Here is a 54755-nt window from a genome sequence, read left to right on the forward strand (position 1 = left end):
ACCTCATCGTTGGTGAAAGCCATGTGGTCTTCCTCTTTCTTACGGGTTGTATTCGGAACCGTGGAACAGTCTAGGGAAAGTCGGCGCGTTCTCAGGGAAGGACGACGACCTGAGCGGCGAACACGAGGCCGGCTCCGAAGCCGATCTGCAGTGCCAGGCCGCCGGACAGCTCGGGGTGCTCGGCCATCAGGCGGTGGCTGGCGAGCGGGATCGAGGCGGCCGACGTGTTGCCGGTGGTCTCGATGTCGCGGGCGATCACCGTCGTCTCGGGCAGCTTGAGCTGCTTGGCGAACTCGTCGATGATGCGCATGTTGGCCTGGTGCGGGATGAACGCGGCGATATCGGTGGGCTCGACGCCCGCCCGATCGAGCGCCTCGCGGGCGACCTTCGCCATCTCCCACACCGCCCAGCGGAAGACCGTCTGGCCCTCCTGGCGGAGCGTCGGCCAGGGCACCTCGCCGTCGCGGAACTCGGTCAGCGTGCCGTTCATGCCGACCGCGTCGGCCTTGGAGCCGTCCGAGCCCCACACCGCGGGCGCGATGCCCGGCGTGTCGCTCGGGCCGATCAGCGCGGCACCGGCCCCGTCGCCGAGCAGGAACGAGATGCTGCGGTCGGCGGGGTCGACGATGTCGGAGAGCTTCTCGGTGCCGATCACGAGGGCGTACCGGGCGGCACCGGACTTGATCAGGGCATCCGCCTGCGTGACGGCGTAGGCGTAGCCGGCGCAGGCCGCGTTGATGTCGTACGCAGCGGCCGGGTTCGCGCCCACGCGGTCGGCGACGATCGCGGACACCGACGGCGACTGCTTGGGGTTGCTGATCGTGGCGACGATGACGAGGTCGACCTGGTCGGAGGGGACGCCGGACTTCTCGATCGCCTCGGCCGCAGCGGTGGCGGCGAGGTCGATCGCATCCGTTCCCTTGTCGGCGCGGACCCTGGTCACGATGCCGGTGCGCTGGCGGATCCACTCGTCACTCGAGTCGATCGGGCCGACCAGGTCGTCGTTGGGGACGGCGTTCTCGCCCCGGGCGGCGCCGTACGAGTAGATGCGCGTGTAGGCGGGACCGGTGATCTGGTTCAGCGTGGCGCTCATGCGGCGTCTCCGTTCAGCAGCGCGACGGCCGCATCGAGGTCTTCGGGGGTCTTCACGGCGACGGAGGGGACTCCGCGCAGCCCGCGCTTGGCGAGACCGGTCAGCGCGCCGGCAGGGGCGAGCTCGATCAGCCCGGTGATGCCCCGGTCGGCGAACGACGCCATGCAGAGGTCCCACCGCACCGGCGACGACACCTGGTCGACGAGGTAGCCGAGCGCCTGCGAGCCGTCGGTCACGACCGAGCCGTCGCGGTTCGTCCAGAGCGTGATCTCCGGGTCCGAGGGCGTGACGGTCGCGACGGCGTCGCGGAGTGCTGCCACGGCGGACTCCATGAACGAGGTGTGGAAGGCGCCGGCGACCTGCAGCGGGATGACCCTGGTGCCCTTCAGGGGCTCGGAGGCGAGGGCGTCGAGCCCCGCGAGCTCTCCGGCGACGACGAGCTGGCCGCCGCCGTTGTAGTTGGCGGGGGACAGGCCGAGCTCGGAGAGACGGGTGAGGACCGCGTCCTCGTCACCGCCGAGCACCGCGCTCATGCCGGTCGGAGTCTGTGCGGCGGCGTCGGCCATCGCACGCCCGCGGATGCCGACGAGGCGCATGCCCGTCTCCGCGTCGATGACACCGCTCTCGACGAGCGCGGCGATCTCGCCCACGGAGTGTCCGGCGACGCCATCGGGGCGACGGCTCGCGCGGGCGGAGAGAGCACCCGCCGCGATCAGCGACGCGGCCACGATCAGAGGCTGCGCGATGCGCGTGTCTCGGATCGTGTCGGCATCCGACACCGTGCCGTGCTGCTGGAGGTCGACCTCAGCGGCGTCGGAGTACGCGGCGAGGCTTTCCGTCACGCCGTCCAGCTCGAGCCAGGGGGAGAGGAAACCGGGGGTCTGCGAGCCCTGTCCTGGGCATACGACGACAATCACATCCCCCAGTCTGCCAACGATCGGCCCGAAGCGGTGGATGATCCATCACAAGATTCTGAAGAACCCTTGTGTGTGGCGTACAGCTGGGCGGTGTTTCGCCGCCGATCAGCGGCCGGGGCGTCGCAGCGGAGGACGTCGGCGCACCTGCTCGGCTGCACCGATCGACCCGAGGATGAGGGCGGTCTGCAGGATGAGCGCTTCGCGGGGACCCGTGGCATCCCATCCGATCACCTCGCTGACGCGCTTCAGGCGATAGCGGACGGTGTTCGGATGCACGAACAGCTCGCGGGCGGTCGCCTCGAGCGAGCGTCCGTTGTCGAGGTAGCTCCACAGCGTCGTGACGAGGTCCGTCGAGTGTGCCTGCAGTGGGCGGTAGATGCGCTCGATCAGCGTCTGCTTGGCGAGCGGGTCGCCGGCGAGCGCGCGTTCGGGGAGGAGGTCGTCTGCCTCGACCGGCCGAGGAGCGCTGCGCCAGGCACGGGCGACGGCGAAGCCTGCCAGGGCCGCGCGTGCGCTCTGGCTCGCATCGACCAGGGCGGCGACCGCCGGGCCGAGCACGACGTAGCCGGGGCCGAAGGAGGGCTCCAGGCGAGAGGCGATCTCCTCGAAGCCGAGCTCTTCCTCCTCACCCTCCGGCACCTCCTGACCCGCGATGCGGGCGCGGCCGATCACGAGCACCAGGCGAGAGCCCTGCACGCCGATCAGGACGTCGACGGCGAGCTTGCGTGCCGTACGACGGACGAGGTCGACGTCGAATTGCGGAGGGGTCGTGCCGACCAGGACCGCGACCTCGCCATGACCGTGCCATCCGAGGGCGGCGATGCGGCTGGGCAGCTCTTCGTCTGCCTCTCCGGTGAGGATCGAGTCGACGACCAGCGCCTCGAGCCGGGCGTCCCAGAGGCCTCGGGCCTCGGCGGCCCGCGCGTACACGTCGGCCGCGGCGAAGGCCACGTCGCGGGAGTACAGCAGGATCGCCTCACGCAGGTCGTCACCGCGGCCGGCGACGCGCTCCTCCGTGACCTCGACCGTCACGCGGATCAACTGCAGCGTCTGCTGCAGGCTCACACTGCGCAGCAGCTCACGGGGAGCGGCGGCAAAGATGTCGGCCGCGATCCACGGCGTAGACGTGGGGTCCTCGTACCACTGGATGAACGAGGTGATGCCGGCCTGAGCCACCAGCCCGACCGCAGAGCGGCGGGCTGGTGGCATGTCGGCGTACCAGGGGAGGGTGTCCTCGAGGCGCTTGATCGTCACCGAGGCGATGTCGCCGGAGATCCGGCGCAGCCAGGTGAGCGTCGCGGTCTTGTCCATACCGCGCGAAGAGGAACCCGTCACCGATGGCTCAGCTTTCGCCGCCCGCGTTGCCGCTGGTGCCGGCGTTCACGTCGTGCAGGCTGTACTTCTGGATGGCCTGCACGGCGAGCGAGCGGTCGACGACCCCGTCCTCGGCGAGCGACTGCAGCGTGCGGACGACGATCGAGGGACCGTCGATCTTGAAGAAGCGACGAGCCGCGGCGCGCGTGTCCGAGAAGCCGAAGCCGTCGGCGCCGAGCGTCGCGAAACGCTGCGGGACCCACGGGCGGATCTGGTCCTGCACGGCGTGCATGAAGTCGCTCACTGCGACGACCGGACCCTCGACACCCTGCAGCTTCTGGGTGAGGTAGGCCGTGCGGGGCTCCTCTTCAGGGTGCAGGAAGTTGTGCTCGTCGGCGGCGAGGCCGTCGCGGCGCAGCTCGGTCCAGGAGGTCACCGACCACACGTCGGCGATCACACCCCAGTCGTTCTTCAGCAGCTCCTGCGCCTCGAGGGCCCAGGGGAGTCCGACGCCCGAGGCGAAGAGCTGGGCGCGGGGGCCTTCGCCCTCGCCGACGGACACGCGGTGGATGCCGCGCACGATGCCCTCGACGTCGACATCGGCCGGTTCGGCGGGCTGCACGAGCGGCTCGTTGTAGACCGTGAGGTAGTACATCACGTTGGGGTCGTCGTGGGAACCGCCGTACATGCGCTCCAGACCCGAGCGCATGATGTGCGCGATCTCGTAGCCGTAGGCCGGGTCGTACGACACCGTCGCCGGGTTCGTCGCCGCCAGCAGGTGCGAGTGGCCGTCGGCGTGCTGCAGACCTTCACCGGTGAGGGTGGTGCGGCCGGCGGTGGCGCCGATGATGAAGCCTCGTGCCATCTGGTCTCCGGCGGCCCACTGGGCGTCGCCCGTGCGCTGGAAGCCGAACATCGAGTAGAAGAGGTAGATCGGGATCAGCGGCTCGCCGTGGGTGGCGTACGACGTGCCCGCAGCGGTGAACGCCGCGAGAGCGCCGGCCTCGTTGATGCCGACGTGCACGATCTGGCCCTGCGGGCTCTCCTTGTAGGCGAGGAGCAGCTCGCGGTCGACCGAGGTGTAGTGCTGGCCGTTCGGGTTGTAGATCTTCGCCGTCGGGAAGTAGGCGTCCATGCCGAACGTGCGCGCCTCGTCCGGGATGATCGGGACGATGCGGTGCCCGAAGTCCTTCGAGCGCAGCAGGTCCTTCAGCAGACGCACGAACGCCATGGTCGTGGCGATCTCCTGCGTGCCGGAGCCCTTCTTGGGCAGCTGGTACGCCGAGTCGTCCGGCAGCGAGAGTCCGACGTGCGTGGAGCGACGCTCGGGCAGGAAGCCGCCGAGAGCCTTGCGGCGCTCGAGCATGTACTGGATCGTCTCGTCCTGGGGGCCGGGGTTGTAGTACGGCGGCAGGTACGGGTTCTCCTCGAGCTGCGCGTCCGTGACCGGGATGTGCATCGCGTCGCGGAACGTCTTGAGGTTGTCCAGCGTCATCTTCTTCATCTGGTGGGTCGCGTTGCGACCCTCGAACTGCGGACCCAGGCCGTAGCCCTTGACGGTCTTGGCGAGGATGACGGTGGGCTTGCCCTTGTGCTCGGTCGCGGCCTTGAACGCGGCGTAGACCTTGCGGTAGTCGTGGCCACCGCGCTTGAGGTTCCAGATGTCGTCGTCGGAGTAGTCCTTGACGAGTTCGAGCGTGCGCTCGTCGCGACCGAAGAAGTGCTCGCGGACGTACGCGCCGGACTCGGCCTTGTACGTCTGGTAGTCGCCGTCGGGGGTGACGTTCATCAGGTTGAGCAGCGCGCCCTCGGTGTCGCGGGCGAGCAGGTCGTCCCATTCGCGACCCCACACGACCTTGATGACGTTCCAGCCGGCACCGCGGAAGAACGACTCCAGCTCCTGGACGATCTTGCCGTTGCCTCGCACCGGGCCGTCGAGTCGCTGCAGGTTGCAGTTGACGATGAAGGTGAGGTTGTCGAGGCCCTCGTTGGCAGCGACCTGCAGCTGGCCGCGGCTCTCGACCTCGTCCATCTCGCCGTCGCCCAGGAAGGCCCAGACGTGCGAGGCGGAGGTGTCCTTGATGCCGCGGTTCTCGAGGTACTTGTTCGACATCGCCTGGTAGATGGCGTTGATCGGACCGAGGCCCATCGACACGGTCGGGAACTGCCAGTACTCCGGCATCAGACGCGGGTGCGGGTACGACGGGATGCCGTGCGGGGCGTGCGACTTCTCCTGACGGAAGCCGTCGAGCTGGTCTTCGCTCAGACGACCCTCGAGGTAGGAGCGCGCGTAGGTGCCGGGGGAGGCGTGGCCCTGGATGAAGATCTGGTCGCCGCCACCCGGGTGGTCGGCGCCCTTGAAGAAGTGGTTGAAGCCGACCTCGTAGAGCGCGGCGGAGGACGCGTAGGTCGAGATGTGACCGCCGACGCCGATGCCGGGGCGCTGTGCGCGGTGCACCGTGATGGCGGCGTTCCAGCGGATCCACGCCCGGTAGCGGCGCTCGATCTCTTCGTCACCCGGGAACTCGGGCTCGTTCTCGGGAGCGATCGTGTTGATGTAGTCGGTGGTGGGGACCATCGGCACGCCCAGGTGCAGCTCCTTGGAGCGCTTGAGCAGGCTGAGCATGATCTCGCGACCACGACCGTGGCCCTTGGCGTCGACGAGCTCGTCGAGCGACTGCTGCCACTCGCCCGTCTCTTCCGGATCGCTGTCGAGGGGGCCCTGGGAGTACGGATCCTGGTCGTGCACAGTCACGGGGGAGCCTTTCGTCAAGCTGGCAGGTCATGCCATTGAAACGGGAAGCGACGCGGGCAGCCTTGTCGGCTGTGCACAACGCGTGCCGCCATCAGCCTATCCCCCTTCCACGACATCAGCGCGCATCCGCTCGTCTGTAGAATGAGGGCACCAGGGCCTTTAGCTCAGCTGGTAGAGCGCCACGTTTACACCGTGGATGTCGTCGGTTCGATCCCGGCAGGGCCCACCGTGTTAGCAGTGGGATCGCGAGTCGGGTGATCGGGGTATTCGGCCAGCAGTCCGCCGCCCGCGGCGCGATGATCTCGTCTATTGAGTTCCACGAAGCGCTCGACCGGCGCAACCTCAGCTTCATTTCGCTGACGGGGAGCTCGACGGTGCAGGCCGGACGACCAGGAGTCGGCAGGACGTCAACGAGGATCTGATCGGCCTGGCCTGACGTGGCGTTGATGCGCTGGCACCGACACGGTGATCTAAGGGCTGGACCTCAGGGAAGGCACGCTAACCAACGTCGCGGCGGTCGCGGAGCCGGACGCAGATGCTCAGCCGCTGACGATGAGGACTGGCACAAGATCGCCCGTCCGCCCGTCGGTTACGCCTTGAACTGCCAGCCGAGAGCGCGGGCAAGCTGTTCCATGTTGAATACGGCATGACCTTTGTCGTTGCACACATTCGGAATGTGCGGCTTCGCGACGCTGTTCGACGCTCGCTCGTAGGTGACTACGGGGAAGCCTCGCGCGATGCCCAGACCGATGACGAAGGGGTCCACCGTCGAGCGCTTTCCGCCCGCTGTGATGAGACCGGGGTGAGTCCTCAGCACATCAGCGGTCGCAGCCTGGATGTCGGGGTCCAACGGAACGAAGAAGTGAGGGCGGGCCTTGGCCCACTTCGCCACGTCATCATCGCGCTTCGTCAGCTCGCCCTTCACGGGATCGATGGCTTGCAGGACGCCCTCATCCACTGCGTCGTTGAACTTGTCCCAGAACCCCGGGAATACGTCCGGCCAGTAATGATCCCGCCAGGCGGTGATGAGGACGCTCGTATCGACGGAGTACATCACTCAACCTCCGGCACGCGTGCGCGCTCGAATAGCTTGGGTATCTGATCCACCTTCGCGTTGAGCATGTTGGACGTTTCGTACGTGCTCAACAGACCCTCTGACATTGCACCCACGACATTTCGCACGTACCCCTTGCCGAGGTTGCGCACCTTCGTCCGCAGTCCGTCGCCGCCACTCGCCTTCCGGGGTTCCGGGCCGTTCGACCACCGGTCGGTGTCGTTGTATTCGTCGCGCCAGTTGTCGTAGAACTCTTGGCTGGCCTTGCCGTGAGTAAAGAGCTTCCTCAAGATGACCTCCGGGCTGACACCCCATGCGCGCGCCTCGTCGCGCAACTGCCAAAGCTGCCAATCCGAAGCCTCGTCGCGGGCGTTTAGCACGATGGGTCGCTGAGCGAACACGTGCGCCGGAACCAAGATCTCCGCGGCGAGACGATTGCACTCGACTTCAATCTGATCGACGTCTTCGGAGCCGGTGGATTCCTCATGCATGTCGCACAGCGCCGACGTGTTGTGGAGCAGATGGGCGTATTCGTGCAGCAGTGTGAAGATCCGCCTGTTGAAGTGGCTCGACCCGTTGACCCCAACAACCGGCACGGGGTCTAGTGCCACCGAGAATCCATCCGCCTCTTCCTTCGGAACAGCGTTCGCCGTCACCACCAGCACGCCCATCTCTTCAAGGGCGCTACTCCAGTAGAAGAACCAGTCGGTCGGTTTGCCGGACTGCCCCGGACGTTTGATGAGCGAGTAGACGTCAAGCATCGCCCGAGCCCGCGCCGCAACGTCTGGGAATCCGGCAGGCTCCTTCCACTCGTCATCGGGCTCCTCATCTCGGAGGTCCATGATTTCGAGGATGTTGTCTCGCTGAGCCTCAGCGCGGCGGATCTCAGCAGCGAGGATCGGGCTCTCGCGCCGTCGCGCGGTGAGCCAGGGCCGCCGGTAGTCACGGACGCGCTCCTCCACAGGGGGGCGCTCGCTGAGGTAGAAGGCCGCGAGGGGACGCCGGTACAGATCTGCGACCGCCTGGAGCTTGGCCACGGTCAGACCGGGGTCTCCGCTCTCCCAGGCGAGTAGCTGAGCCTCGTCGACCGCGAGCTTCGCCGCAGCGACGCCGGGCTCTAGGCGCGATGTTTCACGAGCCCAGACCAGCATGTCTGGATTTGGGAAGGCGGGGATGGAGCGGGACACGGGTCCTCCGGGCGACGGTTCACGTGAGACTATCGCGAACTTCTATTGCAGCGCACACCACCGACATTCTCCCGAGTCAGCGTGTCGGGACATCGACCAAGTCGGCCTCCTTGTCGGTCCAAGGACGACCAAGATCGCTCATTCGCCCGGGGGGATTCGTTCCCAGTTACACCGTGGATGTCGTCGGTTCGATCCCGGCAGGGCCCACCGTCACCCGCCCCTCGCCCAGAGCGCAGCTCGCCTACTGCGGCACCGCCGGCCACTGCAGCCGGGCGAGGCCGCCGATCGTGAGGGTCCACCGCCCGTCGTCGCGCAGACAGGTGAGCAGCGTGTGGCCGCACCCGCGGCAGAGCAGGATGAGGCAGGCGTCGTCGAGCTCCGCGACGGCATCCGCCAGCTCCGCATCGCGCTCGCAGTGAGCGCACGAGGCGCGGGCCGTGGTCATGTCGGTGCCGAAGAGCTCGAGCAGGAGTCCTCCGGCGGCGTTGCCGTCGACCCTGTCGCGATGGCCGGTGTGATGCGTCGTGCGAGGAGTGTCCATCAGGCGCCTCCGAAGCGCTCGGTGCGGATGCGGTCGGGCGAGTGCCCCGCCGCGACGAGCAGGTCTGCGACGGCCTCCACGAACCCGGTCGGACCGCACACGTAGACCGCGGGGTTCTCGGACGGCGGGATCGTGGAGGCGAGGATCGTCGCCGCATCCACCCTTCCCGCAGGACGCGCGGAGCCCGGGGGAGCCGTACGGGTGTAGGCCCAGTCGAGCGCGAAGGAACCGCCCACGAGACCGTCGAGCTCATCGGCGTAGAAGGCGTCGTCGGGCGAGCGGACCGAGTACAGCATCCTCATCGGTGCTGTGCTCGCGGAGCCGGCGTGCACGCGGGCCATCGACAGCAGCGGCACGATGCCGGATCCACCGGCGATCAGCTGCACCGGCTCCGGGCGGTCGGGGGTCCAGACGAAGTAGGCGCCGATGGGGCCGCGCACCTCGAGCTCATCGCCCGCGCGGACGTCCTCGACGAGATAGGGGGACACCTCGCCGTCGGGGACCTCGTCGACAGCGAGCTCGAGGATGTCGGCGTCGCCGGACGACGCGAGCGAGTACGAGCGCACCGCCTGGTAGCCGTCCTCCGCGGTCAGGCGCACGTCGACGTGCTGGCCGGCGAGGTTGCCCGGCCATCCGTCCACCCGCAGTTCGAGGATGCGGCCGTGCGGGGTGGCTTCGTGGACGCCGACCACGCGCGCGACGAGCCAGGTCGACGCCGTCGTCACCAGTACCGCTCCTCTTTCCACGGATCGCCGTACATGTTGTAGCCGTTCTGCTCCCAGAAGCCCGGCTCGTCCTTCTCCAGCAGATCGAGGCCGTGCACCCACTTCGCCGACTTCCAGAAGTAGAGGTGGGGCACCAGCAGCCGCGCAGGTCCGCCGTGTTCGGGGGCGAGAGGCTGACCGTCGAACTCGACGGCGATCCACGCCTTGCCGCCGGTCAGATCGGCCCGCGGCACATTGGTCGTGTACCCGCCGTAGGAGAACACCCGGGTGAAGTCGCCGGCACCGGCATCCTGCAGCAGATGATCGAGGGACACACCCCGCCAGTGGGTGCCGAGCTTCGACCACCGCGTCACGCAGTGGATGTCGGTCGTGATCGTGTCGACGGGCAGCGCGAGCAGCTCGTCCCACGACCAGGTGCGGCGGACGCCGTCGAGTCCGACGACCACGAACTCCCAGGTGTCGGTGTCGATCCTCGGGGTGGGACCTGCTGAGAGGACCGGGAAGTCCTCGGTCAGGTACTGCCCGGGAGGCAGGCGGTCGTCGGACTCGCGTCTGCGGGCTCCGAAGCCGCGGGAGATCACTGCCATGATCGCCTTCTTTCCTTGGGGGAGAGCACCGATTCTAGGGGGAGGGGAGCGGGTCGCGCAGGTGTCTCGGATGCGATCCGGGGACTGTCGTGTCGGCGTCGGAGACGCGAAGATGGTCGCATGACAGCGAACGGGGACATGATCCAGGTCGACAGCACACCCAGCGGCACCGGATGCGTCGAATGCGAGGCGACGGGATCGTGGTGGGTGCATCTTCGCCGCTGTGCCGCGTGCGGGCATATCGGGTGCTGCGACGACTCGCTCGGCACCCACGCCACGCACCACTGGCAGCAGAGCGGCCATGCCGTGATCCAGAGCTTCGAACCCGGCGAGGACTGGTTCTGGGACTACCGCGACGAGACGACGTTCGAGGGACCGGCGCTCGCCGAGCCGACGAGCCATCCGCTCTCCCAGACGGTCCCTGGTCCTGCGGACCGCCTCCCCGCCGACTGGCTCCAGATCCTGGAGAGCCGCGCTCCGTGACAGGCTTGCGTTCGCTCCCGTCCCGCGCACGCAGAGAGGAGGGTGCGGTGCGACACCGTGCTCGACTCGGCACTGTGCGGCGGCTCATCGTGGAGGGCCTGCACTTCCGGGTGATCGAGAGTCGACCGGACGACGGCGGCGAGACGATCGTGCTGATCCACGGGATCGGCATGTCGCATCGCTATCTCGCCCGCCTGCACGAGGCGCTCGCCCGATCCACCAGGGTCGTCTCTCTCGACCTCCCCGGCTTCGGGGGCCTCCCCAAGCCGTCCGACGACGTCGACATCGTGCGGATGGCGAGAGCCGTGGTGCGGGTGCTGGCAGGGGTGTGCACGGGACCCGTGGTGATCGTCGGGCACTCGATGGGAGCGCAGTGGGCGATCGAGACGGTGCTGCAGGGTGCGGCACCGGTGACCGGGGTGGTGGTGATCGGTCCGGTCGTCGACGACGCGCACCGCTCACTCGGTGCCCAGGCCGTCGGGCTCGCCCGCGACACCCTCGGGGAGTCGCTGCCGACGAACTGGATCGTGTTCAGCGACTACGTGCGGAGCGGACCTCGGTGGTACCTGCGGCAGGTGCGGCATATGCTGCGCTACCCGACGGAGGACAGGGTCCGCCACCTCGACGTGCCCGTCCTCGTGCTCCGCGGGGCGAAGGACCCCGTCGCGGGTCCGTCGTGGAGTCGGCGACTCGCGGCGAGCGCCCGCAGCGCACAGCTGGTGGAGATCCCCGGACGCCATCACGTCGTGCAGCGCTCCGCGCCGGCTGACGTGGCCGCGGTGATCCTCGAGCAGGCCGCGAGGTGGCGGACGCACCCGCACGGATAGCGCCGCACTCGCGACCGCGTCAAGACCCTGCGGCTCGGGCGGTCCCTCGACGCATCCTCGGTGCATGACCAGCGCACACCAGGAGCACCGCGACAGGGACCCCGTCGCGGAGTACATCGACGAGCGGATGGCGGACCTGATCGACGGACTCGCCTCGTGGGTCTCGGTGCCCTCGGTGGCGGGGGATCCGGAGCACCGCCTCGACCTCATCCGCTCGGCCCACTGGATCGCCGGGGAGATGCGGGACGCGGGCTTCGACGTCTCGATCCTGCCGACGGAGGAGTCCTGCACCGTCGTCGGCCGCTGGATCGTCGACGACGAGGCCCCGACCGTCCTGGTCTACAGCCATCACGACGTGCGCCCGGTGAAACCGGAGCTCTGGACCCAGACCGCCCCCTTCGTGCCGGTCCAGCGGGACGGGCGGCTGTACGGACGCGGCGCCTCCGATGCGAAGGGGCAGGTCCTCGCCCACGTCTGGGCCGCGCGGGCGCACCGCGCAGCATCCGAGGCATCCGGGCGGCCGGTCAACCTCATCCTGCTGATAGACGGCGAGGAGGAGATCGGGTCGCCAGGGCTCGCCGACCTGCTCGACGCGCACCGCGATGCGCTCGCCTGCGACGTGATCGTCTTCTCCGACACGCTGCAGTGGGACGCGGACATCCCCGCCGCCGTCACCTCGATGCGCGGCGTGGTGACAGCGACCCTGACAGTGAGGGGGCCGGACGTCGACCTGCACAGTGGAGCCGCTTCGGGGATCACGGTGAACCCCGCGCTCGCACTCTCGACAGTGCTCGGCCGGCTGCAGGACGAGACCGGACGCATCGCGATCCCCGGCTTCTACGACGACGTGCAGCCGCTCGACCCCGATCGTCGGCGAGAACTCGCGGCCGTGCCCTTCGATGAGGACGAGTGGGTCGCTCGCATGGGAGCCAGGGCCGTGGTCGGCGAAGCGGGTTACACGCCGCTCGAACGGCTCTGGGCCCGGCCGGCCGTCGAGATCATCGCGCTCGCCGCAGGGGACCAGGGGCTGAGCCGCTCGGTGATCCCGTCCGAGGCCACGGCGACCCTGAGCATCCGCACGGTGCCCGGCCAGCGCATCCCCGCGGTCGCCGACCGGCTGCGGGAATTCGTCGCACGCGAGATGCCCGAGGGCGCCGCATACTCCCTGACCGTCGAGGAGAGTCTGGGCCAGGAGCCGTACATGTCTCCGGACGGGCCGGTGCTGGAGGCACTGGAGCGCGCGCTCGAGAAGGGTTTCGGGGCGCCTGTGCAAGGGCGGCTCGGCAACGCGGGCGGCGGGCCAGCAGACCTGCTGAGTCGCCGCTTCGGGGCGCCGGTGTACTTCGTCGGCACGGGACTGCCGGAGGACTCGTGGCACTCCGGCGACGAGAGCATCGACCTCGGGATGCTGCGCCGCGGTACGGCATCCCTCGCGTATCTGTGGGCAGAGCTCGGGCAATGGAACCCGCGCGAGTCGGAGCCCTCGGACTCGTCTGTCAAGACCCTCTCGACAGACGAGTCCGCTTCCTAGCCTCGCCGCATGAACGACACTCGCTCCGTCTCCGAGGTCGCACCGGACATCTTCCGCCTGTGCGTCGCCGATGTGAACTGCTACCTGATCAGATCGAGCGACGGGCTCACGCTGATCGACGCCGGTCTCCCCGGCACGCGCCGACCGCTGCGGAGGCTCCTCGACAGTCTCGGAGCTCAGGAGAGCGACATCGATGCGGTCGTGCTCACGCACGGGCACTTCGACCACGTAGGTGTCGCCTCGCACGTCCGCGGACAGGGCGCTCGGGTGCTCGTGCACTCGCGGGATGCGCGGCTGGCGCGGCACCCGTACAGCTACCGTCCGGCGAGCCCGCGCATCCCGTACGTCCTGACCCACCCCGGCGGCATCCCCGTGATCGGGCGCATGGCCGTGCACGGCGCCCTCACCGTCCGCGGAGTCGACGCACTCGGGCGCGTGCACGACGGCCAGCGGGTGGATGCCCCGGGTGCCCCGGTGGCGCTGTGGACGCCCGGACACACCGACGGGCACTGCGCGTTCCTGCTCGAGGACCGGGGGATCCTCCTCGCCGGCGATGCGCTCGTCACCCTCGACCCGTACACGGGGCAGCGCGGGCCTCAGATCATCGCCAGGGCGGCCACCGCCGACACGACGACGGCACTGCGATCGCTGCAGGCGCTCGCCGACACCTCGGCACCGCTCGTCCTGCCCGGTCACGGGGAGCCCTGGCGGGAGGGGGCGGCCGCGGCCGTCGACGCGGCCAGACAGCGCGGCGCGCACTGAGACGGCCGACCGGCTCGGCTCAACTCCTCTCAGGTCGGCTCAGCGCAGCACCCGTCGCGCAGCGGCCACGACGAGTGCCCCGGCCAGCACCCACGGGCCGACGACGACGATCGGATCGAGCCACGCGTGTCGCAGGTCGAGGCGACCGCGGCCGAACCGCGAGGCGATCGGGCGATGATCCGCCTCGGCCATCACGCCGGTGAGGGTGATCGGATCATCCGGGCGTCGGGTGAGCAGCGAGCGCGCATGCGCGGTCACCGCATCCACGCGGTCGCCGAGCACGAGGAGCAGCCAGCGCGTGTTCTTCGTCTCGCTGAACCGGTCGTACGCGACGCGGCGGATGGCGCCGGAAACGCCGTGCAGAGGCTGCGCCGTGCCGAACACCGGAGGGAGCATCGAGTGCTCGATCGACTTCTCCCGGCGCGGACCCTCGTCCTGTCTCTCGGGGAACTCCCACCGCGCCCCCGTGTCCGGCAGGTCGTCGCGCTGCTGCCAGGTGCGTCGATGCTCGGGGGCCAGATCCGCGCCCCATCCCGGGATCCGGTCGCGGAGCTCCTCCTCGGACGGAGCGAGCTCGGGTCCTTCGGCCTTGTACGGCATGGTCATTCCTCTCCGACGACGATGAGCGGCTTGATGCAGTCGTCCAGCTTGGACGAGAACACGTGATAGGCCTCGGCGATGTGCTCCAGCGGGAAGCGATGGGTGAGCAGTTCGCCCGGACGCACGTGCCCTGCTCTGATGTGGTCGAGCAGGCGCGGCCACTGTCGCTTGACCGGAGCCTGGTTGGCTCTGACCGTCAGCCCCTTGTTCACGATGTCGCCCAGCCGCACCGCAGAGGGCAGCGGTCCGTAGGCCCCGATGAGGGAGACGGTGCCGCCCTTGCGCACGGAGTCGATGGCCCAGTTGACGGCGACGGGGGATCCGCCCTGCAGCTTGAGCTTGGCGCCCGTGAGGTGCTGCATGACGCTGCCGTCGGCCTCGGCACCCACCGCGTCGATCACGACGTCCGCGCCGAGATGGCCCGTGGTCTTCTTCAGGGCGACGACGATGTCTGGCACCTCGGCGAGGTGGATCGTCTCCGCGAACGCGAAGGCGCGCGCCTTCTCGAGCCGGTAGTCGATGTGGTCGACCACGATCACCCGGCCCGCCCCGAGGAACCAGGCAGACCGCGCGGCCGCGAGGCCGACCGGACCGGCCCCGAACACGACCACCGTGTCACGGGGGGCGATGTCCGCGAGCTGGGCGCCGAAGTATCCGGTGGAGAACGCGTCCGTGAGCGTCAGAGCATCCTCGGAGCTCAACCAGTCCGGGATGACCGACGGACCGACGTCCGCGAACGGCACGCGCACGAACTCGGCCTGGCCGCCGTCGTATCCGCCGGTGCTGTGCGAGTACCCGTAGATGCCGCCCACGGCCGTCGCGTTCGGGTTCACGTTGTGGCAGTTCGAGAACAGGCCGCGGCTGCAGAAGTAGCACGACCCGCAGTAGATGTTGAAGGGCACCATCACGCGGTCGCCGCGCTTCAGGGTCTGCACCGACGAGCCCACCTCCTCGACGACGCCCACGATCTCGTGACCGAAGGTGTGGCCGATGCGGGTGTCGGGCATCATGCCGTGGAACAGGTGCAGGTCTGAGCCGCAGACCGCCGCCCTGGTCACGCGGACGATCGCATCGTTCGGATGCTGGATGCGAGGCTCCGGCTTCTCCTCGACGCGGATCTTGTACGGGCCGCGGTACGCCATCGCCTTCATGCGCGCACCTCCGTCCCTGGGTGCAACGTGGTCATCGTGATGCTCTCCTTCTCGTCGTCGTCGGGCGCTGCCGCGTGACGCCCTGCCGGACGGGGCCGCCCGTAGCGGCGACCCCGACCGGACGTCGCGGTCTCACTCCTTGTGGGTCATGTCCTGCACGGCGCCGGCCACCTTCTCGACGACGTTCGGCAGCTCGGTGGTGCCGTAGAACCGCGCATCCGGATGGGTGGGCGGCGGCATGGTCGCCGTCGTCGTGGGGCCTTCGTGGTAGCTGAACTCGCCGTGGCCGTCCGGCGTCGGGCCGCTCGCCCAGGTCCCTTCGGCGGCGGCAGCACCATCGCTGAAGTTGAGGTACTGGTACGACACCTCGCGGTGCTCCTTGGACAGCGGGAAGTTGCTCGGCACGGGCAGCGTTTCCGCCCCCTCGGCCTTGAGCTCCTCGACGGCCGCCAGCCATTGATTCTGGTGCATCGTGTCGCGGGCGAGCAGGAAGCCCAGCATGTCCCGGACTCCGTGGTCGTCGGTCATGTGATACAGCCGGGCGACCTGCACTCGGCCCTGCATCTCGGCGTTCGCGTTGGCCGTGAAGTCGGCCAGCAGGTTGCCGCTCGACGTGATGTACGACCCCTGCCACGGGTTGCCGTTGCTGTCGACGGGCCGTGCGCCCGCGCCGGCGACGATGCCCTGCTGGACATCGGTGCCGCCGATGATCGCGGCGACCGTCGGGTCGTCCTGGACGGCATCCTCGGTGATCCCCAGCGGGGACTTCTCGAGCAGCTGCGCGATCATGACGGCGAGCATCTCGACGTGACCCATCTCCTCGGCACCGATGCCGAAGACCAGATCCCGGTACTTGCCGGGGATGTGCATGTTCCAGGCCTGGAACTGGTACTGCATGGCGACGGTGATCTCGCCGTACTGACCGCCGAGCACCTCCTGGAGCTTTCGTGCGTAGACGGCATCCGGTGCATCGGGTGTGGCCGAGAACTGGAGTTCCTGACGATGGAAGAACATGTCTGCCTCTCTGATCGGTTCTGGATGGATGCCCAGGCAAACCGTTCGGCGCTCGGTCCGATAAGGGCTTTCCATCTGCGGGATCCGCGAGGATAATCCGCGCGGGTCGCGCGAGACGGGTGCCTGCCTCGCGCTTCCCGGATGTGTCAAGACCCCAGATCGACCGGCGGTGGCGGTCGTAGCGTGCGGGCATGAAACACGTGACGTATGGCGAGAAGTCCCTGTTCATGGGCGACGATGCCGCCGACGTGCTCCTCGAGTACGCCAGGGTCGTCGCCGACACCGGGAAGGCGGACACGGTCACCCTGCGCTCGATCAGTCCGGACGGCAACACAGTGGAGGCGTCGTTCCTGTTGAACGTGAGCACGGTCCTGATGACCGAGTCCACGCACTCCGACGTCGAGCCGCCGGACAACTCGGCGAGTGTGGAGGACATCCGAGAGCGGATCGCGGCGATCGAGCGGCCGGCGGCGATGCCCGCGGAGGAGGCCTGGGATCGACCGGACTACGATGCCACCGCCACGCTCTGAGTCGTACGGGCGTTAGGCCCCGAATTCATATGGCCGTTTTTTACTCATAAACGCGAACTTCGTGCTACCTTCACTCGTAAAACAGTTGATCTAGCTTCGGAGTCGCATTGCTGAGTAATACTGCGGTTTCTGCTGATTCCGGACGGGCTGCCACCCCAGCGCCCACGCCTGATCAGCTGGCTCGCGAGAACATGCCGCTGGCCACGTTCCTCGCCGTCGAGAAGGCCCGTTCGGCCACCCACCTCGACCTCGACGATCTGCTCTCCGCCGCCCGCCTCGGTCTTGCGCGCGCCGCTCTCTCGTACGACGCGTCCCGGGGCATCCCGTTCGGCGCTTTCGCGAGCAGTCAGATCAACTGGGCGATGCTCTCGGAGATGCGCAGGGCGGACCCTGCGGGTGAGCGCGGCCGCGACAAGATCGAGCGCGTGCGTGTGGCCGCCGAGACGCTGCTCGCGAGGACAGGTCGCCCGGCGACCACAGCGGAGCTCGCGCGGGAGTCCGGACTCTCGGTCGACGCGGTCGGCGAGATGCTGCAGCTCGACGAGATGGTGCGCACGGCGATCAGCTTCGAAGAGCACTTCGACGTGGAGACGGGGCGTCAGGCCGCCGATCTCACCGACAGCGTGATCCTCCCGGAGCATGCCGTCGAGCAGTCCGAGACGCGGGCGATGGTGAACCGGATCGTCGACGCCCTGCCGGCCGCGATGCAGCAGGTGGTGCGCGGCATCTACCTCGAAGACCGCACGGTCAAGGACATCGCCGAAGAGCTCGCCGTCAGTCACGCCTATGTCTCGAAGCTGCGCTCGCGAGGACTCGCCCTGATGCGCGAGGCGATGGAGGCCTGGGAGGACGGCACGACCGGTGACCGGTCGACCAAGGCGAAGGCGGAGTTCTTCCAGACGCTGTTCGGTCCGCTGCCCGTCGAACTCGGCACCCGCGTCGGTGACCGCACCCGCGGCCTTCTCGCCGCCGTGTGAGCACAGCGCAGATTCTTCCGGATCGGTGGTTACGCCGCTGACGCTTGTCGCGAATGTCGGTTGTGCAGGCCCACGGATGGGCCCGCATCCAGCCCCATAACCACGGAGGAATTCTCATGGGTCTTCAGATCGCAACCAACGTCGGTGCACTCAACGCGTACCGCAACCTGTCCGTCAACCAGAACGACGTCTCGAAGTCGCTCGAGAAGCTCTCGAGCGGTCTGCGCATCAACCGCGCAGCCGATGACGCCGCCGGTCTGGCCATCTCCGAGGGTCTGCGTTCGCAGGTCAACGGCCTGAACGTCGCAGCCCGCAACGCGCAGGACGGCATCTCGGTCATCCAGACCGCGGAAGGTGCTCTCACCGAGGTGCACTCGATCCTGCAGCGCGTCCGCGACCTCGCCGTGCAGGCGGGTTCCGACTCGAACAACGCCGAGTCGCGTGACGCCATCAAGACCGAGATCAACTCGCTCGGCGAGGAGCTCACCCGCGTCGCCGCCAGCACGAACTTCAACGGGATCAAGCTGCTCGACAGCGCGAACACTCTGACGTTCCAGGTCGGCGCAGGCTCCGAGGCCGCCGAGGACCAGATCGCGGTCACGCTGACCAACTTCTCGGGTCTCGGTGCCACGATCGGTGCGCTCACGGTCGACACCGCCGCGAACGCGCTCACCACGATCGCGGCCGTCGACGCGCAGATCACCAACGTCTCGACGGCTCGCGCCGGCCTCGGTGCCGTGCAGAACCGCTTCGAGTCGACGATCAACTCGCTGCAGGTCTCGGCCGAGAACCTCGCCGCAGCGAAGAGCCGCATCGCGGACACCGACATGGCCGCCGAGATGGTCAAGTACACCGCCTCGAACATCCTGCAGCAGGCCGGCACCGCCATGCTCGCGCAGGCGAACCAGTCGGGCCAGGGCGTCCTGCAGCTGCTCCGTTGAGCCGCTGCGCCTGAGGCGCACAGGGCGCCCGGGCGGACTCACCTCCGCTCGGGCGCCTTCCTGTAGGACCCCTTGACCGCATCGCACGGAAGACGACCGGATGAAACTCGACGGACTCGTATCAGGGCTCAAGACCGAAGAGCTCATCAAGGCGCTGATGGACGTCTCGGCGATCCCCAAGACGCTGATCACGAACAAGATCGCGGACCGCAACTCGGTCATCACCAACCTGCAGTCGCTGAACAAGACCCTGCAGGAGCTCGTCGACAAGGCGAAGACCGCAGCGGCGCCGACGTCCCTGGCATCCTTCACGGCGACCTCGTCGTCCGAGACGGTCACCGTCACGGCCGGGGCGAAGGCGAGCGCGTTCTCGACAGCCATCGTCGTTGACGCCGTCGCGACCTCGCACTCCGTCGTCACCGCCGCTGCGGGAGCGACCGCCTGGGGCGGCACCTTCACCCTTGTCGGCTCGGACGGCGAGTCGGTCGAGGTGACGCCCGTCGGCACCGGCCCGCAGGACCTCGCGAAGGCGATCAACGCGTCGAAGGCCGGCGTGAGCGCCACCGTGGTCCCCGCAGGGACGGATGCCGACGGCAAGCCGCTCTCGCGCCTCCAGCTCACCTCCGCCGCCACCGGAGAGGTCGGCGCCTTCTCCGCGTACCGGGGCACCGCCGCACAGGTCGCCGGTGGCACGGCCCCAGACCTCGTCGCCGAACCGGGAGCCGCCGTGCTCACGCAGGGCGCGGACGCCCGCATCCGCCTCTTCGCCGGCACCGCCGCCGAGCAGACCCTGAACAGTGCGAGCAACACGATCTCCGTCGGCGAGGGCATCGAGGTCACCGTGACCAAGGTCAGCGCCGATCCCGTGACGGTGTCGGTGGCGCGCGATGCGAAGAAGCAGAGCGCGACGGCCGAGGCGTTCGTCAAGGAGATCGCAGCCCTCCTCGCCCGCATCGACAACGGCTCGAAGGCGACGGTCGGCGAGGTCGGGGAGACCACGACGCTCGGCGTCTTCACGGGAGACAGCACGGTGCGCAACCTCCGCGGCGCGCTCGCGAACGCCGTGCAGCATCCGGTCGACGGCGTCTCGCCGTCGAGCATCGGGATCACCGTCAGCGACAAGGGCGTGCTCTCGTTCGACGCCGACAAGTTCGCCGCGGCGCTGGCCGAGGACCCGGAGGGGACCCAGGAGCTGTTCTCCTCGGTCTCCGCCCGCGTGCAGACGGTCACCACGCAGTACTCGGACAAGTACGACGGCCTGCTCACCCAGCGCATCACCGGCCAGGAGGATGAGGTCAAGACCCTCAAGACCCAGGTCGAGCGCTGGGACGTGCGGCTCGAGCAGCGCCGGGCCACCCTCGAGCGCACGTATGCGCAGCTCGAGGTGCAGCTGTCGAAGCTGCAGTCGCAGTCGTCCTGGCTCACCAGCCAGCTCGCGGGTCTGACGCCCTCTGACTCCTGATCACCCTTCCTGACACCGCACCTCATCGGAGCACCCCATGGCACTCACCTCCCTCGATCGGGCCAAGCAGCAGTACCTCGAGCAGCAGGTCGCGTCGGCCACGCCCGAGCGTCTGCTCACCCTGCTGTACGACCGCCTGCTCGTCGACATCGACCGAGCGGCCTCCGCGCAGGATGCCGAGGACTGGCCGGCCGCCGGCACCCACCTCACGCACGCGCAGTGGATCGTCTCGGAGCTGCACGGCTCGCTCACCGATGTGTGGGACGGCGCGGCCGAGCTGCGCGGTGTCTACACCTATCTCACCGGCCGACTCATCACGGCGAACATCTCCCGTGACCGGGCGGCGACCGCCGAGTGCCGCGACCTCGTCGCTCCGCTGCGCGATGCGTGGCACGAGGCCGCTGCGATCACGACTGCCGCGGCGCCGCAGATCTCGGCGCTGGGGTGAGGCGTCCGTGAGTGACAACCTGACCTCCTGGCTCGCCGTCCTCGACCAGTTCGAACGCGCACTGGATGCCGCAGACGACACGCTCGACGCCGAGGGGTTCGAGCCGCCGGCAGGTCCCATCCCGGCCGAGCTGCGCGCCCGCGCCGAAGCCGTGCTCGCCAGGCAGCAGCTCATGATCGGCGGGCTCACCGCCTCTCGGGCGCATGTGGCGCGGGAGATCGCCGCGCTGCGCCGGGTGCCGACGGGTCGCGCCGACGTCCCCGCGTATCTCGACATAGAGGGGTGACGATCGCGGTTACGGCCGCCCCCGAGTGTCGCGATAGTCGGCACAGAGCACGGATCGCTCGACGATTGGCCAAGGATCGGCCTCTCCACCACCATCCGGAGTGCCCCCGTGCTCGAATCCGTCACCTCCTCCGCGCTGATCAGCGCGCTCGACGGGCTGGCTCTGCGCCAGCGCTCGATCGCCGAGAACATCGCCAACGTCAACACCCCCGGCTACCACGCCCAGCGCGTGCAGTTCGAGGATGAGCTGCGCTCCGCCGTCGAGGCGGGCTCCGGCACCGTCACGCCGACCGTCGAGAGGTCGCTGGAGCCGACCCGCCTGAACGGCAACAACGTGAACCTCGACACCGAAACGCTGTCGAACATCGACACCGTGCTGCGGTTCCAGTTCGCCAGCCAGGCCATCGGCGGCCAGGCGGCCTCGATCACCAAGGCGATCGGGCAGGCGTCCGCATGACCTTCGACGCCATCGGCATCGCCGGCACGGGTCTGACCGCCCACCGCAAGTGGCTGGATGCCCTCAGCGACAACATCGCCAACGTCAACACCGCGACCCCCGCCGGACAGGACGCCTTCCGCGAGAAGTTCGTCACCGTGCAGGCCGGCACGGACAGCCCCGGCGTGTACGTCGCCGGCGTCGTCGAATCCGAGGCCGAGGCGAAGCTCGTCTACGACCCGGAGCACCCCTACGCGAACGAGGACGGCTACGTGCAGTACCCGAACGTCGAGCTCGGCGACCAGATGAGCATGCTCATCCTCGCGCAGCGCGGATACGAGGCCAATGCCGCGGTCGTCGACCGCGCGAAGACGACCTATGAGGCCGCCCTGCAGATCGGTCGCGGCTGATGAGCGGCGGGATCGAGGCGGTCTCCGCCGCAGGCGTCACCCCGCTGTCGCCACTCAGCTTCGAGACGGGACCGGATGCGGCGGGCGCGCCCGCCTCGGCCGGCACCTTCGCCACCTCGCTCACCGGCGCGGTCGAGAGCCTGCAGCAGCTGCAGTCGACCTCGAACGAGCTCGCGGTGCAGGCCGTGACGGGAGATCTGCAGGACATCCATCAGGCGATGATCGCCTCCACGCGCGCCTCGGTGACTCTCGACCTGGTGGTCGCCGTCCGTGACCGCAGCGTCTCGGCCTTCAACGAGATCATGAGGATGCAGGCCTGACGATGCCGAAGATGCTGACCACGTACTACGGCCGCGCCAAGCAGGTCGTCTCGGGATTCACGCTCGCCCAGCGCACGATCGCCATCATCGGCGTCGCGCTGCTGGTGATGGGCGCCATCGCGCTGGGCTCCTGGCTGACCAAGCCGCAGATGAGTCCTCTCTTCACCGGGCTGAGCGCGGGCGACGCCTCGGCGGTCGTCGAGCAGCTGAAGTCGGCGGGCGTCTCGTACGAGCTCACCGAGGGTGGCGCGACCATCCTCGTCCCCGACGACCAGGTCTACCCGCAGCGCCTCGCGGCGGCATCCGCCGGTCTGCCCGGCGACACCAGCGAGGGGTACACGCTCCTCGACAAGATGGGGGTGACCGCGAGCGAGTTCCAGCAGTCGGTGACCTACAAGCGTGCGATCGAGGGCGAGCTCGCCGGCACCATCGGCGCGATGGAGGGCATCTCCACGGCATCCGTGCAGCTGGCGATCCCCGAGGAGAGCGTGTTCGTCTCGGAGCAGCAGAGCCCGACGGCATCCGTGTTCGTCAAGACGCGCAACGGCTCCACCCTGAGCGACGAGAAGATCGAGGCCATCGTGCATCTCACGAGCGCCTCGGTGCCGGGGATGACCCCGGAAGACGTCGCCGTCACCGATCAGGACGGCCGGGTGCTCTCCGCCGTCGGGACGGGCCTCACCGGGAACTCCTCGAAGCAGGCGACCGAGCACGAGGCCAAGGTGGCCGCATCCGTGAGCGCCATGCTCGACACGATCGTCGGGCCCGGCAACGCCACCGTCACCGTGTCGGCCGACGTCGCCAACTCGACCTCGGAGCGGATGGAGGAGACGTACTCGGCGCCGGAGGGTGAGCTGAGCGCGTCGGAGCAGACCAAGACCGAGACCTACACCGGCGGTGAGGGCGGGGGGACCGGCGTGCTGGGCCCGGACAACATCGCCGTCCCGAACAACGGCTCGGGCAACGGCGCGTACGAGTTCGAGGAGACCTCGCGCGACAACGCCGTCAACAAGTCGACCGAGAAGACGATCACCCCCGCGGGGGAGGTGACCAGGCAGACCGTCAGCATCGCGCTGAATCGGGGCACGGTCACCGGTGTGAGCGCCGCGCAGATCGAGTCGCTGGTCGCCTCAGCCGCCGGCATCGACGTCGAACGCGGCGACGAGATCGCCGTCGAGTTCGTCGAGTTCACCGAGAGCGGAGCCACCGCGGCGCAGACGGCGCTGCAGGCGGCAGAGGCAGAGCGTGACGCGCAGTTCCAGCAGGAGCTGCTGCGTTCGGCCATCATCGGCGGATCGATCCTGCTCGCCGTCATCATCCTGGTCGTGTACCTCGTCGTGCGTCGCCGGATGAAGCGCCGTGTGATGTACACCGAGGACGGCCCGATCGAGTACTTCGCCACGGTGACGGAGAGCGAGGAGGAGAAGCTCCGCTCACTGCGCGGGCTCAAGGACGCCGAGGCCATCATCGCGCCCGCTCCGACGAAGCTGCTGCCCTCGGCGTCGGTCGACCTCGACGACGAGCCGGAGCCGGACAAGGTGCTCGTCGAGCGCCGCCGCCGGGAGATCGACGACCTGGCGCGCCGTGAACCCGATGCCATCGCCAGCGCGCTGGCCGACCTGATGGACGAGGCGACGGTATGAGCCTGCTGACGGATGTGCTGGACGCCCAGGCCGATACGGTCGAGGTCTCCACGGAGACGGTGCCCGCTGCGCCGCCCGTGGAGATGAGCGGCCTGCGCAAGGCCGCCATCGTCCTGATGAACATGGATCGAGCGGCCAGCGCCGAGGTCCTCCGCCATCTCGGCGAGGAGCGCTCCGAGCTGCTGGCTGCCGAGCTCACCCAGCTCGGCGGTGTGGATGTCGCCTCGACAGCCCGGGCCCTCGCCGAGTTCCGTCGGATCGCGACCGGCGGGTCCGTGCCGTCTCGAGGCGGTCAGGAGCTCGCCACCGGTCTGCTGGAGACGGCGTTCGGCCGCGAGAAGGCCGTCGGCATGGTGGGGCGGGTGATGTCGCAGGGCACCGTCTCGTTCGACTTCCTCAACGCTGCCGACCCCGCCCAGCTCGCCACGATCCTCGAGGGGGAGCTGCCCACGACCGTCGCCGTCGTGCTCGCGAACCTGCGGGCCGATCGCGCGGCTGCAGTCCTCGCAGCGCTCCAGGATCCACTGCGCACCGACGTCGCCCAGGCGATCGCCACGATGGGCACCGCGACCCAGGAGGCGATCTCGATCGTCGCCGACTCGCTGCGCTCCCGCACGGGCGTCTTCGCGATGCGCGACAACCACGAATCCATCGGGGGAGTGCAGCCGCTGGTCGAGATCATCAACCGGTCGGACACCGCCCTGGAGAAGTCGCTTCTCGCGAGTCTGGAGGGGCGCGATCTCGCGCTGGCCGAGGACATCCGCAGCCGGATGGTCACCTTCGCCGACATCGCCCGACTCGAGGACCGCGATGCGCAGCGCGTGCTGCGCGGCATCGACCTGCGCATGCTGGCGCTGGCGCTGAAGGGCGCCGACGAGCAGATCATCGACAAGGTCAAGGGCAACATGACCGAGCGCAACCAGGAGAATCTCGCCGAGGAGACCAAGGTGCTGGGTCCGGTGCGCATGCGCCAGGTCGACGAGGCCCGCGCGGAGATCGTGCGCATCATCCGCGAGCTCGAAGCCGCCGAGGAGATCACGATCTCCCGCGAGGACGAGGACGAACTCGTCGAGTGACGGGTGCCGAGGTGTCTGATTCGGCCGCGCGGGTTACGGCCCCACCCGACCGTCGCGATAGTCGGGGACGAGCACGGACAGCTCGCCCATCGGGCCACGGACAGGCCTCGTCTCCTACCACCGAGGTGTCCGTCGTGTTCGAATCCGCCTTCACCCCCCTCGTGGTGCCGCGCGTGGGCGAGACGCCGATCGACGTGCGCAGCGAAGCCGACCGGGCTCGCACGCGGGGGTACGCGGACGGGTTCGCAGAGGGCCGACGGGTCGCCCTCGACGAGGGCAGGATGCAGCAGACGGCGCAGGAGCTGCGCGCGCAGGAGCTGCACGAGGCCTTCCTGCATGAGCGCGGTTCGGCGCTGCGCGCGCTGGCGGCCGTCCAGACCGCACTCGAGCAGCGGATCGACGCGCTCAGCGCGCTCGGCGCCGATCGGATCGAGCAGCTCGCCGTGGAGCTCGCCGAGTCGATCCTGGGGGCCGAGCTCTCGGACCCCGCTCGTTCGGCTGCTCATGCGCTGCGGCGCGCACTCGCGCAGATGCCCGCCGACCGATGGACGAAGGTCGCGTTCAGTGTGCGCGACGCGGAGGTCCTCGGGGGCGACCTCGGTGCGGTCGAGCAGCTGCACGGAGTCGAGTTCACGGCGTCGGACGACGTCGACCGGGGTGGCGCGATCATCGAGATCGAGGCCGGGGCCGTCGACACGCGCATCGCGCACGCGATGGCCCGCGCATCCGCCGCGTTGCGGGGCGAGGACCACGGCGGCGCCGCGGACGAACAGGTCGCCGAGGTGCTCGGATGACGGCCGCGACGGCGGCGACGGCGTCGTGGCGGCGGGCCCTCGATGCCGCACGACCTGAGCGCACCGGCACGGTCAAGGCGGTTCGCGGACTCGGAATCGAAGTGCTCGGCCTCGACGCGGCAGTCGGCGATCGGGTGCGCATCGATGCGGCTCGGGGCCGGACGGTCGACGCGGAGATCGTCGCGGTCGACGGCGCGTCGGCGCGATGCATGCCGCTGGGTCGCCTCGACGGGATCACCGCCCGAGCGCGTGTACGCCACGGGGGAGCACCGCTGCAGGTGCCGATCGGCCCTGCGCTCCTGGGTCGGGTGCTGGACGGGCTCGGCCGTCCGATCGACGGCAAGGGGCCCCTCGGCGCGAACACGGCCTTCGTCTCCCTCGACCACGATGCGCCGAGCATCATGGACCGCCGCCGCATCGACGAGCAGCTCGGCGTCGGCGTCCGGGTGCTCGACACGATGACGCCCGTGGGCACGGGCCAACGTCTCGGCCTGTTCGCCGGCTCCGGCGTCGGCAAGTCCTCGCTCATGTCGATGATCGCCCGCGGATCGGCGGCTGACGTGACTGTGATCGCCCTCGTGGGTGAGCGCGGTCGAGAGGTGCGGGAGTTCCTCGAGGACGACCTCGGTCCCGAGGGTCTGGCGCGTTCCGTGGTGGTCGTCGCCACTTCCGATCAGCCGGCGATGGCGCGCCTGCGTTCCGCGTTCGTTGCGACGCGGATCGCCGAGGGTTTCAGAGACGACGGACGCGACGTCGTCCTGATGATGGATTCGCTGACCCGCGTCGCCATGGCGCAGCGCGAGATCGGCCTGAGCGCCGGCGAGCCGCCGGCGACCCGTGGCTACCCGCCGTCGACGTTCTCGGTCCTCGCTCGACTGCTCGAGCGGGCAGGCACCGGAACCACCGGGTCGATCACCGGCCTCTACACAGTGCTGGTCGACGGCGACGACCACAACGAGCCGATCGCCGACGCTGCGCGTGGCATCCTCGACGGCCACGTCGTGCTCGACCGTGCGCTGGCGATCCGCGGTCACTTCCCGGCCGTCGACGTCCTCGGCTCCGTGTCCCGCGTCGTGTCGAAGATCACCACGCCGGAGCAGCGCCGGCACGCGGTGACGCTGCGCAGCGTCCTGGCGGCTCGGCGCAGTGCGAACGACCTGATCGACATCGGCGCCTATCGCCAGGGAGCAAACCCGCTGGTCGACGCCGCGCTCGCGCATGACGAGAGCATCTCCCGATTCCTCACTCAGCGGATGGACGATCTCACGGCATCCGACGACTCCTGGCAGCAGCTCGCCGCCCTCATCACCGACTTCGGAGGACTCACCCCATGACCTTCCCCTTGGCTGGCCTGCTGCGCGTGCGCGGCGCCCAGGAACGCGTCGCCGCCGAGCAGCTGTCGCGAGCGAGTGCAGAGCGCGTCGACGCCGAGACGGCGACGCAGCACGCCGTCAGCAGCCTCGCCGACATCAGCGCGCAGGTCGACGACCCGAGCACGCTCATGGCGATGGCGGCCGCGAGGGCTGCCGGCCGCAGCACGCTCAGCGATCTGCAGGCGCTCGTGGAGATGAGACGCAGAAGTGAGTCGGAGGCGAAGTCGGCGCACGTCGACGCTCGTCGCGAGCTCAAGGGGCTGGAGCGGCTGGAGTCGACGCACCGCGCGGAGGCGGCGAAGTCGGAGCTGGCGGCGGAGCAGAGCGCCCTCGACGAGATCGCCGTGGTGCGCAGCTCCCGTCGTGAAGGGAGTGCGGCATGAGCGGCCTCGATGCGGTGATCGCGCGCGTCGATGCGATCGAGAGCCAGATCGTGTCCCTCGACCCTGCGGCCCGCGCGGCCGACGCAGCGGCCGTCGAGGCGACGCCGGAGACGGCGCAGGCGAACGCGACGACGTTCGCCGAGGTGCTCGACGCGGCGAAGTCGGGGTCCGGCGTCGAGACCACGGACCCTTCCGCGGTATCCGGCGCCGTCGGAGAGACGGGCACAGGTGGGACGGATGCCGAGCTGCTCTCCGCGTTGCAGACGCTCTTCTCCGCCGGGTCGGCGGGCTCGAGCGCTGTCGGCGGATCGGCGTCGTCGATGCAGAAGCTCATCGAGATGATCGGATGAGCGCGGTGAGCCTGGTGGGTGCGATGCTCGGCGCTGCGGCCGACGGTGAGACGGGCAGCCGTCCGTCCGCGGACACCGGATCCTCGTTCGGCGATGCGCTGCTCGTCGCAGGCCGGCAGCTGGATGCGTCGGAGGGGCCGGACCGACCAGACGGCGACGCCGATTCCGCTGCGGACGGTGAGCAGTCGGGCGTGACCCCGACGTCCCCGGAGTCCATTGCGGATGCCGGAGCCACGAGCACGGCACTGCTGCAGCTCGCCGCGCAGGTCGCGGCCGCGATTCCGGCGCCGGGTGCGGCCACGCCGGACGCCGACGCGGATGACGACGGTGCCAGGCCGGTCCCGTCGCCGGGCGGGACGGCCCTGGCCGGGTCGGTGTCGAGCAGCGGTGCTGCCGCGCAGTCGTTCCCCTCCGCAGCCGAGTCCGCCGTATCGATCAGCACGCCGAGCACCGCGTCGCCGACCGCTCAGGCAGCGGAAGCGGGCGCGGGCGCGGCAGCGGTCACCCGGCCCGGCCGGGCATCGGAGTCGCCGACGCCGGGCGCACCCTCCGCACCGTCCGCGTCGACGCCAGCTCCGGGAGTCACGGCGGACGCGGTGGCAGTTCCCGCCGGCTCCGCTCCGACGCCGGGGCGAGCGTCGACGGAGGGCAGCGCGCAGGCAGCTCCGACGCCTCCGCCCGTGCTCGCTGCGGTCGCTTCCGCACCGACCGCAGCAGGGGCTTCCGACGACGGTGCGACCTCGCGCGAGGCGGGGGAGCGGGTCCTGCAGACCACCGGCGCGACCGCATCGGGCCCCGTCGTGGCGACGGCCTCCGCGCCGCCCGTGGCTCCTGCGGTCGCCGCAGACGCGACCGCTCCCGTCGCTCGGGCCGTCGCGGCGCAGGTGGCCCCCGTCGTCGTGAGCATCGCACAGCGGCCGAGCGGCACCCATCAGCTCACGATGACCGTGAACCCCGACAGCCTCGGGCCGGTCACCATCCGAGCGCACATCAGTGCGGCCGGTGAGGTGCGGGTCGAGCTGAGCGGTGCGACGGATGCGGGCCGTGATGCCCTGCGCACGATCCTCGTCGACCTGCGCCGAGACCTGGCCGCGGTGATGCCGCACGCCACGCTCAGCGTCGGGGGCGCGACCGACGCCTCGGGCGACCGCGGTGGCCAGTCCGGAGCGGGCTCTGCGGCGGCCGACCAGGGCGGCACCCGGGAGGGTGGCGCTCGCGACGGCGGCGCGCGCGAGGGCGGCGACCGTGGCCGATCCGGGCTGCGCACCGACGGCGATCGCGATCCGAGCGCCCCCCGCATCATCCAGACCACACCCCACGCCGGTCTCGGCGCGGGGCTCGACACCTTCGCCTGAGAGGACGATCACATGACCGTCGACGCCGTGAGCGCACCCAGCTCGATCTACACCGGAAGCACCAGCGACCCGGCCGCCCGCAAGCAGGTGCTCGACGGCGAGGTGTTCCTCAAGCTCCTCGTCACGCAGCTGACCCACCAGGATCCCTCGAGCCCGATGGACACCAACGAGATGATCTCCCAGACGACCCAGCTCGCGATGATGGAGCAGCTGACGACCCTCGCCGACAACGGCGCCGAGGCCTTCGCCCTCAATATGCGCCAGGCGGCGAGCGCCCTCATCGGCCAGGAGGCGAGCTACAAGGACGCCGAGGGCAAGACGGTGTCCGGCGTCGTCACGAAGGTGTCGTTCGACGGGCCGATCCCGCAGGTGACGATCGGCCAGAAGACCATCGCGCTGGATGCCATCACCGGCCTCGCCTCCCCGACCACCCCCGCGGTTCCCCAGACCGCAGCCTGACCCCCGTTCCACCCAGGAAGAGAGAATCCCCATGCTTCGCTCGCTCTACTCCGGCATCTCCGGACTCCGCTCGCACCAGACCATGCTCGATGTCACGGGCAACAACATCGCCAACGTCAACACGGCCGGCTTCAAGGGCTCGTCCGTGCTGTTCCAGGATTCGCTGTCGCAGCTGATCGGCAACCCGGGCATCCCCGACGATGAGGTCGGCGGTCGCAACCCCGCGCAGGTCGGTCTCGGTGTGCAGGTCGCCGGCGTGCGCACCAACTTCGCACAGGGCTCGGCCCAGGCGACCGGCCGCGGCGGGGATCTGATGATCTCCGGCGACGGCTTCTTCGCGGTCCGCTCCGGCGGGGAGACCCTGTACACCCGCGCGGGAGGGTTCTCGTTCGACCCCACCGGCAAGATGGTCACCGCCGACGGCGCGGTCGTCCAGGGCTGGTCGGCGCAGAACGGCGTGGTCAACACCGGGCAGGCGACGGGCAACATCGTGCTGCCGCTGGACGCGGTCTCGCCGGCGAAGGCGACCACGACGGCGACCGTCACCGGGAACCTGCCGTCGACCGCGGCGGCCGGAGACGAGCTGGTCCGCGATGTGACCGTGTACGACGCGCAGGGCACCCCCTCGACGCTCAGCCTCACGTTCACGAAGACCGCGACCGGGTGGAACGTCACGGAGCCGGTCAGCGGCGCGACCGGCGCTCTCGCGTTCACCGACGGCAAGCAGGCCGGCGCTGGGCTCACCCTCACGGCCGGCACGGTCAGCGTCGATCTCGGCTCCGTCACCGGCTACGCCAACATGTCGACCGTGGCCGTGTCGGAACAGAACGGCTCGGCGGCCGGGTCGCTGAAGTCGTACAGCATCACGGGCGACGGGTCGATCGTCGGCACGTTCAGCAACGGCGCGACCCAGACGCTCGGCAAGATCGCGATGGCGACCTTCGCCAACCCCGAAGGTCTCGAGAAGGCGGGGGGCACGGCCTACCGCGTGTCGGTGAACTCCGGTGCCGCTCGTATGGGAGAGCCGGGCCAGGCCGGATTCGGCAACCTCGTCTCCGGTGCTCTGGAGATGAGCAACGTCGACCTCTCGCAGGAGTTCACCAACCTGATCGTCGCGCAGCGCGGCTTCCAGGCGAACGCCCGCATCATCACGACCAGCGACGAGGTGCTGCAGGAGCTGACGCAGCTGAAGCGCTGACGTCTCCGCCGAGACCTGAAGTCGCTCCCATTCCGGTGGACGCGCGCGAGTTCGCGCGTCCACCGGCGGGGCGGCGAGCGAATGCGCTACCAAGGTTTAGCGATCGTAAACACGATTAAGGCGTCGGTCGCTCATGGTTACCAGGGACGGGCGCCGTCGCGATAGTCGGGGCAGACTTCCCCCTCTCGTCCGACCCGGAGAACCCCGATGATCATCGTGACCCGCCTCGACCGCACCCGGTTCGCGGTGAACCCGGATCTGATCGAACGGATCCACGCGTCGCCGGACACCACCCTGCACATGGTCGACGGGCACGTCTATGTCATCGAGGAGTCGCTCGACGGCGTCATCGACCTCGTCGTCGCGTACCGGGCCCGTGTCCTCGACGCAGCGCACACGCTCACGACGCAGACGGGGGCCTGAGCGTGGATCCCGCATTCGTCATCGGCGTCGTCCTCGCATTCGGCGCCCTCGTCGCGATGATCACGATGGAGGGTGCGAGCTTCGAGGCGCTGCTCATCCCCGCGCCGATGATCCTCGTGCTCGGCTCGACGATCGGCGTGGGGATCGCGAGCCACACCCTGCGTGACACGATTCTGGCCGTGAAGAGTCTCGGACGCATGGTCCGCGGCCCCAAGAGCACCCCCGAGGCGGTGATCCCGTTCCTCGTCGGCTATGCGGAGAAGGCGCGCGGCGAGGGGCTCCTGGCGCTCGAGCAGGAGCTCGACGACGCACCGGACCCGTTCACCAGGAAGGCGCTGCAGGCCCTCGCCGACGGCACCGATGCCGAGGACCTGCGGACGGTGATGGACGACGAGATCGTCGCCACCTCGTCGCGCAACCGCGTGGCCTCCAAGTTCTTCGGATCACTCGGCGGCTACGCGCCCACGATCGGCATCGTCGGCACGGTCGTGTCGCTGACGCACGTGCTGGAGAAGCTGGACGAACCGGATCACCTCGGCCCCATGATCGCCGCGGCCTTCGTCGCGACGCTCTGGGGTCTCCTCTCCGCCAACTTCATCTGGAACCCGATCGCCGGTCGACTCGGCCGCATCGCGGCCGTCGAGATGGAGCGCATGACGCTCGTCTCCGAGGGCATGCTCGCGATCCAGGCGGGCAGCGCGCCGCACCTGCTGCAGGAGCGACTCGAAGCCATGTCCAGCGCGGCACCCAAGGCCAAGAAGCAGAAGAAGGATGCAGAGCCGGCGGAGGGCGCACGGTGAGCACCGCCCGTCGAGCGCGAGGTCGTGGTCACGAGGACGACTCGCACGACGAGCCGGACGAGCGCTGGGCCGTCTCCTATGCCGACATGGTCACCGTGCTGATGTGCCTGTTCATCGTCCTGTTCGCCGTCTCCAACGTCGACAAGACGAAGTTCGAGATGCTGGCCAACAGCCTCGCCACCGGATTCGGGCAGGAGAGCACCGAGGGCGGCGCCGACACGGCGGAGGGCATGATCGTGCCCCCGGAGCTGCAGGACGACGACGGCGTCGTCGACCTGGCCGCTCGTGCGCAGGCCGAGTACGAGTCGCTGGAGGAGCTGCGGGATCGGATGAGCTCCGCTCTCGCCACCCAGGGACTGCAGAACACGGTCGAGTTCGTGATCGACGATCGCGGGCTTCAGGTCGGGCTCGTCGGTGCCGAGACGTTCTTCGCCGACAACAGCACCGATCTCTCGCGCAAGGCGGATGCGGTGCTCGACGCGATCGGCGACGTGCTGGTCACGGTCGACAACCAGGTGAGCGTCGAGGGGCATGCCGATCATCGCCAGTCCGCCGCCCCCTTCCCGACGAACTGGGAGCTGTCGGGCGGTCGCGCCACCCAGGTCGCCCGCTTCCTCGTCGAACATGAGGGCGTCGGCGGTCCACGGGTGAAGGCCACGGCCTTCTCCGACACCCGACCGATCGTGCGCGGCGACAGCCCTCAGGCTCTCGCCAGCAACAGGCGCGTCGACATCGTCGTCGAGTCCACCGAAGAAGAGCAGGTGCGTGCGCTCATCCCCGCACTCGCCGCCGCAGCGAAGAACTGAGTGCACGTGACCACCATCGTCGAGGAGAACACCATGACCGCAGCCGCCGTGCTCGAGGACTCTGCGGTTCGGCATGCCGAGTACGACTTCAGCCGCCCGGCCCAGCTCGGGCGGGAGAGCACCAGGCACCTGGAGGCCGCGTTCGAGTCGTTCGCACGTCTGTGGTCGTCTCAGCTCACCGCGAAGGTCAGGGTGCGCGCGCACCTGACCCTCGAGAGCGTCGACCTCGTCTCGTACGAGGAGTACTCCGCGACCCTGCCGGGCACCACGGCGATGGTGGCGGGATCGTTCGCCGACCGGGAGGAGCCGTGCGTCGTGCAGTTCGGGCTCGACAGCGCGCTGCTCTGGGTCGTGCAGATGATGGGCGGGCGCAGCACGTCGCTGCCCGCGGCGCGCACGTTCACGCCGATCGAGCTCGCCCTCGTGCGCAACCTCATGGAGGGCACCTTCGAGCACCTGCACGCGAGCCTCGACGCGCTGCTGCCCGGAGCTCCGCGATTCAGCGCGGTGCACTACAACCCCCAGTACATGCAGGTGATCGCGGCGACGACCGCGGTGATCGTCGCCCGGTACACGATGCGGCTGGGGGACTCCGAGACCTTCGCGACCGTCATGCTGCCCGCCTCGACGGTGGTCGATCGACTCGCCGCGACCGGATCGGACGCGGGCGCGGCCCACACCGCGGAACAGACCCTGGAACAGGTGCGGTCGACACCGCTGGAGCTCACCCTGCGACTCGCGCCGCTCACGATCGGCACCGGCGAGATCCTCGATCTGGCCCCGGGGGACCTGCTGCGTCTGCCGCATCCGGAGACCAGACCGTACGAGCTCGTGGCCGGCCGGACCCAGATCGGCCTCGCCACCCCGGGCAGCAGGGGCTCGCGCCTCACCTGCAAGATCACGACCACCCCTGAGGAGACCCACTGATGAGCACCTTCCACGAGACCGCGATCGCCGCGGCGATCGCCGGCAAGCTGCCGTTCGGCTACCCCGTCATCCCGGCCCCTTCCACCGACCCCGGCGCCGCGGGGGAGGCGGTGGTGGTCACCTTCACCGGGAGCCCGGGAGCGCGGATCGCGATCCAGGTCGCCGACCCGTCGCAGCTGGAGGACGGCTCGCCGACGGCGGACCTGGCCGACCGACTGCATCCGATCTTCGAGGCGGCGGTCGCCGTCCTCGGCACGGGTGCCCTGAGCGCGGGCGAGCTCGCACCCGCGACAGAGGCGTTCACGGCAGCGGGCACCCAGGTCTTCGACATGGTGGACGCCGACGGCCGCGTCGTCGCCAGGGCCGCCGTGCGCATCGACGGCGCGCGCAGCAGCGCCGCCCCCGGACCCCAGCGGCTGAGTCGGATCGCGGGCGTCGAGATGGAGCTCGTGGTCGAGATCGGCCGCACCCGGATGCCGGTGCGCGATGTGCTCTCCCTCGAACCCGGTCGCGTGGTCGAGCTCGACCGCGCCGCCGGCAGCCCCGCGGACATCAAGCTCAACGGTCGCCTGATCGGACACGGCACCGTCGTCGTGGCCGAGGGCGACTTCGCGATCCGCGTCGAGCGGATCCTCGACGGCGCAGAGAACGTCTGACGATGGACGACCTCCTCGTCGCCCTCCGCGCGATCGTCGCCCTGGCGGCCGTGCTCGGGCTGCTGTACTTCCTCAGCCGGCGGCTGCAGAAGTCGCAGGCGAAGGGATCCAGTCCACTGGCGGGTCTCCTGCCGAAGCGGTGGACGCGACTGGGCGAGCTCGTCCCCTCGCGCCCTGCACCGGGGCCCAGAGCGCCCAGAACGCGGCCGGAGAAGATCACGGTGGTCGCCCGCTCGGGCATCGGCGGCAAGGCCCAGCTGGTCGTGGCCGAGTTCGGAGGCATCCGCTATGTGCTCGGCGTGACCGAGAGCGGTATCAGTGTCGTCGACACGCAGGAGGCGCCTGTCGTGGAGGAGGAGCTGCCGGCGGACGAGTCTCCGGCGGTGAGCCCGCAGCCTCCGGACGACATCGTCGATCGCGCGCTGCGCTCGGTCGCCTGACCGCGCCCGACGCGATCAGACCGCCGGCGGTTACGCGAGGGCCGCCCCGTCGCGATAGTCGTCTGCGAGCACGGATCGCTCACCCCCCTGGCTACGGATCGGCCACGTCACCCATCCTCGGAGTGCCGCCGTGCCCGTATCCGCCGCCGCTGCGTCGCCCCTGCGCGTGACGCACCCGCGTCGGCGTGCCTGGCTCCTCCTCGCTGCCGCTCTGGGAGCCGCAGCCGTGCTGGTGGTGGTCGACGCCCACGGCGCGCACGCCGCAGCGGCCCATACCGCGCTGCCGGCGATCCTCCCCGCCGAGACCGGCGACGGCGAGGGCGTGACGATCAACGGCATCAACGGCGCCCCGTCCGACAGCATCATGACGCTGCTGGGCATCACGATCCTCAGCGTCGCCCCGGCTCTGCTGCTGATGATGTCGAGCTTCACCAAGATCTTCGTCGTGCTCGCGCTGACCCGCAACGCGCTCTCGCTGCCCTCGATCCCGCCGAATCAGGTGCTCGCGGGGCTCAGCCTGTTCCTGACCCTGTTCATCATGTGGCCGGTCCTGACCGACATCAACGCCATCGCGGTCGCCCCCTTCACCGACGGTCAGATCGACTTCGGCCGGGCCTTCGAGCTCGCCCAGGAGCCGCTGCGCGAGTGGATGCTCTCCTACACCCGCGAAGAGGACATCGCCCTCATGCATCGGGCGGCGCAGATGGAGAACCCGGCAGATGCCGCCGACATCCCGCTGCAGACGCTGGTGCCGGCCTTCATGATCAGCGAGCTCCGCGCAGCCTTCCTGATCGGATTCATCATCTTCGTGCCGTTCCTCGTGATCGACCTGGTGGTCGCCAGCGCGCTGATGTCGATGGGAATGATGATGCTCCCGCCGGTGATGATCTCGCTGCCGTTCAAGATCCTCCTGTTCCTGCTCATCGACGGGTGGGGCATGGTCATCACCGCGCTCGTCCAGTCCTATAACGGCGGCGGCTGATGAATCCTGAAGCAGTCATCGACATCGGCCAGGCGGCGCTGATCCTGGGCGCGAAGCTCTGTGCGCCGCTGCTGATCACGGCCCTCGTCGTCGGATTCGCCATCTCGCTCCTGCAGTCGATCACCCAGGTGCAGGAGATGACGATCTCGTTCGTCCCGAAGCTGGTGGCCGTGGGCATCGCGCTGCTCGTCAGCGGGCACTGGATGATCGCCGAGATGATCGCGTTCTCGAACGAGATGTTCGCCCGCATCCCGTCGCTGCTGAACGGCGGCTGATGCACATCCCGATCGACTTCACCTGGCTCGAGGCCACGGCGCTGGCCTGCGTGCGGATCACGGCGTTCCTCGTGATCGCTCCGCCGTTCAGCCACGGCACGATACCGATGCGCATCAGGGCGATGCTCGGGGCGGGGCTCGCCCTGGCCGTCTCCCCGGTGGTGACGGACGGCTATGAGCGTCTGGACACGGGGGCGTTCATGCTCGCCCTCGCCGGCCAGGCGCTGACCGGCGCGCTGCTCGGCTTCCTCGTGATGGTGCTGTTCAGTGCGATCCAGGGCGCGGGGCATCTCGTCGACACGTTCGGCGGCTTCCAGATGGCTCAGGCGTTCGATCCGGGCATGGCGATCAACGGCGCGCAGTTCACCCGCCTCTTCCAGATGACCGCGATCCTGCTGCTGTTCGCCTCCGACGGCTACCAGTTGGTGCTGGGTGGACTGTTCCGCTCCTTCGATGCCGTTCCGGTGACCGGCATGATCGACCTCGGCAAGCCGGCCGAGGCCCTGGTGGGCGCTGCGGGCCAGATGATGCTCAGCGCCGTCCAGATCGCGGGTCCCCTGCTGATCGTCCTCTTCCTCGCCGACGTGGGGCTCGGACTGGTCAGCCGCGTCGCTCCGGCACTGAACGCCTTCGCGATGGGCTTCCCGATCAAGATCGGTCTGACGCTGCTGTTGGTCGGATTCGTCTACGCCGCGCTCCCGAGCGTGGTCGCCGTCATCGCCGAGGACGCGGCCAGGCTGCTCCTGGGGGTGACCCGATGAGCGAGACCGACAGCGGAGAACGCACCGAGAAGGCGACGGAGCGTCGCCTGAAGGAAGCGCGGAAGAAGGGCCAGATCGGCCGCAGCCAGGACTTCACCGCCTGGGTGTGCATCGCCGCCGCCGCGGTGATGATGGTGCCGACCATCTCCGCGGGCACCCAGGTGCTCACCGAGCTGTTCCTCGCGGTGACGCCGGTGGCGAAGAATCCCACCGACTCCGCCGCCCTCGACGTCCTCGGCTCGGCGATCGGCTCGCTCGGCGGCATCATGCTGCCGATGCTGCTCGTGGTCCTGCTCGCCACCACCGCCACGGCGGTCGCGCAGGGCGGCATCCACCTGCGGGGTGTCACGATGCGCACCGAGCAGTTCAACATCGTCACAGGGCTCAAGCGGGTGTTCGGCCAGCAGGCGCTGTGGGAGGGTGCGAAGGCCCTGCTCAAGACCGTCGCCATCGGTCTGGCGCTGTGGATCGTCGTCTCGGGTCTCGTGCCCGTGCTGATGGCCAGCGGCAACCACAACATCACCTGGCTGCTCGAGCAGGCGGCAGGGGGAGCGGTGGCCCTTCTGCAGGTGGCGGTGGCGGTCGGCATCCTGCTCGCGGCGATCGACGTCGCGGTCGTCATGCGCCGCAACCGCAAGTACACGCACATGACCAAGAACGAGGCCAAGGACGAGCACAAGAAGAGCGAGGGCGACCCGCTGGTCAGATCCCAGCGTCGCTCGCGCCAGCTCGCCATGAGTCGCAACCGCATGATCGCCGCAGTCGGAGACAGCGACGTCGTGCTGGTGAACCCCACGCACGTCGCCGTCGCCCTGCGCTACGAACCGGGCAAGTCGGCGCCCCGCGTGGTGGCGAAAGGTGCGGGCATCGTGGCGCAGAAGATCCGCGAGAAGGCCGAGGAGGCCGGGGTGCCGATGGTCAGGGACATCCCGCTCGCGCGGGCGCTGCACTCCGCCTGCGACATCGGGCGGGAGATCCCGGAGGAGCTGTACACCGCCGTCGCCCAGGTGCTGGCATTCATCGAGCATCTGAAGCGCCGCGGCTCGGCACGCGGAACCCACACGATGCCCTTCGAGAGCACCAGGGACCGCGGGCTGTGAGCCCGGCGGGTCCGGATCAGACGAGTAGAGAGAAACGAAGGCGAGACGCATGATCGGTCAGCTGCTGTCCAAGGGAGCCGTGCCCGTCGGGGTCGTGGGCATCATCCTCCTGCTCATCGTGCCCATCCCGACGCCCCTGCTGGACGTCCTCATCGTCCTGAACATCTCGTTCGCACTCCTGATCCTCCTCACGGCGATGTTCATCAAGAAGCCGCTCGACTTCTCGGTCTTCCCGAGCCTGCTGCTGGTGGCGACGCTGTTCCGTCTCGGCCTCAACGTCGCATCCACCCGTCTCGTGCTCAGCGAGGCGCACGCCGGCCAGGTCATCCAGGCGTTCGGACAGATCACGATCAGCGGATCGCTCGTCATCGGCGCCGTGATCTTCCTCATCCTCACCGTCATCCAGTTCGTCGTCGTGACCAAGGGCGCGGAGCGCGTCGCCGAGGTGGGTGCCCGGTTCACCCTCGACGCGATGCCCGGCAAGCAGATGGCGATCGACGCCGACCTCAACGCCGGTCTCATCACCGACACCGAGGCGCGTCGCCGTCGTGCCGAGGTGGCGGCGGAGGCGGACTTCTACGGCGCGATGGACGGTGCGTCGAAGTTCGTCAAGGGCGACGCGATCGCCGGCATCGTGATCGTGGTGATCAACTTCGTCGGCGGCATCGTCATCGGCATGATCCAGCACGGCATGGAGATGGGGGAGGCGCTCGAGACGTACAGCATCCTGACCATCGGAGACGGGCTCGTCACGCAGATCCCCGCGCTGCTCATGGCGGTCTCGACCGGCATGATCGTCACACGCGAGAACGCCGAGACCGAGATGGGGCAGGCGGCGGGACGCCAGCTCATGCAGTCGCGCAACGCGCTGGTGATCACCGGGCTCGCGGCGATCGCCATGGGCTTCATCCCCGGCATGCCCCTCGTGGTCTTCCTCGCGATCGGCGCTCTCCTGCTCTTCGCCGCCTCCCGCGTCAAGGCGAACGAGGATCGGGATGCGGCACTCGAAGCGGATGCCCTGCAGCAGGAGGCCGTCGAGGCGGGGGTCGAGGGGCCGGAGGAGCTGATGGACCGGATGCGGGTGCATGCACTGGAGATCTCTCTGTCGCCCGACATCGTCGACCTGGCATCCGGGGGATCGGGAGATCTGCTCACCAGGGTGAAGTCGCTCCGGCGCAAGCTCGCGCTCGACATCGGGATCCTGATGCCGCCGGTGCGCACCCGCGACAACATCGACCTGCCGGCTCAGACCTACGCGATCCTGATCGCGGGTGTCGAAGCAGGGCGCGGATCGGTGCCGCGCGGTCACGTCCTCGCGATCGGCACCGGACTCGAGCAGCTGCCGGGCACCGCCGTGGTGGATCCCGTGTTCGGGCTGGAGGGCAAATGGGTGCCCGCCGAGATGTCGCACGCCGCGGACATGGCGGGCGCGACGGTCATCGACCGGGCGAGCGTCATCATCACCCACCTCTCCGACATCGTGCAGAGCCAGGCCGACCGGCTGCTGTCCTTGGAGGACGTGCGACAGCTGACCGAGCACCTGAAGCAGTCGAGCCCGGCGACCGTCGAGGAGCTCACCCCTGCAGTGCTGTCCCTCGCCGCGATCCAGCGGGTCCTCGCCGGCCTCCTGGCCGAGCGGGTGCCGATCAACGACCTGGCCCGTATCTACGAGGCGCTCGCGCTGCGAGGCAAGACCTCGACGGAGACGGCCGGACTCATCGACGCCGCCCGCGCGGCGCTGGGACCGGCGATCGCCTCGCGCTTCGCCGAGGACGGTCGGATCCGCGTCATCATGTTCGACCCCATCCTCGAGCAGCAGATGCTGGAAGGGATGCGCGTCGTCGAGGGGCTGCCGCAGATCGTGCTCACCCCCGAGGCCACGATGCAGCTGCTCGAGGGCGTGCGCCGCACGGTCGCCGAGCTCGAACAGGTGGGTCCCGAACCCGTGCTCGTGTGCGCGCCGTCGCTGCGGCAGGCCGTGCGGCGGATGGTGTCATCGCAGGTCAGCGGGCTGCCGGTGCTGTCGTACGACGAGGCGGCGGCAGGGGGACTGGCGACGGACGTGGTCGGTGTGGTGCGGATGTCCCAGTCGGCATTGCCGAGTGCATCCGTGTGACCGCGTGATCTGCTGATTTATGAGTCGAGTGCGATAGCTTTGGGTGCAGAAGGCGCGACAGCGCTCGAGCCATGGAAGGCAGACGCATGCTGGTATTGACGAGACGCGCGAACGAGAGCATCGTGATCGGCGACGACATCACGGTCACGATCCTGGCGGTGACTCCCAGCGGCGTGCGCGTCGGCATCGACGCCCCGCGGGACAAGCGCATCAATCGCGCCGAGATCGTCCTCGCCGTCACGGACGCCAACAAGGAAGCCGTGCAGACGTCGTCCGACGAGTCCGCGGAGGCTCTTCTGCTGAGCGCCCTCGGGCGCCCGAACCCCACGAACTGACATCTGTCAATGGGGAGTTCTCCCCATGCGGTCGAAGTTACTGGTGGTCACGATGTCGCGATAGTCCTCACTGTGACGGGCGAACCCGACACGCAAACCGCGACTTTGACGAGGTGACCTATCGTGGCCGCTCACGACCTGAGCATGCAGCTGATGCGAGAGCGCGATCTGCTCGAGGTGCTGCTCTTCAAGCTGGACGAGCAGCAGATGCTCCTCGCGACCGGACGGAACCGCTGGATCCACCACGCGGCGAACGAGGTCGAGCGCGTGCTCGCGGCGATGCCGACGGTGGCCCTCTCGCGTGACACGCTGGTCGTCTCGGTCGCAGACGAGTGGGGCGTCCCGGAGGCGACGACGCTGCGGGAGCTCATCGACGCCGCACCGACCGACGCGTGGCGCGAGGTCTTCGCGGGACACCTGGAGGCCATGATCACCCTCGCCGACGAGATCGGCGAGATGAAGAAGGTCAACGAGCAGCGCCTGCGCACCGCGATCCGCGTCACCCAGGAGACCATCGCCGGCCTCGGCGTGCCGACCGGCGAGTACGACCCGCAGGGCGATGTGGTGCGCGAAGCCGACGCCCGTCTCCTCGACACGCGGGTGTGACGGACATGTCCTCCTTCGCAGGCCTCCGCCTCGCCGAATCCGCGCTCTCGGCAGCGCGCGCCGGGATGACCGTCACCGGCCAGAACATCGCGAACCAGACCACGCCCGGCTACACGCGTCAGCGGGTCGATCAGGCATCCGTCTCGGCACCGGGTCAGACCGGGCTCTGGCCGTCGGGCCTCGCCATCGGCGGCGGAGTGAACGTGACCGGCATCGCCCGTCTCGGCGACGACATCCTCGATGCGCGAGTGCGCGATGCGCTGTCGACGTCCGGCTTCTGGGCGGCTCGCGCCACCGCCGCCGGTCAGGCCGAGGACGTGCTCGCCGAGCCGACGAAGGACGGGCTCGCCGCGAACCTGAACCTGTTCTGGTCGGGGTGGTCGGATCTCGCGAACACGCCGAACCCCGCGGCAGCGCAGGTCGTGCTCACCAAGGCGACGGTGCTCATCGGGCAGATCGCCGCCGGGTATCAGACGATCGCCGGCCAGTGGAGCGATCTGCGAGGACAGGTCGACAGCCAGATCGACGAGGTGAACGCGGTCGCAGGTCAGGTGGCGGCGTTGAACGGCCAGATCCGCGATGCGCTGCAGTCGGGGCGCAACGCCAACGAGCTGATCGACCAGCGCAACGTGCTCGCACAGCAGCTGTCGACGGCGGTCGGAGCGAAGGGCAACGTCGAGGCGGACGGCACTCTCACGGTGCGCGTCGACGGCAACGCCCTCGTGGCCGGCGACACGAGCAGGGCGCTCGTCGCGAGCGGTCCGCGCGACATCGCCGACGCCGGCCGCATCACCGTGGCGTGGGCGGATCGGCCCGGTCTCGCCGTGACCATCACCGGCGGACTCGTCGGCGGCACCATCAGCACGCTCGCTCCGGCGGCCGAGGGGGGGACGCTGGCCGGCGTCGCCGCCGCCTACAACCAGACGGCCACGGCGCTCGCGACAGCGGTGAACGACATCCATCGCACCGGCGTCACCGCCTCGGGCGCCCCGGGTGGGGACTTCTTCGCCCTCGACGCGGCGGGTCCCGCAGCGCTCGGATTGAGCGTGGTGCCCACGGGCCTCGGTGAGCTCGCCCTCGCCGCACCCGGAGCCGGTGCCATGGACACGACCATCGCCGACCGCATCAGCGGTCTGGGGACGTCGGCGACGGGGCCGAGCAAGACGTGGTCGAGCTTCGTCACCGGCTTCGCAGTCGCCGTCGCCGGCGACCTGCAGCGGGCCGACATCGCCGACATGGGGGCGGTGGCCGCCGTCACCGCGCAGCAGTCGAACTCGTCCGTCGACGGTGACGAGGAGACGATCAACCTCCTGACCTACCAGACCGCGTACCAGGCCGCAGCACGTGTGCTGACGGCGGTGGACGAGGCGCTGGACCTGCTGATCAACCGCACAGGCCTCGTCGGCCGCTGACTCTGGGGAGAGCATTCATGATCGGTCGCATCACGAGCAGCACGATGACGCAGCAGTCGCTGCGGACGCTGCAGACCAACCTCGCCGACCGCGAACGGCTGCAGAATCAGGCGGCATCGCAGCGTGCGTTCCGCTCGCCGAGCGAGGACCCAGCCGCTGCGGCGACGACGCTCGGGGTGCACGGCGACCAGGCTCGCGTCGCGCAGTTCGCCCGCAACATCAGCGACGGGATGGCGTGGGTGACCACCGTCGACACCGCTCTCGGGGCGAGCACCGATCTGCTGAACCGGGCGCGCGACCTCACCGCACAGGGCGCCAACTCCGGCGCGCTCAGCCCCACGGCGAGGGAGGCCATCGCGCAGGAGCTCGAGACCATCAGCGCCGAACTCCTCGCGAAGGCCAACACGACGGTGCTCGGGCGCAGCGTGTTCGCGGGCACGAGCGATGCCGGCGGAGCATTCGATCCCGTCACGTTCGCCTTCAACGGAGCCCAGGGAGACGGCGTGCGTCGACGGATCAGTGACACGGAGACCGTGCGCGTGGACTTCGACGGCGCGCAGGCGTTCGGGCAGGGAGCGAACAGCGCGTTCGCCCTCCTCAACGACATCGCGGCCGATCTCCGCAGCGGTGCCGAGGTGGGTGGCCGACTGGCTGACATCGACGGCCGGCTGACGGAGGTCGTGGCAGCGCGTGGCGCCACCGGCGCCCGTCAGGTGCAGCTGGAGCGCGCCTCGGCGCAGAACCGGTCGACCTCGGTCGACCTCGAAGCCCGCCGCGCCGAGGTCGAGAACGTCGACAGCCTCGAAGTGCTCGTGCGGCTGCAGTCCGCGGAGCTCGTGTTCCAATCCGCGCTGCAGGTGACGGCGAAGTCGCTGCAGACCAACCTCCTGGAGTTCCTGCGATGACCGCCACCACCGAGACGACCGCCGAGACGATGAGCCGTTCCGTCGAGTTCGTCTCCCCGATGCCCGGGCTCGCCCCGTACACCGCGTTCACGATCGAGCAGCTCGAGGGGGCCGCCGGACTGTTCGCCCTCCGGGCAGTGGATGCCGAGGTGCGGCTGTTCCTGTGGGACCCGGTGTCCGGCGACTACCCGTACTCGCCCGAGATCCCCGGCGATGTGCTCGCTGACATCGGTGCGCCGGATCAGGGCGCTGCGGGCCTCTACGTCGTCGCGAATCCCTCGGCCGAGGGCGTGCACATCAATCTCCGTGCCCCGATCGTCATCCACCGCGAGAGCGGGCGCGCGGTGCAGGTCATCCTCGACGACCAGACCCAGCCGATCCGTGCGCTGCTCGGCAGCTGACGACCGCTTCGACGAACCAGACGCACAGGAGAGATGAAGTGGTCGATCTGCGATCCCGGACCCACGGCCCCGGCGCGATGCGCGCGGTCAACCTCGTCGTGATGGCGTACGACGACCGCGTCGTCGCGAAGACGGAGGATGAGGACACTCTGCACTACCTCGACGCGCGGGTGCACCCCGGTGACCGGCGCGCGCCGGGTCAGATCAGCCTTGCGCTGGTCTCGAAGAAGGACGGCAGATCCACGTCAGGGCACGAGAACTCGGCGCGATACTCGGCGGAGCAGCTCGCCTCGATCCAGCGGGCCGCGGGAGACAACACGGCTTCGCTCCGGGATGCGGCGGGACGCATTGTCGGAACCGTGTACGGGGTGAGGGCAGACCTGCTGATCCATGACGGAGCTGTCGTGCTCAACACGAAGACGCTGGCGGGCATGGAGCTGTCTGTGGGCGCCGATGCGGAGGGCCGGGACATCCGCGCGCAGATCGTCGCGTCGACGCGAGCGGCGCGGCGTGCGCGTGACGCGGCCCAGGCACAGACGCCGCGTCTCGTGGAGGAGCTGGCACTCCGCTAGCGCCGGTCGGATGTCGGGGAAGCAGAGAATTCCGATGTTCACCGCATATACCAAGGAAGAGCATCTATTCTCTGAAGAGCACAGGCTGGGGTACTGGCAGATCCCGGCGTCGTCGCAGGAGTTTGGGACCTGCGCACGCCACGGATGCGGCTGGTAGGGGTACAGCGCACATCGCTCGGTGACGAGCATTCCATGGGACGGAAACAGAATGAGCACATCAAGGACGCTCGAGACCGCACGCGTCAGCAAGAGGGAGTTCGTGCAGAGGTTCGCGCGACGGGGCGGGATCTCGGTGCAGGCCGCTCAGACGGCGTACAACGCGATGATCGACGAGCTCCTCGACCTCGTCGGGCGCGGCAACACGGTGACTCTCACGAATTTCGGCAAGTTCTACCCGCAGACGCACAAGGGCCACCGCGTGCAGTTCGCCAAGCAGGACGGCGACGCCGAGGTGAACGACTACACGGTGCTGAAGTTCTCGGCGACGCGCGAAGTGAACCGACGTGTGAAGGTGAACGATTAGTCATCGTTATCTGAACGTAAACGAGAATCCCCGAAGGTTGACGCCTTCGGGGATCTTTCTATGCCCGGACACCCCTAGCATGTAGTTGAATGTAGATCCGGTCGCTGGGGAGTGGCCACGCTGTGAGTCGCTGGGGAGGGCTTGCTCTTACAGTGAAAGAGGCCGTCCGATGCCGATGCGCGCACGGAACCAGCTCGTGGTGGACCACCTGCACATCGTCGGCGCGGCGACCGCCTACGTCGCCTCCCGCCTCACGCAGGTATCCCGCGACGACCTCGCCTCTGCCGGTGCGTATGCGCTGGTGCGGGCTGCCGAGAAGTTCGACGCCACCCTCGGGGTGCCGTTCGGAGCCTTCGCGAGGGGACGCATCAACTGGGCCCTGATGGACGAGCTGCGCTCGATGGACTGGGCGCCTCGCGAGGTGCGGGCCCGTGCGAAGGCCACCACGAAGGTGCGTGAGACGCTCTCCGCGACGCTCGGACGCACGCCAACGGTGGCGGAGATCTCGGCGGTGATGGGGGTCGAGCCCGTCGAGGTGCGGGAAGGTCTCGCGGATGCCGAGCGCTTGCTCCTGAGCCTCGATGCACCGGACGCCCCGGACGTGGTGTGGACCGGGTACCTCCCGGAAGATCTCGCGATCGCCTCCGAACGGGACGAGTTCCTGCGTCGGGCGGTCGACGCGCTCCCGGAGCGCAAACGCTGGATCGTGCGGGCCGTGTACTTCGAGGATCGCACCGTCAGGGAGATCGCCGAGGAACTGGGTGTCTCGCACGCCGCCGTCTCGCAACAGCGCGCTGAGGCGGTGCGGATGCTCCGCGATGCCCTCCAGCGTCACTACGAGGACGAGCCGCGTGCCGCCGTCGAACCCGTGTCGCGGTCGTCCGCGTCCGTGCTCGATGCGTACTTCGAGCGTCTCACCGCCGGCGGGCAGCGCTTCACCAGGGCGATCCTGTCGCACGCCGTCGGCGTCTGACAGGCGCGGACCCCGCTGACGCGCGGGTTCAGAGCCCGAAGCCGTAGCTGGCCTGGCCGACCAGGATGAGACTGACCGTCGTCGGATAGACCTCCGGCTCCTCGTCCTCGTCGTCGAGCAGGTCGAGCTTGTGGATCGGGACGAAGATGCTGCCGTCCGGCTCGAAGATGAGATCCTTCGGCACGAACGACGCGAACAGCGAGCGCGTCGCGTTGCGCAGCTCGAATGTGCGGCCGACGTCTCCGCGCTCGAAGAGGTTCATCTCGACCTCCTCCGACCAGACCTTGCCGTCAGGGAAGCGGGCCTCGATGCGGTACGTGCTCGGTTCCACGGACTTGATGTTCAGGTCCTCGACGATCTCGGCGAATCGGGCATCCGCCTGCTCGAGCTCGAAGGCGATCGCGCGCAGGTGGTCGTAGTTCAGGCGTGCTCGTCGGGAGAACAGCGCGACGTTCTCGATCTCGTCGGGGTCGGCGTTCGGGGCCTGGTCGAGCAGGTACTGGCGCACCTCGTCCGGCCCCGGATACTCGAAGCGCATGTGGTAGTGGAACCGTCCAGGACGGTTGACGATGTAGGTGCTCACATCCGCGATGTCGTTCACGGTGAGGCAGTAGATGCGCTTGACCGACGAGAGACCGTCGAAGAGCGAGAGGAACTGGTTCTGGCGATTGCTGCCGTCGGCGATGCCTCGACGACCCGCGGGGAAGATCTTCTCGAACTCGTCGAAGATGATCAGGCACTCGTCGAGGGTGTCGAGGAACTCCACGATGCCGTCGTTGTCCTCCGACACGATCACGACCGGCAGGCACTGCTCGCGCGCCTCCTCGGCGACCATGCGCAGGAATAGCGTCTTGCCGATGCCCTTGTCGCCCGAGAGCATGACACCGAGGCTCCGATCGGAGAGCGCGTACGAGCGGAAGATCTTCTCGACCTTCCTGTCGCGACCGCCGTAGATCCGCTCCGTGCCGACGGTGAGGTCGTCGACCTTGATCAGGCTGAATCCCTCCTTCGACGTGAAGTGCACCCGATAGGTCCCGAGCGGGAACTCCTGATGCGTGCGCACAGCGTCGTCGTACACGCGAACGTGCCCACCGGTCTCGATGTAAGTGCTCGTCACCGTTCCTCCTCCTGCACTCCCCGATGTATATATCGGTCGCGAATCGGAGACGGTAAGGCGATTTCTCCATCGTCTTGATCGAAGGGGGCCGTCGATCACTCCGTGCGGAGGTACGCGTCCACGAGGAACGGCCCGCGGATGTCGCGCAGGGTGTCGATGAGCAGGTCGACCGTGCGCGCCGAGACCGATGACACCGTCAGATCGTGCGGCCCGAGCGGCTCGAGGCGACCCGTGCGTATTCGGATGATCTCCCACCCCGCGGCCCGGAGCGCACGGTCCTTGCGCAGGTCTGCGTCCTGCCGCTTGCCCACGTGCTCGAGGCCGTGGCGGCCGACCGTGTCGTACTCGATCGCGACTCTGAGCTCGGGCAGCACGATGTCGGGCCAGACCTCGGTGTGCCGGAAGAAGGGGCGCGCGACCTTGACCGCGTTCGCGTCGAGGGGAACGGTGATGCGCTCGGCGAGCGCGGCACGCAGGCGCCCCTCGGCGGCGGACGCCGGCGCCGGAGCGCAGACGCTGACGAATGCCTCGCCCGTGGCCAGAACCGGGGTCTTGGTGCACAGCGTCGTCGGTGGCTTGGGGCGTCGGGGGATGGCGCGTGCTTCACCGAGGACGACCGGCTGCGGACGGGCCAGCGAGGAGCACTCGGGACACCAGGCGGACTGGCGGCGGATGCGCCCCGGCCGTTCGCGCTGCTCGGTCGGAGTCGCGGCGAAGCGATGGCCGACCCTGCACTCCCAGCACAGCAGCACGTCGGCGGCGAGCGGCACCTGAGACAGAGTGATGCCGTGATTGAGCTCGGGATGGTACTGGCGGATCAGCTCGGGATAGGCCGCCCAAGCCGAGCGGTAGGTGCCCACATCGTACGGCACGTCGCGGCCACGCGAGAACTGGCGTCTCGCCCACCAGGCCTGCACGGATTCGGTCACATCGGCACGGTAGCCTTCGCCGCCGACATCGCCTCGGCGGACCGGACGTGACAGACTCACGGAGACGGACGGAACCGAGATATCGGGCGGGTCCGGGGACAGCAGGGGAGCAGTCATGGCGCAGCGGATCGTGATCAGCGGAGCATCGGGGCTGATCGGAACGGCGCTGGCCTCGTCGCTGCGTGCGGACGGGGCCGAGGTCACCACCCTCGTCCGGCGCCCGCCGCGCCACACCTCCGAGGTGCAGTGGGAGCCGGGGGAGCGGGAGCTCGACCCGGATGTCCTCGCCGGAGCGGACGCCGTCGTGGCCCTCGGTGGCGCGAGCGTGGGGCGCCTGCCGTGGACCCGCCGGTACCGGCGTGAGCTGGTCGAGTCCCGGCTGACGACGACCAGGACGATCGCCACGGCCGTGCGTGCACTGCGCGACGATGCCCCGGCGCTCGTGTCGGCGTCCGCGGTCGGATACTACGGATCGGCACCGGGGGAGACTCTCACCGAGGACTCGCTGGCCGGCGACACGTTCCTCGCGCAGCTCTGCGTCCGGTGGGAGCAGGAGGCGCTGCGCGCCGGGGAGCACAGCAGGGTCGCGCTCCTGCGCACCGCGCCGATCATCCACCGGAAGGGCGTCCTGAAACCGCTCGTGCAGCTCACCCGGTTCGGAGTCGCCGGGCCGATCGCGCGAGGCACCCAGATCTGGCCGTGGATCTCGCTCGACGACGAGGTGCGTGGCATCCGGCACGTGATCGACACCCGGCTCGACGGACCGGTCAACTTCACGGGCCCCACCCGAGCGTCGGCCACCGACATCGGTCGCGCGCTGGCGCGGGGCATGCGGCGCCCGTTCTGGCTCCCGGTCCCCGCTTTCGCGCTCCGGCTCGCGCTCAGCTCCGAGGCAGCGGATTCCCTGCTGCTGTCGGACGCGGACGTGCGTCCGACGGTGCTCGAGGGCTCGGGGTTCGTCTTCACACACCCGACCGCGCAGGCGGCGGTCGACGCGGCGCTCTGACGTCGCCGCACCGACCGCCCCTCTCGGCACCGACCGCAGCTCGCGACGACACCTGCAGGGTCAGCGTCCGTGCGGGTCGCGACGGTTGAGGGTGGAGACGACCTGGTCGTACTCGCCCCTGGCTTCGGCATACCTCAGGAACTTGACGTTCTCGACCTGGATCTCCGTGGCCTCCGGGTGCGTCTCGATCAGCTGCATCACCTCGGTGACGAAGTCGTCGAGCGGCATCGCGAAGTCGCTGGTCTCCTGACCGGGCAGCAGAGCGGTGCGCACGGACGGGGGTTCCAGCTCGAGCACCCGCACGGTCGTGTCCGCCAGCTGCAGCCGCAGCGATTCGCTGAGCATGTGGATGGCAGCCTTCGTGGCGTTGTAGGTCGGGGTCACCCGCAGCGGCGTGAAGGCGAGGCCGGAGGAGACCGTCATGATCGTCGCATCGGGACGGGTCTGCAGGTGCTCGATGAATGCGGCGATCAGGCGGATCGGTCCCAGCAGGTTGGTGGTGACGGTCGCCTCAGCGGTGTCGAGGAGTCCATCCGGTGTGGTCCAGTCCTCGACGCGCATGATCCCCGCCATCGTGACCAGGACGTTGAGGTCGGGATGCTTCGACAGCACGGTCGCTGCGGCGGAGCGGATGCTGTCCGCATCCGTCGTGTCGATCCGCACGGTGTCCAGCGCGGGGTTGTCGGCGGCGATGGCGGTCAGCAGCTCCTGCCTGCGGCCGCCCACGATGACGGTGTTGCCGCGTGCGGCCAGCTGCCGGGCGAGAGCGAGGCCGATGCCGCTCGTCGCCCCGGGGATGAAGATGGTGTTTCCGCTGATGTTCATGTCTCCACTCTCGGGCGGCGTGACGACGCTCGCCAGGGAGCGCCTGTCCAGGGATCCGCGATCCCTGGATGCGGGTGTGCAGCTGCGGGATACTGCTGAAGTGGACAGAGAAGCACTCGCAGATTTCCTCGTGCGGCGCCGGGCGCAGCTGAAGCCGTCGGACGTCGGGCTGAGCACGGGAGCCCGACGTCGAACGGCCGGCCTGCGTCGTGAGGAGGTCGCCCAGCTCGCCGCGATGTCGACCGACTACTACGCGAGGCTGGAACAGCAGCGCGGGCCGCAGCCGAGCGTGCAGATGCTTGCCTCCCTCGCCAGGGCGCTGCGGTTGACGCCGGACGAGCGGGACTACCTGCACCGCGTCAGCGGGCACAGCGCTCCCGATCGCACGATCTTCACCGACTACGTGCATCCCGGCATGCTCCGTGTGCTCGACCGTCTGCAGGACACCCCGGCCTTCGTCGTCTCGGTGCTCGATGAGGTGCTGATCCAGAACGAGCCGGCCAGAGCGCTCCTGGGTGACGCGAGCGGCTTCGAGGGGCTCGAGCGCAGCGGCATCTATCGGTGGTTCACGGCCGCCGAGCAGGAGCGAGGTCGCTATCCCGAGCCCGATCACGAGCACCGCAGCCACGTGCTGGTCGCCTCGTTGCGCGCTGCCTACGGTGCGCTGGGGGAGCAGTCCAGGGCCGGGGACATCGTGCGCGAGCTCCTCACGCGCAGTTCCGAGTTCGCGGCGCTGTGGGACGTGCACGAGGTGCAGCGGCGCTTCGACGACCACAAGGTGCTCATCCATCCGGAGATCGGCGCGATCGAGGTGGACTGCCAGGCGCTGTTCACGGAGGACGAGTCCCAGGCGCTGGTGGTGCTGACAGCGGCACCGGGCAGCGATGCCGCGAGCAAGCTCGAACTGCTCAGAGTGCTCGGAACGCAGCGGGTCTGACGGGCACCCGGCAGGAGACCCTGCGGCTCGGCAGCCTCAGGACTCCTCGTGCGATGCAGGATCCGCGTCGAACAGCCGACCGTCCGCGCGCCCGAGCGCGGTGATGGACTCCACCTCGGCCGGGTCGAGCACCACGGACCCCGCCGCGAGGTTCGAGACCTGATGCTCGCGCGACGAGGCCTTCGGGATGGCGACCGTCTCGCGCGCCACATGCCAGGCGAGGACCACCTGCGCGGGGGAGATGTCATGTGCGGCGGCGACCTCGCGGATCACCGGCTCGTCGAGGAGTTCCTGCGCGCGACCGAGCGGACTCCACGCCTCGGTGAGGATGCCGTGCTCGCGGTGATAGGCCAGCTGCTCGCTCTGCGGGAAGTAGGGGTGCACCTCGATCTGGTTCACGACCGGCCGCACGCCCGTCTCGCGCTCGATGCGCTCGAGGTGCTCGGGGAGGAAGTTGGAGACGCCGATCTGTCGCACGACCCCGCGCTGCCGCGCGTCGACCAGCGCCTGCCACGCCTGCACGTACTCGTCCTGGCTCGGATTGGGCCAGTGGATCAGGTGCAGGTCGGTCACGTCCACGCCGAGCCGGGAGCGGCTCTCCTCGATGCTCGTCCGGGCCTTGGCCGACGGGTGGTGCCGGCCGGGGAGCTTGGTCGTGACGATGATCTCGGAGCGGTCGACGCCGGCGGTGCGGAGACCGCGACCGACAGAGCCCTCGTTCTCGTAATTGAACGCGGTGTCGAGGAGGCGGTAGCCGGCGTCGATGGCGGTGGCGACGGACTCCGCTCCCGCATCGCCGTTCAGGGCGTACGTGCCGAGTCCGAGGGCCGGGAGAGTGAAGCCGTTGTGCGCGGTGAAGTGAGGAAGAGCCGTCATGGCGTCAGCGTACGCTGGGACCATGACAGCAGCGGAGAGGATGGCGCCGCGTGACGGCATCCCCGATAATGCGGCCAGATGTCCCTGCGGCTCCGCGGAGACCTTCGGGGCGTGCTGCGGTCCGCTCCTCGACGGGACGCCAGCTCCCACCGCCGAACGCCTGATGCGGTCCCGGTTCACCGCGTTCGCCGTCGGCGACGGGGCGTACCTCCTGTCGAGCTGGCACCCGTCGACCCGCCCGGACGCGGTCGATCTCGATGACGGTGTGAGCTGGCGGCGGCTCGACATCCTCGACCGCGCCGGTGGCGGGCCGTTCGATCGCGAGGGGGTCGTCGAGTTCGAGGCCTTCTGGCGACAGGGAGCCGAGCGCGGCTCGCTCCACGAACGAAGCAGATTCGTGCGCGAGGACCGACGATGGTTCTATGTCGACGGTCTGGTCGGGTGATGGAGCGCTCCAGCAGCGACTAGATTTGAGAGCGTGAACGCCAGCCCGGAACACCAGCGCATCCTTCTCGACGTCGCCGACCTGGACCGGCGCATCGCGCAGGCGGAGCGCGCACGCACCAAGCCCGCTCAGGCCGCTCGCATCTCCGAGCTCGTCGCGATCCGTCAGGACCAGCTCCGTGAGCTGACCACGCTGACCGGCCGTCGCGATGATGTGCGCACCGAGCTGACTCGGCTCGAGGCGGACGTGAAGCTGGTCGAGCAGCGTCGCGCGCGCGACGCCGACCGCCTCGCCGCCGCGACGAACTCCAAAGAGGCGCAGGCTCTCGAGCACGAGATCGCCAGTCTCGCCAGGCGACAGAGCGACCTGGAGGACATCGAGCTCGACGTGATGGGACGCGTGGAGGATGCCGACGCCGCCGTGGCGGCGCAGCAGGCCCTGCTCGACACCACCACCTCCGAGGGCAGCGCCCTCACCGCACAGGCCAAGGCCGAGGTCGCCGCCGCGACCGAACTCGGAGCGCAGCTGACCCGCGATCGCGAGGCCGTGACCTCCGGAGTGCCCGCGCCGCTGCTCGCCGAGTACACGCGTCGGGCCGCCAACAGCGCCGGTGCCGCGCTGCTGACCCGTGGCACGTGCGAGGGCTGCCGCATGATGCTTCCCAGCACCGATCTCAATGACATCCGCAACGCCGCCGATGACCTCGTGGTGTCCTGCCCCGAGTGCGGCTGCATCCTCGTGCGTACCGAGGAATCCGGGCTGTGACCCCCGCGCCGCGCGCGCGACGGCGGTGAGCTCGCGACCGCCGAGCGAGCGCCGTGTCGTCCTCGTGGCGACTGCGCCCGGCACCTACACGGCGGTCGAACTCGACGAGCAGGATGCGGAGGCGGGTCGAACCGTCCTCTCCGCGTCTGAGCTGTCGCCCTGGGTGGCCGCGCAGGAGGCCGAGAATCCACCGCGCTGGGTGATCCGCAGTGCGCGGGAGATCTACCCCCTGCTGCTCGCCGACGGCGTGCTGCTCGGACGGTCGCATGATCTGCTGCTCTGCCATGCGATCCTGCGCGACACCGACAAGGTCGCGCGTCCCCTCGCCCCGTCTGACGCCTGGCTGCGTCGGGATCCGGTCGACGAGGCGCCGGCCCTGTTCGACGTCACTCCCCACGACGACGTGGATGACCCCGTCGGGGCGGCCCTGGACCAGTATCGCGAGCAGCGCCGTGTGCTGCGCGACGGCAAGGACGGCCGACTGACTCTGCTCACCTCGGCGGAATCCGCCGGAGGCCTCATCGCCGAGGAGATGCGGGTCGCCGGTCTGCCCTGGAACGAGGCGGTGCACGACGCCATCCTCACCGACGTGCTCGGGACGCGGCCTGCGGCGGGCGGACTGCCGAGTCGCATGGTGGCGCAGGGGGAGCGGGTGCGGTCGATCCTGGGCGATCCGACGCTCAATCTCGAGAGCCAGCCGAAGCTGCTCAGGGCGCTGCACCGGGTAGGCGTGCAGGTCGAGTCCACGAGCCGGTGGGAGCTGGCGCAGCACAGCCACGCCGTCGTCGAGCCGCTGCTGGCGTACAAGAAGCTGTCGAGGCTGCTCAGCGCGAACGGGTGGGCGTGGCTCGCCGAGTGGGTGCACGACGGGCGGTTCCGGCCGATCTACATCACCGGCGGTGTGGTGACGGGACGCTGGGCGTCGGCGGGCGGCGGTGCCCTGCAGCTGCCGCGCAACCTGCGGGCCGCGGTGCGGGCCGACGAGGGCTGGACGCTGGTCGTCGCCGATGTGGCGCAGTTGGAGCCGAGAATGCTCGCGGGCATGGCCGGTGATCGGGCGATGGCGCGCGCGGCGCAGGGCAAGGATCTGTACGCCGGTGTGGTCGAGTCCGGTGCCGTCGCGACGCGCGAAGAGGCGAAGTACGCCGTGCTGGGTGCCATGTACGGGGCGACGACCGGCGACTCCGGGCGCCTGGTCCCGCGCTTGCGCAAGGTGTACCCGCGAGCGATGGCGCTCGTCGACAAGGCGGCGCGGTTCGGCGAGGACGGCGGAGTGGTCTCGACCTGGCTCGGGCGGTCGTCCCCTCGGCCGTCCACCCAGTGGGAGGCGATGCAGGCGCAGGCGACCGATGCCGACGCCGATCCCGCCGACGTCGCCCTCGCGCGACGCCGTGCGCGCGACTGGGGCCGCTTCACCCGGAACTTCGTGGTGCAGGGCACCGCAGCCGAATGGTCGCTGATCTGGCTCGCGGAGATCAGGCACCGCCTGCAGCGGCTTCCGGATGCGGAGACGTCGGCGCCCGCATCCGGGGTGTTCCGCTCTCGCGCGCATCTGGCCTTCTTCCTGCACGACGAGGTGATCCTGCACGTCCCCGCCGAGCAGGCGGAGGCTGCGGCCGACGCGGTGCGCGAGGCCGCGGCGGTCGCGACCCGTCGTCTCTTCGGCGGGTTCCCCATCGATGTCCCGCTCGACCTGCGCATCGCGGAATCCGCCGAGAAGTGATTTCGCATGCCCTGGTCGTAGACTGGACGTGCGAATGGGTCGACTGGACGGTCGCGTGGCGGGCAACCGCACCGAGGAACGTCCGGGCTCCTCAGGGCAGGACGGTGGGTAACGCCCACCCGGAGCAATCCGCGAGAA

The 54755-nt window shown here is 69.3% G+C and carries 62 protein-coding genes and 1 tRNA gene; 47 read left to right on the plus strand and 16 right to left on the minus strand.

The window, feature by feature from the left end:
• Positions 1 to 91: 91 nt before the first annotated feature.
• From ACESK8_RS12650 to aceE, 4 genes are all read right to left on the minus strand, one after another.
• Positions 92 to 1093, minus strand: coding sequence for a beta-ketoacyl-ACP synthase III (locus ACESK8_RS12650; RefSeq protein ID WP_372968925.1), 1002 nt, complete (start codon positions 1091 to 1093; stop codon positions 92 to 94).
• On the minus strand, positions 1090 to 2010 hold the full coding sequence (locus tag ACESK8_RS12655; protein WP_372968926.1) for an ACP S-malonyltransferase: 921 nt from the start codon (positions 2008 to 2010) through the stop codon (positions 1090 to 1092). The genes ACESK8_RS12650 and ACESK8_RS12655 overlap by 4 nt, the downstream gene beginning before the upstream one ends.
• A 105-nt stretch (positions 2011 to 2115) precedes the next feature.
• Entirely contained in the window at positions 2116 to 3321 is a 1206-nt protein-coding gene (locus ACESK8_RS12660) for a PucR family transcriptional regulator (protein WP_372968927.1), read from the minus strand.
• Positions 3322 to 3352: 31 nt separating this feature from the next.
• Positions 3353 to 6079 carry a pyruvate dehydrogenase (acetyl-transferring), homodimeric type gene (gene aceE, locus ACESK8_RS12665; protein ID WP_372968928.1) on the minus strand — a complete coding sequence of 909 codons (2727 nt, stop codon included), beginning with the start codon at positions 6077 to 6079 and terminating at the stop codon, positions 3353 to 3355.
• A gap of 153 nt (positions 6080 to 6232) precedes the next feature.
• On the opposite strand from aceE, the gene ACESK8_RS12670 reads away from it, so the two are divergent.
• Positions 6233 to 6305 (plus strand) — tRNA-Val (locus tag ACESK8_RS12670).
• A 363-nt stretch (positions 6306 to 6668) separates the two neighbouring features.
• On the opposite strand, the gene ACESK8_RS12675 is transcribed toward ACESK8_RS12670, so the two are convergent.
• The 5 genes from ACESK8_RS12675 to ACESK8_RS12695 form a co-directional block, all read right to left on the minus strand.
• Positions 6669 to 7133 carry a DUF4411 family protein gene (locus tag ACESK8_RS12675; protein WP_372968929.1) on the minus strand — a complete coding sequence of 155 codons (465 nt, stop codon included), beginning with the start codon at positions 7131 to 7133 and terminating at the stop codon, positions 6669 to 6671.
• Positions 7133 to 8320, minus strand: coding sequence for an ImmA/IrrE family metallo-endopeptidase (locus ACESK8_RS12680; protein WP_372968930.1), 1188 nt, complete (start codon positions 8318 to 8320; stop codon positions 7133 to 7135). Before ACESK8_RS12680 ends, ACESK8_RS12675 begins: the two co-directional genes overlap by 1 nt.
• Before the next feature lie 241 nt (positions 8321 to 8561).
• The gene (locus tag ACESK8_RS12685; protein ID WP_372968931.1) at positions 8562 to 8861 is read right to left on the minus strand and encodes a DUF6510 family protein; all 300 of its coding nucleotides are present in this window, start codon (positions 8859 to 8861) and stop codon (positions 8562 to 8564) included.
• The gene (locus ACESK8_RS12690) at positions 8861 to 9586 is read right to left on the minus strand and encodes a ferredoxin reductase (RefSeq protein WP_372968932.1); all 726 of its coding nucleotides are present in this window, start codon (positions 9584 to 9586) and stop codon (positions 8861 to 8863) included. The genes ACESK8_RS12685 and ACESK8_RS12690 overlap by 1 nt, the downstream gene beginning before the upstream one ends.
• The gene (locus tag ACESK8_RS12695; protein ID WP_372968933.1) at positions 9583 to 10173 is read right to left on the minus strand and encodes a sulfite oxidase-like oxidoreductase; all 591 of its coding nucleotides are present in this window, start codon (positions 10171 to 10173) and stop codon (positions 9583 to 9585) included. The genes ACESK8_RS12690 and ACESK8_RS12695 overlap by 4 nt, the downstream gene beginning before the upstream one ends.
• A gap of 120 nt (positions 10174 to 10293) precedes the next feature.
• Here ACESK8_RS12695 and ACESK8_RS12700 point away from each other — a divergent pair, with 120 nt between their 5' ends.
• The 4 genes from ACESK8_RS12700 (at position 10294) to ACESK8_RS12715 (ending at position 13776) form a co-directional block, all read left to right on the plus strand.
• Positions 10294 to 10656 carry a UBP-type zinc finger domain-containing protein gene (locus tag ACESK8_RS12700; RefSeq protein WP_372968934.1) on the plus strand — a complete coding sequence of 121 codons (363 nt, stop codon included), beginning with the start codon at positions 10294 to 10296 and terminating at the stop codon, positions 10654 to 10656.
• Between the two features lie 47 nt (positions 10657 to 10703).
• Positions 10704 to 11483, plus strand: coding sequence for an alpha/beta fold hydrolase (locus ACESK8_RS12705; RefSeq protein ID WP_372968935.1), 780 nt, complete (start codon positions 10704 to 10706; stop codon positions 11481 to 11483).
• Between the two features lie 64 nt (positions 11484 to 11547).
• Entirely contained in the window at positions 11548 to 13014 is a 1467-nt protein-coding gene (locus ACESK8_RS12710) for a M20/M25/M40 family metallo-hydrolase (protein WP_372968936.1), read from the plus strand.
• Positions 13015 to 13023: 9 nt separating this feature from the next.
• On the plus strand, positions 13024 to 13776 hold the full coding sequence (locus tag ACESK8_RS12715) for an MBL fold metallo-hydrolase (RefSeq protein WP_372968937.1): 753 nt from the start codon (positions 13024 to 13026) through the stop codon (positions 13774 to 13776).
• 39 nt (positions 13777 to 13815) lie between these two features.
• Here the strand turns inward: ACESK8_RS12715 and ACESK8_RS12720 are convergent, their stop codons facing one another.
• From ACESK8_RS12720 to ACESK8_RS12730, 3 genes are all read right to left on the minus strand, one after another.
• Positions 13816 to 14376, minus strand: coding sequence for a hypothetical protein (locus tag ACESK8_RS12720; RefSeq protein WP_372968979.1), 561 nt, complete (start codon positions 14374 to 14376; stop codon positions 13816 to 13818).
• A 2-nt stretch (positions 14377 to 14378) separates the two neighbouring features.
• On the minus strand, positions 14379 to 15527 hold the full coding sequence (locus ACESK8_RS12725; protein ID WP_372968938.1) for a zinc-dependent alcohol dehydrogenase: 1149 nt from the start codon (positions 15525 to 15527) through the stop codon (positions 14379 to 14381).
• 132 nt (positions 15528 to 15659) lie between these two features.
• Complete coding sequence (locus tag ACESK8_RS12730; protein ID WP_372968939.1) at positions 15660 to 16541, minus strand: manganese catalase family protein; 882 nt, start codon at positions 16539 to 16541, stop codon at positions 15660 to 15662.
• Between the two features lie 191 nt (positions 16542 to 16732).
• On the opposite strand from ACESK8_RS12730, the gene ACESK8_RS12735 reads away from it, so the two are divergent.
• The 37 genes from ACESK8_RS12735 to ACESK8_RS12915 all read left to right on the plus strand — a co-directional run bounded on the left by ACESK8_RS12735 (position 16733) and on the right by ACESK8_RS12915 (position 45994).
• Entirely contained in the window at positions 16733 to 17071 is a 339-nt protein-coding gene (locus tag ACESK8_RS12735; protein WP_372968940.1) for a hypothetical protein, read from the plus strand.
• 107 nt (positions 17072 to 17178) lie between these two features.
• Entirely contained in the window at positions 17179 to 18048 is an 870-nt protein-coding gene (locus ACESK8_RS12740) for a sigma-70 family RNA polymerase sigma factor (protein ID WP_372968941.1), read from the plus strand.
• A gap of 116 nt (positions 18049 to 18164) precedes the next feature.
• The gene (locus tag ACESK8_RS12745) at positions 18165 to 18989 is read left to right on the plus strand and encodes a flagellin (protein ID WP_372968942.1); all 825 of its coding nucleotides are present in this window, start codon (positions 18165 to 18167) and stop codon (positions 18987 to 18989) included.
• 100 nt (positions 18990 to 19089) lie between these two features.
• The gene (gene fliD, locus ACESK8_RS12750) at positions 19090 to 20451 is read left to right on the plus strand and encodes a flagellar filament capping protein FliD (RefSeq protein WP_372968943.1); all 1362 of its coding nucleotides are present in this window, start codon (positions 19090 to 19092) and stop codon (positions 20449 to 20451) included.
• 37 nt (positions 20452 to 20488) lie between these two features.
• Positions 20489 to 20899 carry a flagellar export chaperone FliS gene (fliS, locus tag ACESK8_RS12755; protein WP_372968944.1) on the plus strand — a complete coding sequence of 137 codons (411 nt, stop codon included), beginning with the start codon at positions 20489 to 20491 and terminating at the stop codon, positions 20897 to 20899.
• A gap of 7 nt (positions 20900 to 20906) precedes the next feature.
• Entirely contained in the window at positions 20907 to 21185 is a 279-nt protein-coding gene (locus tag ACESK8_RS12760) for a hypothetical protein (protein ID WP_372968945.1), read from the plus strand.
• A gap of 108 nt (positions 21186 to 21293) precedes the next feature.
• Positions 21294 to 21641: a flagellar basal body rod protein FlgB gene (locus tag ACESK8_RS12765; protein WP_372968946.1), complete on the plus strand. Its 348-nt coding sequence runs from the start codon at positions 21294 to 21296 to the stop codon at positions 21639 to 21641.
• Entirely contained in the window at positions 21638 to 22030 is a 393-nt protein-coding gene (gene flgC, locus ACESK8_RS12770; RefSeq protein ID WP_060926059.1) for a flagellar basal body rod protein FlgC, read from the plus strand. The genes ACESK8_RS12765 and flgC overlap by 4 nt, the downstream gene beginning before the upstream one ends.
• Positions 22030 to 22350 carry a flagellar hook-basal body complex protein FliE gene (gene fliE / locus ACESK8_RS12775; protein WP_372968947.1) on the plus strand — a complete coding sequence of 107 codons (321 nt, stop codon included), beginning with the start codon at positions 22030 to 22032 and terminating at the stop codon, positions 22348 to 22350. The genes flgC and fliE overlap by 1 nt, the downstream gene beginning before the upstream one ends.
• A 2-nt stretch (positions 22351 to 22352) precedes the next feature.
• A complete protein-coding gene (gene fliF, locus ACESK8_RS12780; protein ID WP_372968948.1) occupies positions 22353 to 23993 on the plus strand; it encodes a flagellar basal-body MS-ring/collar protein FliF in 1641 nt (546 codons plus the stop codon).
• The gene (gene fliG, locus ACESK8_RS12785) at positions 23990 to 25069 is read left to right on the plus strand and encodes a flagellar motor switch protein FliG (protein ID WP_372968949.1); all 1080 of its coding nucleotides are present in this window, start codon (positions 23990 to 23992) and stop codon (positions 25067 to 25069) included. The genes fliF and fliG overlap by 4 nt, the downstream gene beginning before the upstream one ends.
• Positions 25070 to 25203: 134 nt before the next feature.
• A complete protein-coding gene (locus ACESK8_RS12790; protein WP_372968950.1) occupies positions 25204 to 25863 on the plus strand; it encodes a FliH/SctL family protein in 660 nt (219 codons plus the stop codon).
• Positions 25860 to 27197, plus strand: coding sequence for a FliI/YscN family ATPase (locus tag ACESK8_RS12795; protein ID WP_372968951.1), 1338 nt, complete (start codon positions 25860 to 25862; stop codon positions 27195 to 27197). The genes ACESK8_RS12790 and ACESK8_RS12795 overlap by 4 nt, the downstream gene beginning before the upstream one ends.
• Positions 27194 to 27619, plus strand: coding sequence for a flagellar FliJ family protein (locus tag ACESK8_RS12800; protein WP_060926054.1), 426 nt, complete (start codon positions 27194 to 27196; stop codon positions 27617 to 27619). Before ACESK8_RS12795 ends, ACESK8_RS12800 begins: the two co-directional genes overlap by 4 nt.
• The gene (locus ACESK8_RS12805) at positions 27616 to 27969 is read left to right on the plus strand and encodes a hypothetical protein (RefSeq protein WP_372968952.1); all 354 of its coding nucleotides are present in this window, start codon (positions 27616 to 27618) and stop codon (positions 27967 to 27969) included. Before ACESK8_RS12800 ends, ACESK8_RS12805 begins: the two co-directional genes overlap by 4 nt.
• Positions 27966 to 29324 carry a hypothetical protein gene (locus ACESK8_RS12810; RefSeq protein ID WP_372968953.1) on the plus strand — a complete coding sequence of 453 codons (1359 nt, stop codon included), beginning with the start codon at positions 27966 to 27968 and terminating at the stop codon, positions 29322 to 29324. The genes ACESK8_RS12805 and ACESK8_RS12810 overlap by 4 nt, the downstream gene beginning before the upstream one ends.
• 12 nt (positions 29325 to 29336) lie before the next feature.
• A complete protein-coding gene (locus ACESK8_RS12815) occupies positions 29337 to 29783 on the plus strand; it encodes a flagellar hook capping FlgD N-terminal domain-containing protein (protein WP_372968954.1) in 447 nt (148 codons plus the stop codon).
• A 31-nt stretch (positions 29784 to 29814) separates the two neighbouring features.
• The gene (locus tag ACESK8_RS12820) at positions 29815 to 30981 is read left to right on the plus strand and encodes a flagellar hook protein FlgE (RefSeq protein WP_372968955.1); all 1167 of its coding nucleotides are present in this window, start codon (positions 29815 to 29817) and stop codon (positions 30979 to 30981) included.
• A 207-nt stretch (positions 30982 to 31188) separates the two neighbouring features.
• Positions 31189 to 31404 carry a flagellar FlbD family protein gene (locus ACESK8_RS12825; protein ID WP_372968956.1) on the plus strand — a complete coding sequence of 72 codons (216 nt, stop codon included), beginning with the start codon at positions 31189 to 31191 and terminating at the stop codon, positions 31402 to 31404.
• A 2-nt stretch (positions 31405 to 31406) separates the two neighbouring features.
• A complete protein-coding gene (locus ACESK8_RS12830) occupies positions 31407 to 32204 on the plus strand; it encodes a motility protein A (RefSeq protein ID WP_372968957.1) in 798 nt (265 codons plus the stop codon).
• Positions 32201 to 33010, plus strand: coding sequence for a flagellar motor protein MotB (locus tag ACESK8_RS12835; protein ID WP_372968958.1), 810 nt, complete (start codon positions 32201 to 32203; stop codon positions 33008 to 33010). The genes ACESK8_RS12830 and ACESK8_RS12835 overlap by 4 nt, the downstream gene beginning before the upstream one ends.
• A gap of 6 nt (positions 33011 to 33016) precedes the next feature.
• Positions 33017 to 33937, plus strand: coding sequence for a flagellar motor switch protein FliM (locus ACESK8_RS12840; RefSeq protein ID WP_372968959.1), 921 nt, complete (start codon positions 33017 to 33019; stop codon positions 33935 to 33937).
• Positions 33937 to 34593, plus strand: a complete 657-nt coding sequence (locus tag ACESK8_RS12845; RefSeq protein WP_372968960.1) for a FliM/FliN family flagellar motor switch protein — start codon at positions 33937 to 33939, stop codon at positions 34591 to 34593. The genes ACESK8_RS12840 and ACESK8_RS12845 overlap by 1 nt, the downstream gene beginning before the upstream one ends.
• A 2-nt stretch (positions 34594 to 34595) precedes the next feature.
• The gene (locus ACESK8_RS12850) at positions 34596 to 35033 is read left to right on the plus strand and encodes a flagellar biosynthetic protein FliO (protein WP_060928150.1); all 438 of its coding nucleotides are present in this window, start codon (positions 34596 to 34598) and stop codon (positions 35031 to 35033) included.
• 130 nt (positions 35034 to 35163) lie between these two features.
• The gene (gene fliP / locus ACESK8_RS12855) at positions 35164 to 36015 is read left to right on the plus strand and encodes a flagellar type III secretion system pore protein FliP (protein WP_372968961.1); all 852 of its coding nucleotides are present in this window, start codon (positions 35164 to 35166) and stop codon (positions 36013 to 36015) included.
• Positions 36015 to 36290, plus strand: a complete 276-nt coding sequence (gene fliQ / locus ACESK8_RS12860) for a flagellar biosynthesis protein FliQ (protein WP_060928149.1) — start codon at positions 36015 to 36017, stop codon at positions 36288 to 36290. The genes fliP and fliQ overlap by 1 nt, the downstream gene beginning before the upstream one ends.
• Positions 36290 to 37051, plus strand: coding sequence for a flagellar biosynthetic protein FliR (locus tag ACESK8_RS12865; RefSeq protein ID WP_060928148.1), 762 nt, complete (start codon positions 36290 to 36292; stop codon positions 37049 to 37051). The genes fliQ and ACESK8_RS12865 overlap by 1 nt, the downstream gene beginning before the upstream one ends.
• Entirely contained in the window at positions 37048 to 38151 is a 1104-nt protein-coding gene (locus ACESK8_RS12870) for a flagellar biosynthesis protein FlhB (RefSeq protein ID WP_372968962.1), read from the plus strand. The genes ACESK8_RS12865 and ACESK8_RS12870 overlap by 4 nt, the downstream gene beginning before the upstream one ends.
• A gap of 49 nt (positions 38152 to 38200) precedes the next feature.
• On the plus strand, positions 38201 to 40267 hold the full coding sequence (locus tag ACESK8_RS12875) for a flagellar biosynthesis protein FlhA (RefSeq protein WP_372968963.1): 2067 nt from the start codon (positions 38201 to 38203) through the stop codon (positions 40265 to 40267).
• A 71-nt stretch (positions 40268 to 40338) separates the two neighbouring features.
• Complete coding sequence (gene csrA, locus ACESK8_RS12880; RefSeq protein WP_372968964.1) at positions 40339 to 40602, plus strand: carbon storage regulator CsrA; 264 nt, start codon at positions 40339 to 40341, stop codon at positions 40600 to 40602.
• Between the two features lie 123 nt (positions 40603 to 40725).
• Positions 40726 to 41208: a flagellar export chaperone FlgN gene (gene flgN, locus ACESK8_RS12885; RefSeq protein WP_372968965.1), complete on the plus strand. Its 483-nt coding sequence runs from the start codon at positions 40726 to 40728 to the stop codon at positions 41206 to 41208.
• Positions 41209 to 41213: 5 nt separating this feature from the next.
• Complete coding sequence (gene flgK / locus ACESK8_RS12890) at positions 41214 to 42620, plus strand: flagellar hook-associated protein FlgK (RefSeq protein WP_372968966.1); 1407 nt, start codon at positions 41214 to 41216, stop codon at positions 42618 to 42620.
• A 17-nt stretch (positions 42621 to 42637) separates the two neighbouring features.
• The gene (gene flgL, locus ACESK8_RS12895; protein ID WP_372968967.1) at positions 42638 to 43525 is read left to right on the plus strand and encodes a flagellar hook-associated protein FlgL; all 888 of its coding nucleotides are present in this window, start codon (positions 42638 to 42640) and stop codon (positions 43523 to 43525) included.
• Entirely contained in the window at positions 43522 to 43926 is a 405-nt protein-coding gene (locus ACESK8_RS12900) for a flagellar assembly protein FliW (RefSeq protein ID WP_372968968.1), read from the plus strand. Before flgL ends, ACESK8_RS12900 begins: the two co-directional genes overlap by 4 nt.
• A gap of 38 nt (positions 43927 to 43964) precedes the next feature.
• A complete protein-coding gene (locus tag ACESK8_RS12905; RefSeq protein WP_372968969.1) occupies positions 43965 to 44498 on the plus strand; it encodes a hypothetical protein in 534 nt (177 codons plus the stop codon).
• A 208-nt stretch (positions 44499 to 44706) separates the two neighbouring features.
• Positions 44707 to 45021, plus strand: coding sequence for an HU family DNA-binding protein (locus ACESK8_RS12910; protein ID WP_060928141.1), 315 nt, complete (start codon positions 44707 to 44709; stop codon positions 45019 to 45021).
• Between the two features lie 169 nt (positions 45022 to 45190).
• The gene (locus ACESK8_RS12915; RefSeq protein WP_372968970.1) at positions 45191 to 45994 is read left to right on the plus strand and encodes a sigma-70 family RNA polymerase sigma factor; all 804 of its coding nucleotides are present in this window, start codon (positions 45191 to 45193) and stop codon (positions 45992 to 45994) included.
• A 28-nt stretch (positions 45995 to 46022) separates the two neighbouring features.
• Here the strand turns inward: ACESK8_RS12915 and ACESK8_RS12920 are convergent, their stop codons facing one another.
• Together ACESK8_RS12920 and ACESK8_RS12925 are read right to left on the minus strand one after the other, a co-directional pair.
• Entirely contained in the window at positions 46023 to 47111 is a 1089-nt protein-coding gene (locus tag ACESK8_RS12920) for an AAA family ATPase (protein WP_372968971.1), read from the minus strand.
• A 95-nt stretch (positions 47112 to 47206) separates the two neighbouring features.
• Positions 47207 to 48040, minus strand: coding sequence for a zinc-ribbon domain-containing protein (locus ACESK8_RS12925; protein ID WP_372968972.1), 834 nt, complete (start codon positions 48038 to 48040; stop codon positions 47207 to 47209).
• 115 nt (positions 48041 to 48155) lie between these two features.
• Between ACESK8_RS12925 and ACESK8_RS12930 the strand changes: the two genes are divergently transcribed.
• Entirely contained in the window at positions 48156 to 49046 is an 891-nt protein-coding gene (locus ACESK8_RS12930; RefSeq protein WP_372968973.1) for a TIGR01777 family oxidoreductase, read from the plus strand.
• Between the two features lie 60 nt (positions 49047 to 49106).
• Here ACESK8_RS12930 and ACESK8_RS12935 read toward each other — a convergent pair whose 3' ends face one another.
• Entirely contained in the window at positions 49107 to 49871 is a 765-nt protein-coding gene (locus ACESK8_RS12935) for an SDR family oxidoreductase (protein ID WP_372968974.1), read from the minus strand.
• Positions 49872 to 49971: 100 nt separating this feature from the next.
• On the opposite strand from ACESK8_RS12935, the gene ACESK8_RS12940 reads away from it, so the two are divergent.
• Entirely contained in the window at positions 49972 to 50808 is an 837-nt protein-coding gene (locus tag ACESK8_RS12940) for a helix-turn-helix transcriptional regulator (RefSeq protein WP_372968980.1), read from the plus strand.
• A gap of 36 nt (positions 50809 to 50844) precedes the next feature.
• Here the strand turns inward: ACESK8_RS12940 and ACESK8_RS12945 are convergent, their stop codons facing one another.
• The gene (locus ACESK8_RS12945; RefSeq protein WP_372968975.1) at positions 50845 to 51684 is read right to left on the minus strand and encodes an aldo/keto reductase; all 840 of its coding nucleotides are present in this window, start codon (positions 51682 to 51684) and stop codon (positions 50845 to 50847) included.
• Between the two features lie 22 nt (positions 51685 to 51706).
• Between ACESK8_RS12945 and ACESK8_RS12950 the strand changes: the two genes are divergently transcribed.
• Genes ACESK8_RS12950 through ACESK8_RS12960 form a run of 3 tightly spaced genes read left to right on the plus strand, consistent with a single transcriptional unit; the run spans position 51707 to position 54617 of the window.
• Complete coding sequence (locus ACESK8_RS12950) at positions 51707 to 52129, plus strand: YchJ family protein (protein WP_372968976.1); 423 nt, start codon at positions 51707 to 51709, stop codon at positions 52127 to 52129.
• A 33-nt stretch (positions 52130 to 52162) separates the two neighbouring features.
• A complete protein-coding gene (locus tag ACESK8_RS12955; protein ID WP_372968977.1) occupies positions 52163 to 52894 on the plus strand; it encodes a zinc ribbon domain-containing protein in 732 nt (243 codons plus the stop codon).
• A gap of 25 nt (positions 52895 to 52919) precedes the next feature.
• Positions 52920 to 54617 (plus strand): bifunctional 3'-5' exonuclease/DNA polymerase, encoded by a 1698-nt coding sequence (locus tag ACESK8_RS12960; protein ID WP_372968978.1) that lies wholly within the window; start codon positions 52920 to 52922, stop codon positions 54615 to 54617.
• The last annotated feature ends 138 nt before the right edge of the window (positions 54618 to 54755 follow it).

Origin of the sequence: Microbacterium sp. (assembly GCF_041641055.1) — a bacterium.
In the GTDB taxonomy this organism is placed as follows: Bacteria; Actinomycetota; Actinomycetes; order Actinomycetales; family Microbacteriaceae; genus Microbacterium.

What these genes read in the sequence shown, in the direction of transcription:
- ACESK8_RS12675 (WP_372968929.1), bottom strand. Translation starts at nt 7,133, where the DNA reads ATGTACTCCGTCGATACGAGCGTCCTCATCACCGCCTGGCGGGATCAT.
- ACESK8_RS12650 (WP_372968925.1), bottom strand. Translation starts at nt 1,093, where the DNA reads ATGAGCGCCACGCTGAACCAGATCACCGGTCCCGCCTACACGCGCATC.
- csrA (WP_372968964.1), top strand. Translation starts at nt 40,339, where the DNA reads ATGGAAGGCAGACGCATGCTGGTATTGACGAGACGCGCGAACGAGAGC.
- fliS (WP_372968944.1), top strand. Translation starts at nt 20,489, where the DNA reads ATGGCACTCACCTCCCTCGATCGGGCCAAGCAGCAGTACCTCGAGCAG.
- ACESK8_RS12900 (WP_372968968.1), top strand. Translation starts at nt 43,522, where the DNA reads ATGACCGCCACCACCGAGACGACCGCCGAGACGATGAGCCGTTCCGTC.
- ACESK8_RS12850 (WP_060928150.1), top strand. Translation starts at nt 34,596, where the DNA reads ATGGACGACCTCCTCGTCGCCCTCCGCGCGATCGTCGCCCTGGCGGCC.
- ACESK8_RS12730 (WP_372968939.1), bottom strand. Translation starts at nt 16,541, where the DNA reads ATGTTCTTCCATCGTCAGGAACTCCAGTTCTCGGCCACACCCGATGCA.
- ACESK8_RS12810 (WP_372968953.1), top strand. Translation starts at nt 27,966, where the DNA reads ATGAGCGCGGTGAGCCTGGTGGGTGCGATGCTCGGCGCTGCGGCCGAC.
- ACESK8_RS12735 (WP_372968940.1), top strand. Translation starts at nt 16,733, where the DNA reads ATGAAACACGTGACGTATGGCGAGAAGTCCCTGTTCATGGGCGACGAT.
- ACESK8_RS12725 (WP_372968938.1), bottom strand. Translation starts at nt 15,527, where the DNA reads ATGAAGGCGATGGCGTACCGCGGCCCGTACAAGATCCGCGTCGAGGAG.
- ACESK8_RS12820 (WP_372968955.1), top strand. Translation starts at nt 29,815, where the DNA reads ATGCTTCGCTCGCTCTACTCCGGCATCTCCGGACTCCGCTCGCACCAG.
- ACESK8_RS12930 (WP_372968973.1), top strand. Translation starts at nt 48,156, where the DNA reads ATGGCGCAGCGGATCGTGATCAGCGGAGCATCGGGGCTGATCGGAACG.
- ACESK8_RS12815 (WP_372968954.1), top strand. Translation starts at nt 29,337, where the DNA reads ATGACCGTCGACGCCGTGAGCGCACCCAGCTCGATCTACACCGGAAGC.
- ACESK8_RS12915 (WP_372968970.1), top strand. Translation starts at nt 45,191, where the DNA reads ATGCCGATGCGCGCACGGAACCAGCTCGTGGTGGACCACCTGCACATC.
- ACESK8_RS12700 (WP_372968934.1), top strand. Translation starts at nt 10,294, where the DNA reads ATGACAGCGAACGGGGACATGATCCAGGTCGACAGCACACCCAGCGGC.
- fliF (WP_372968948.1), top strand. Translation starts at nt 22,353, where the DNA reads ATGCCGAAGATGCTGACCACGTACTACGGCCGCGCCAAGCAGGTCGTC.
- ACESK8_RS12825 (WP_372968956.1), top strand. Translation starts at nt 31,189, where the DNA reads ATGATCATCGTGACCCGCCTCGACCGCACCCGGTTCGCGGTGAACCCG.
- flgC (WP_060926059.1), top strand. Translation starts at nt 21,638, where the DNA reads ATGACCTTCGACGCCATCGGCATCGCCGGCACGGGTCTGACCGCCCAC.
- ACESK8_RS12715 (WP_372968937.1), top strand. Translation starts at nt 13,024, where the DNA reads ATGAACGACACTCGCTCCGTCTCCGAGGTCGCACCGGACATCTTCCGC.
- ACESK8_RS12745 (WP_372968942.1), top strand. Translation starts at nt 18,165, where the DNA reads ATGGGTCTTCAGATCGCAACCAACGTCGGTGCACTCAACGCGTACCGC.
- ACESK8_RS12710 (WP_372968936.1), top strand. Translation starts at nt 11,548, where the DNA reads ATGACCAGCGCACACCAGGAGCACCGCGACAGGGACCCCGTCGCGGAG.
- ACESK8_RS12935 (WP_372968974.1), bottom strand. Translation starts at nt 49,871, where the DNA reads ATGAACATCAGCGGAAACACCATCTTCATCCCCGGGGCGACGAGCGGC.
- ACESK8_RS12865 (WP_060928148.1), top strand. Translation starts at nt 36,290, where the DNA reads ATGCACATCCCGATCGACTTCACCTGGCTCGAGGCCACGGCGCTGGCC.
- fliE (WP_372968947.1), top strand. Translation starts at nt 22,030, where the DNA reads ATGAGCGGCGGGATCGAGGCGGTCTCCGCCGCAGGCGTCACCCCGCTG.
- ACESK8_RS12875 (WP_372968963.1), top strand. Translation starts at nt 38,201, where the DNA reads ATGATCGGTCAGCTGCTGTCCAAGGGAGCCGTGCCCGTCGGGGTCGTG.
- ACESK8_RS12910 (WP_060928141.1), top strand. Translation starts at nt 44,707, where the DNA reads ATGAGCACATCAAGGACGCTCGAGACCGCACGCGTCAGCAAGAGGGAG.
- fliG (WP_372968949.1), top strand. Translation starts at nt 23,990, where the DNA reads ATGAGCCTGCTGACGGATGTGCTGGACGCCCAGGCCGATACGGTCGAG.
- ACESK8_RS12685 (WP_372968931.1), bottom strand. Translation starts at nt 8,861, where the DNA reads ATGGACACTCCTCGCACGACGCATCACACCGGCCATCGCGACAGGGTC.
- flgK (WP_372968966.1), top strand. Translation starts at nt 41,214, where the DNA reads ATGTCCTCCTTCGCAGGCCTCCGCCTCGCCGAATCCGCGCTCTCGGCA.
- ACESK8_RS12660 (WP_372968927.1), bottom strand. Translation starts at nt 3,321, where the DNA reads ATGGACAAGACCGCGACGCTCACCTGGCTGCGCCGGATCTCCGGCGAC.
- ACESK8_RS12795 (WP_372968951.1), top strand. Translation starts at nt 25,860, where the DNA reads ATGACGGCCGCGACGGCGGCGACGGCGTCGTGGCGGCGGGCCCTCGAT.
- ACESK8_RS12870 (WP_372968962.1), top strand. Translation starts at nt 37,048, where the DNA reads ATGAGCGAGACCGACAGCGGAGAACGCACCGAGAAGGCGACGGAGCGT.
- fliQ (WP_060928149.1), top strand. Translation starts at nt 36,015, where the DNA reads ATGAATCCTGAAGCAGTCATCGACATCGGCCAGGCGGCGCTGATCCTG.
- fliD (WP_372968943.1), top strand. Translation starts at nt 19,090, where the DNA reads ATGAAACTCGACGGACTCGTATCAGGGCTCAAGACCGAAGAGCTCATC.
- ACESK8_RS12695 (WP_372968933.1), bottom strand. Translation starts at nt 10,173, where the DNA reads ATGGCAGTGATCTCCCGCGGCTTCGGAGCCCGCAGACGCGAGTCCGAC.
- ACESK8_RS12845 (WP_372968960.1), top strand. Translation starts at nt 33,937, where the DNA reads ATGAGCACCTTCCACGAGACCGCGATCGCCGCGGCGATCGCCGGCAAG.
- ACESK8_RS12720 (WP_372968979.1), bottom strand. Translation starts at nt 14,376, where the DNA reads ATGCCGTACAAGGCCGAAGGACCCGAGCTCGCTCCGTCCGAGGAGGAG.
- flgL (WP_372968967.1), top strand. Translation starts at nt 42,638, where the DNA reads ATGATCGGTCGCATCACGAGCAGCACGATGACGCAGCAGTCGCTGCGG.
- ACESK8_RS12950 (WP_372968976.1), top strand. Translation starts at nt 51,707, where the DNA reads ATGACAGCAGCGGAGAGGATGGCGCCGCGTGACGGCATCCCCGATAAT.
- ACESK8_RS12805 (WP_372968952.1), top strand. Translation starts at nt 27,616, where the DNA reads ATGAGCGGCCTCGATGCGGTGATCGCGCGCGTCGATGCGATCGAGAGC.
- ACESK8_RS12945 (WP_372968975.1), bottom strand. Translation starts at nt 51,684, where the DNA reads ATGACGGCTCTTCCTCACTTCACCGCGCACAACGGCTTCACTCTCCCG.
- ACESK8_RS12800 (WP_060926054.1), top strand. Translation starts at nt 27,194, where the DNA reads ATGACCTTCCCCTTGGCTGGCCTGCTGCGCGTGCGCGGCGCCCAGGAA.